The following is a 57,671-nucleotide window of genomic DNA, read 5'->3' as shown; positions in this document are numbered from 1 at the left end:
GAATGATTCTTATTATCTGGTTTCAATGTCGTACTCGTAATTCATTCCTTACAGATTGCCGGATGGGAATCTAGAAAGGATTTGTTATCACATCCTTAAGTGTGATATTATTAGTCGACAAAAAGAGCTATGAGAAAAAATTTAACGTAGGCCAGTAGATTAAAAATCGTTCTACTCTAATAAATAGTTAAGGTAGAACATATGTTCCTTTTTGTGTATAATGTAAATATAGGTGGTGATATGGGTGGATAAGATAAAAAAGTATACCCCTCTTGTGTTAGTAATTATTGCATGGATAGCCTTCGCTGTATTGAGTATCAACTACATTAATTCATTTAAAGAAAGTTCAAACACTTCAAGAGTAACTTCTTTTATAGAATTAATAGGGTACTTTATTTTTATATGTAGTTACAGCTATTCACACGTTAATTGGATATTCACTAACTGGAGAAAACTGATTGTTTATATAGCAAATCCATCTGTCTCTTGGAAAATCACTACGGTGTATTCTGTTAATCAGATTAATGAAAACCTTACTGAAGATATTTTTAAAGACCTGTCAAGCAAATATTCGGATTTTAAATTTCCTAATTCTTATAATAAAAACTTAACCAAGTATGAAATCAGTGTAAATCAAAATCAATATGTGCTATCAATAGAAAATCCTGATGAATATGAAGTTAGAATATCTTCTAAATATCGAACATCATATAGAAATTCTTTGAGTGATTTATACACTACGTACTCAGAAGTAGAAGGAATTATTCGTTCTAACTTTATCCATCCAACGGATGTTTCATGTTTGTTATCAATTGAATTGGATGATTTCAATCCATTTTATAAAGTATATTTAAACAATTTTGAAAAAATTGATAAATTGAATTTTAATATGAAGTATGAGCTTGATGAAGGAACTGTATTTATAAAAAATAATAATATTTCAATTCATTCTACTTCTTTAGCCCAAATAAAATCTATTTCAAAAGAGTATATAGCAATATCGAATAACAACTTATTTAATTAAGTGCTCGTATATTCGCATGATGATTACCTGTTTTTCATCATCCGTTAGAGAATCGTCATACAATGTAATATTTCCTTTTTTAGAAATGCCACAATATATTTCTTTGTCTGCAAACAAGTAGATGAAGGTTATATACGTGGCTTTTTCGTTATCTATTCCCTCACGAACATCATCGTCATTTTCTACTTCGCTTCCAAAATAAGCTTCTGTATTTACGCCATCTTTTACAACGGAAATCCAGGCTCCTTTTAACCCATCGACTTTAGACATTATAGTTTTTAAATTAGGCTCCAGTATTTCATATTTAAAATTAGGAAATTCTTGAGATAAGTAACTTAAAAAATCTTTTGCAACATCTTTTTGAGCACGGACTAACAAAAGACTTTCTGCTTCAACATAGTAAAGATAAAAATCTTTTGGATCTAAGTAATAATGAAATATTCTATCAAAAACTTTTCCTGTTTTTTTCACTTTATAATCATGATGAATAGTGTAGACTGCAACATCTTTATTATCAACTTGTATATTTGTAGAGTGTTGCATCCTAGTTTCCGGATCTCCTTCTGTGATAGCTAATCCATCTGCATCTAGCAGACTTGTTTGTACGTTAGGGTCTATTGAATAATTTCTATTAAAATTGCTTGTTTTTGCAATTAAATAAGTATTGGACACTTAAAATTCACCTCGATCTTATGGTATAATAATACAAAGATATTCCATAATGCGTTATTTATCTCACTCCTCACCGTCCAAAGTAGGGGAGTGGGTTGTTTTTATTTTGTTATAAATTTTATGCACCCTGCAAGCAAACCACAGACCAGGATAGATGTAATTATTTCGTAAATATTGTTCACCTCTTTTTCGCCACTTCCGAATCAGAAAGAAGGAATTTGTTATTATTTCTACTTTAATAGCTCTTTTAGTTTTTCCTGTTGTCCTAGAGATTATTGATTCTTAATACTAGGCTTTCGAATTCCAAATTTCATTTTGAATACACCTGAATTAAAACTTAAAAATTAACGTGTACTATTCAATATCTAACTCAAATGATGCAGCACTCAACCTTTGGTCGGGGAGAGTGCTGCATTTTTATTTTTTAAGTAATTAAGTTATTAATTAAAGTTTACTTCTATAGATTTTTCATCAACTAATTGAGAACCATCACTTTCATCCCATAACTCTGACGTAGTTAAGGTGACTTTGCTTAAATCACTCATAGCTTCAGCGTTAATTGGTGCTACTATGTAATCTTCGACTTTAGTATTTGGTTGGAAAGTTGTAGTATTGCTGTAGTTTAAGTTATCCATCATAACGTCTATTTGTTGTCCTTGATCAGTGACAATATAGTTTAAACCATAAAAATCTAAAGCATTATCTGTATCATTAGTAACTACGTAGTCAATTTGAATAGTATAAAAACCATCTTCAGTTAGTGAATTCTCTGGGATAAATCCATCCGAAACGTCTGATTCTAATAAATTTTGATCAACTTCAGAATACTCAAGTATTTTGATATCATTAATTAATATAGAAAAACCATCTAAGATTTGAATAGTTTCTTTTGGACTAGCTAATTTAGCAAGAGTAATCTTACCGCCATAACCTTCGTCATCAGTCCATTGTCCAACTTCTAACAATTTACCTTTCTCTACATAGTTTTCATCTACAGGTTCAATGGCACTAGAAGATGTAGCTGCGTTGCTATCCTTAGATGTTTCTTTTCCTGTATTATCTAAACCACCAGAACACGCCATTAGTGTTACCGCCGAAAGTGATAATAATAATCCACCAACAATTTTTTTCAAAATAAAACCTCCAATATGGTATAATGTATATAAGGAAAACGTATCTTTGAAAACTGTTCTCATCAGTTTTCAGTTTGTTTACTTAAATTTTTAGCCTTGAACTTTTTATATCTACATATCAAGGAGTTGAGCTCTAGTTACTGTTAGCTGCAGTGACTAGAGCATTTTTTATAGATTGACAACTTATTTCTATGGTTTTTTCCAATGTTTTAGCAGGTTATCTTATTTCAATTTATATGTACTGCATATAGCTAATATACCCTTGAATCAGCAATCAAAAGGATGAAGCCATTTTGTAATGGACTCTTTTGAGTTTTGCTTCCATATTTTCGTTAACAAAATTGCAGTATTCAATTTGTATTTTCTTTTGCAATAATATATCGCTCGTCGGTGACACATCTTTTAACGTTATAATAACTACTATAACGTTAAAAAACAACAAGTTTTTAACATTCATACTTCAGCGGCAAACAAGTGGCGTTAAAATCACTGTTACTTTTTAAGAGAAATGTTGCTCTCATATATGATTTATAGATATGAGAATAATGGCAGGTTGTTGTCATCGTTAATTGGGTAGTAAAGAACTACGTGAATTTCAATGAATATAGAAGACACCTTTGGTTACCGAAAAAGGTTTGAAACAACCGAATAAAACAGACGAGTAATAGAATGCGACTATCAATTTTGATTTTCCTAAATCATTCTAACTGTTATTAAAAATTAAAAAAATTCTATAAAAAAAGCTTGGAAATCTATGAAAGATTTCCAAGCTTTTAAGAAAGATCGTCGAATGATTCTTATTATCTTGAGTAGTACTCAACGATAAGAGTTTCGTCGATTTCAGCACTCAATTCTTCACGTAATGGAAGACGAGTTAATGAACCTTCTAATTTTTCTTCGTCAAAAGAAACGAATTCTGGACGACCAAATACAGATTCAACAGCTGCTTTGATGATTTCCATGTTTTTAGATTTTTCACGAACTGAAACTACTTGTCCTGGTTGAACGCTGTATGATGGAATATCAACACGTTTGCCATCTACAAGTACGTGACCGTGGTTTACTAATTGACGTGCTTGACGACGAGTAGTAGCTAAACCTAAACGGAAAACAACATTATCTAAACGTTGTTCTAAAAGGATCATGAAGTTATCCCCATGTTTTCCTTCTTTGATAGTACCAGCTTTTAAGAATAGGTTGAAGAATTGACGTTCATTTACACCGTACATGAAACGTAATTTTTGTTTTTCTTGTAATTGCAAACCGTATTCAGATAATTTTCTACGGCTGTTTGGACCGTGATCTCCTGGTGCGTAAGGACGACGTTCGATTTCTTTTCCTGTACCAGTTAATGAAATACCTAAACGACGAGATTTTTTCCAACTTGGACCTGTATAGCGTGACATTATAAAATTCCTCCAATGAATAATTTTTTGGAGTAAAATAATTAAGTTAAAAGTTCAGTAATACGTGCAGTTCATTTTCAATCTTCACCTTTGCAGCCGCAGGTTACACAATTGGACTAAACTAAAGATTTAACTCTTTAGGCAATGAACTGTTGACGCGGTTACCACTTTTTTTGCTGCATTATTTTACACAACCAGTAGTATACCTTACGAATCAGTGAAACGTCAAGTGTTTCTCTGTTTTGATGTCAATATAAGTGTTAAGAAAAAAAGAACTTTTAGTTGACCGCATTCATTAAAATAACCGCGAATTCTTCCAGGTATTTTTGATCGATTTCATCGAATCTTCCAGTTATAGGAGCATCGATATCCAATACACCGATTAATTCTCCGTTTTTCGTTTCAAGAGGGACAACGATCTCAGATTGACTCGCTGCATCACAAGCAATGTGTCCAGGGAACTGATTAACGTCTTCCACTACGATCGAACGGTTTTGCTCAAATGCTGTTCCGCAAACACCTTTTCCAGGTTGGATTCTTACGCAAGCTACTTTTCCTTGGAACGGTCCTAAAACCAACTCTTTAGAAGCCTCTTCAAATAAATAAAAACCAGACCAATTGATTTGAGGCAACGTTTCATAAAGCAAAGCAGATGCGTTGCTCAGGTTAGCGATCAAGTTAGGTTCTCCGTCTATCAAAGCACGGAGTTGATTGTTCATTAATGAATAGCTACTTTCTTTTGACATATGTGGACTCCAACTTTCTTTTTAGGAACGCGTTAAAGATTGTTCCAGAATTTTTTTATTTCTAGTGTTAGAAATTTTTCATTATGTTATACTAATTAATAGGTATTTTACTAGGAAAAATGAAAAAAATCCATCCCTTATGCATAAAAGTGAAACGAACGGATAAAACGGGTGGTTCATTTCAAACGGAGGGCTTTACACATGAAAGTTGAAATTATCATAGCTGTTATTCTTCTCTTAGCAGTAGCTGCTTTTATTTTCAGTTACATAACGAGGAAAAAACATTATCGAATAGTAGATCAATTAGAAGAACAAAAAATCCAGTTGCTGGATATGCCGATAGTGGATGATGTACAAGTCATCAAGACACTGAAGTTGACAGGACAAACAAAAGAAAATTTTGAAAAATGGGAAAATGAATGGAAAAAGGTAGAGACGGTTTCTATACCCGAAATCGAAAACCATTTATATGAAGCAGAACGTGCTGTTGATAAATTGCGGTTTAGTCACGCAGGAAGTTTAGAAGAAAGTGCCAAAAGCAAGCTTGATGAAACAAAACAAACCTTGCTGTTGATCCAAGATGCTTTGACAGAATTGGTGAGAGGCGAAGAAAAGAATAAAGAAGAATTAAATAGAATCAAAGAAACCTATCAAACGATTCGCAAGAAGTTGTTGACTCAAAGTTTCAGTTTCGGTCCGGCTCTAGAGCAATTGGAACAAAAACTGACTTTATTGGAAACGGATTTTTCGCTTTTTTCTGAGTTTACTGCTCAAGGAGATCACATTGAAGCCAAAGAGGTTCTAGAAAATGTCAATGCTAAAACAGAGACTTTAAATGCTTATATCACTGAAGTCCCTCTTTTACTGAAAGAAATCAATGGAGAGTTCATTGAGCAATTAAAAGAAATCAAAACAGGTTATGACATGCTGAAAGAAGAAGACTTTCAATTTCCAGAGGACAACATAGAAAGTAAAATTTCTGAAGTTGAACAAGAAAGAGCGGCTGCCGGAAAATTAGTTGGACAATTAGAAATTGATGCTGCTAAAGAAAAACTTCCTGTCATAGAAGAAGAAATCGATCAATTGTATGATGTTTTAGAAAAAGAAATGAGCGCCAGCCAATATGTAAATGACCATCAAGAAAAATTGGAACAGCTGATTGCTTACTTAACGCGCAAAAACAGTAAACTGCTGATCGAAATAGATCGCGTATCACAAAGTTACAAACTGAATCATGATGAGCTGAAGCGGACACAAGGTTTTAAAGATCAATTAGATGAAGTAACGGAAACAGTTCGTTATTACATAGAAGGTCTTCAAAATAAAGCTGTGGTATATTCCGAAGCTCAAGAGACATTTGAGAAGACGTTGGAAGAACTAGAAGACATCGATAAAAAACAAAACGACATTGCGCAGCAGCTGAAAGAATTGCGTAAAGAAGAAACGCATGTCAAACAACTGATCGATGATTTTGAATTTAATATGCGCGGGATGAAACGTTATATTGAAAAACAACATTTACCTGGTCTTCCTACAGAATACATGGATTTATTTTTTGCAGTGACGAAAAAAATCGAGAACTTGTCGGTTGAGATCAATAAACTGAGAATTGATATGGATGAGATCAAAAAAATGGCTGATTTTATTGCAGATGATGTGGATCTGTTGATTGATAAAACAGAAGAAATAGTGGATACAGCTTTGTTGACAGAATATATGATGCAGTATGCTAATCGTTATCGTCAAAGCAACCCTCAAATTGCTTCGGCTGTTCAAAAAAGTTCTGCTTTATTCAGTCAAGAATACGATTACCGAGAAGCACTTGAAACCATCTCGACTGCTTTAGAAGAAGTTGAGCCTGGTGCTTATAAAAAAGTCGAAAACACGTATTTCAATGAAGTCAAACCATCAGAATAGGAATGGAAAGCTGAGTGAGGGAAATCGCTCAGCTTTTTTTCATGTCAGAAGACAGTAAAGTGAAAAAAATAACAAGATGTGTCTAGAGAGTGAAAAAGCTAAATGAAACCTTGTACTTACTAAAGATTTTGTTATAATAAGTAGAGAATTTTTTAACTAATAAATAATTAGTTAAAGTAGAAAGAATGTGGAAAAATGATTTATTTCGACAATAGTGCTACAACTAAAGTTGATGACAGCGTATTGGAGACTTTTGTACAAGTGAGTCAAAAAATGAACGGGAATCCTTCCAGTTTGCATCGTTTGGGTGATTTAGCAGATGGATTGCTGCAACAATCAAGAAAGCAGATTGCTTCTTTACTGAAGGTGAAAGATTCTGAGATTTACTTCACCAGCAGCGGAACAGAAGGAGACAATTGGGCGATCAAAGGAACCGCTATTGAAAAAATGCGTTACGGTAAACATTTGATCACTACGTCAGTAGAACACCCAGCAGTCAAAGAAAGTATGGCTCAATTAGAACAATTAGGGTTTAAAGTGACCTATTTGCCGGTTGATGAAACAGGAGTCGTTTCTGTTTCAGATTTAAGAAAAGCTTTGCGACCAGACACCGTGCTGGTATCGGTTATGGCTGTAAACAATGAAGTGGGCAGCATTCAGCCTATAGATGAAATTGGTGAAGTTTTAAGAGAGTATCCGTCAATTCATTTTCATGTAGATGCAGTTCAAGCTGTAGGGAAAATTCCTTTGGATCTAAGCAGTTCTTCCCGTATTGATCTAGCGACTTTTTCAGGACACAAATTCCATGGCTTAAAAGGAACAGGCTTTTTATATATCAAACATGGACGGAAGATCGCTCCGTTGATGAGTGGTGGCGGACAAGAGGGAGGTCGGCGCAATGGGACTGAAAATGTTGCCGGAATAGCAGCCATGTCCAGAGCATTGCGTTTACTATTTGACCAACAAGAACAAAAAACAGCCAACCAAAGACTAATCAGAGATTATTTGATGGATGAATTGAGTAAGTATCCTAAAGTTCAACTGTTTTCTACCAAAAAAGGGGCTCCTCATATTATTTGTTTTGGATTGCAAGGCATTCGCGGAGAAGTGAGTGTTCATGCATTTGAAAAGGAAGATATTTTTATATCGACGACCAGTGCGTGTTCAAGTCGAAACAAGACAACTTCCAGTACGTTATCGGCGATGGGTGTGCCGGAAAAAACAGCTACTGGAGCAGTTCGTGTCAGTTTAACAGACACGAGTACTATGGAAGAAGCACGACAATTTTTAACAGCGTTCGATGCTTTGTATCAAAATTTTAAAGATATCAAATAGGTAGGGATTTAGAGAGGAAGTACAGTATGCAATACAATGAAGTGATGGTTCGCTACGGTGAATTATCGACAAAAGGAAAAAATAAAAAGATTTTTATCAATCGGTTATCACAAAACGTTAAAGCGGCGTTACGTGATTTTCCACAAGTTAAAGTTCACGGTGAACGCGACCGTATGCATTTAGAGTTGCATGATGCCGATAGTGAAGAAGTATTGAAACGATTGAAATCGATATTTGGTATTCAAAATTATTCTCCCGTTATGAAATTAGACAGAGACATGGAGCAAGTAAAACAAGTGGCTGTTGAAATGGTAAAAGAGCAATATGCACCAGGGAAAACATTTAAAATCGCTACTCGAAGAGCTGATCATGATTTCGAATTGGATACAAACGACATCAACCAATTGCTCGGCGGAGAAGTATTGAGAAATGTTGAAGGAATAAAGGTTCAAGTCAAAAAACCTGATATTACTTTACGAGTTGAAGTGCGTTTAAACGGAATCTTTTTATCTTGTGAAACGATTCAAGGAGCAGGCGGGCTTCCTGTAGGTTCAAGCGGCAAAGGAATGCTGATGATGTCAGGGGGAATCGATTCGCCAGTAGCAGGGTATTTGGCTATGAAACGTGGAGTAGAAGTAGAAGCTGTTCATTTTCACAGTCCTCCATACACAAGTCCAAGAGCTTTACAAAAAGCAAAAGACTTAACGGCTAAAATTGCTGCTTTTTCAGGAAGTGTGCAGTTTATTGAAGTACCTTTTACGGAGATCCAAGAAGAGATCAAAAAGAAAGTCCCAGAAGGATACTTGATGACCGTGACACGTCGTTTCATGATGCGTATCACAGACCGTATTCGTGAACAACGTAAGGGTTTAGCGATTTTCAATGGAGAATCTTTGGGTCAAGTAGCATCACAAACAATGCACAGTATGATCGCTATCAATGATGTGACAAATACGCCTGTTTTACGACCAGTAGTCTCTATGGATAAGAATGAGATTATTGACATCGCTCAAAAAATCGATACATTTGACTTGTCTATCCAACCATTTGAAGACTGCTGTACGATTTTTGCTCCTCCAGCTCCTAAAACTAAGCCGGATCTAGAAAAAACGAGAGAATTTGAAGCTAGATTAGACGTAGAAGGCTTGATTGAACGTGCTATGGAAGGATTAGTCTTCTCTGAAATCAGTGTAGGAGATACACTAGCTGCTCAGCAAGAAGAAACTTTTAGCGCATTGCTTTAATAAATAGCATCATAAAATGGATCGCAGAATGTTGTTCTGTGATCCATTTTTTTGTCTAAATGTTATTCTTCATAGCCATCGAGAGAAAAGAACTTTATAATAGAGACAGATGTCAATATAGGAGTGGATAAAATGGAAATCACAAGAAAAGGAACACCATATCAATTAGAAGGAATACAACCGGCAGTAGGGGAAAAAGCGCCTAATTTTTCATTGTCTAATTTAAATGGAGATCAAGTATCGCTGGCAGATTTTACTAATGAAGTCATCGTGATCAGTGTCATACCGGATATCGATACACGCGTATGCGCTCAACAAACAAGAGCGTTCAACGAAAAAGTTAGTAAGATTGAAGGCGTACAGTTGCTGACAATTTCAAATAACACAGAAGATCAGCAACGGAATTGGTGCGCAGGAGAAGGATTAGAGATGGAGATGCTGCATGATACAAGTCTGACTTTTGCTCAAGCTTACGGATTATATATGCCTGGATTAAAGAAATTGGCACGTTCGGTTTTTGTGATTGATAGAAAAGGAACGATTGTTTACCAAGAAATTGTTCCTGAAATGGTGGATGAACCAGACTATGAAGCAGTGATTGAAGCTGCAAAATCTGCTCGATAAAATGAATAACAAATGAAAAATCAAGTGGCAATTCATCCTTTTTTTTAAGTATGTGGAAAAGAGAAGACATATTATTACAGGAATAAACTCATATATTCGTTATTGAATTTTAAAAATGAACATGCTATCCTAATAAAGAATAAAGCGATGAACAAGAGGAGTAGTTTCAGACTTCAATTTGAAGAGAAAAGGATGTTTGGTGGGAGTCCTTAATTGAACTGGAATGAAGGTAGCTTGGGAGCTGACAGAGTGAATGAAGAGTAGCTTTGTCCGGACTAACGTTTCGTTACTAACGTGAATGAAGTGGTCTATCCAACATAACGGATAGGCAATATAGGTGGTACCGCGAATCCAAAAGCATTCGTCCTAATAACAGATTAGGATGGATGCTTTTTTGTTTTCAGCAAATACAGGGTAAAAGAGAAAAGGAGTGGTTCAATATGGCAAAAGAGATTACAATGCCGACGAAATATCAGCCGAATGAAGTCGAAGCTGGTCGTTATGAAAAATGGTTAGAAAAAGATTTATTCAAACCAAGTGGAGATAAAACAAAAGAACCTTATTCAGTGGTTATTCCACCACCGAACGTTACAGGTAAATTGCATTTAGGACATGCCTGGGATACAACGTTGCAAGACATTTTAGTGCGTCAAAAACGCATGCAAGGTTACGACACATTATGGTTGCCGGGAATGGACCATGCTGGAATCGCAACTCAAGCCAAAGTAGAAGCTAAACTAGCTGAAGAAGGCATCTCCCGCTATGATCTTGGGAGAGAAAACTTCATCGATAAAGTATGGGAATGGAAAGAAGACTATGCTAGTGTCATTCGTGAACAATGGGCAAAAGTTGGAATCTCTGTTGACTATAGCCGCGAGCGTTTCACATTAGATGAGGGATTATCTGAAGCGGTTCGTAAAGTATTTGTAACCATGTATGAAAAAGAATTGATTTATCGTGGGGAATACATCATTAACTGGGATCCTAAAGCTAAAACAGCTTTATCGGATATCGAAGTGATTCATAAAGACATCGAAGGTGCTTTTTACCACATGACTTATCCACTAACAGATGGCAGTGGTGAAGTAGAAATTGCTACAACGCGTCCTGAAACGATGCTGGGAGATACTGCAGTGGCTGTACATCCTGACGATGAACGTTATCAAGGATTGATTGGTAAAACTGTTACATTGCCATTGATGAATCGTGAGATACCGATCATTGCGGATGATTATGTTGACATGGAATTTGGTACTGGAGTGGTTAAAATCACCCCTGCCCATGACCCGAACGACTTTGAAGTTGGGAATCGCCACGATCTTCCTCGTGTGAATGTGATGAACGGTGATGGTTCTATGAATGAAACTGCAGGAAACTACGCAGGAATGGATCGTTTTGAAGCTAGAAAAGCTGTTATCAAAGATTTGGAAGCTGAAGGTCGTTTAGTGAAAGTAGAAAAAATGGTTCACAGTGTTGGACACTCTGAGCGTACTGGAGTAGTGGTGGAACCTCGTTTATCTACTCAATGGTTCGTTAAAATGGCTCCGTTAGCTAAAGAAGCTCTGGAAAACCAAGAGACAGACAAAAAAGTCAATTTTGTCCCAGAACGATTTGAAAAAACGTATACTCAATGGATGGAAAATGTTCATGACTGGGTTATTTCTAGACAATTATGGTGGGGACACAGAATTCCAGCTTGGTACCATAAGGAAACTGGAGAAATGTATGTAGGAATGGAAGATCCGACAGATGTTGAAAACTGGGAACAAGATCCTGATGTATTAGACACTTGGTTCAGTTCAGCATTATGGCCATTTTCAACAATGGGTTGGCCAAATGAAAATGCAGAAGACTTTAAACGTTATTTCCCGACCAGTACATTGGTGACGGGTTACGACATTATCTTCTTCTGGGTAAGCCGCATGATTTTCCAAAGTTTAGAATTTACCAATGAACAGCCGTTTAAAGATGTGTTGATCCATGGGTTGATTCGTGACGAGCAAGGACGCAAGATGAGCAAGTCTTTAGGGAATGGTATCGACCCAATGGACATTATCGACAAATACGGTGCAGACGCTATGCGTTGGTTCTTATCTACCGGTTCTGCTCCAGGTCAAGATGTTCGTTTCAGCTACGATAAAATGGATGCGGCTTGGAACTTTATCAATAAAATTTGGAATGCTAGTCGATTCGTATTGATGAACTTAGAAGATCTTGAAGTAAAAGATATTGATTTAACAAGAGAAAAAACAGTAGCCGACCGTTGGATCTTAACGAAATTAAACGAAACGATCCAATCTGTTACGGAATTGACAGACAAGTATGAAATTGGTGAAGCTGGTCGTCATTTGTACCACTTCATTTGGGATGATTTCTGTGACTGGTATATTGAAATGAGTAAAGAAATTTTATTTGGCGAAGATGAAGAAGCGAAGTTGACGACTAGAAGTATCTTAGCTCACGTTTTAGATCAAATTTTACGTTTGCTGCACCCAATCATGCCTTTTGTGACTGAAGAAATTTGGGAAAATATTCCTCACGAAGGAGAATCACTTGTAGTGGCGGACTATCCAACAGTTCAACCAGAATTGTCCGATGAAGCAGCTTCAAAAGGGATGGATGTCTTAATGGAATTGATTCGTTCAGTGCGCAATATCCGTTCAGAAGTGAATACTCCATTATCGAAAAAAATCAATATCCTTATCAAAACAAATGACGATACGATCGAAGCATTCTTGAAAGAGAACACGTCTTATATCGAACGTTTCTGCAACCCAGAAACATTGACGATCTCTAACACTATTGAAGCACCAGAAGAAGCGATGACAGCTATTATTACAGGGGCTGAGATTTACCTTCCGTTGGCTGGATTGATCAATATTGAAGAAGAGATCGCTCGTTTGGAAAAAGAATTGGACAAATGGAACAAAGAAGTTCAACGCGTCCAAGGCAAATTGTCGAATGCGAAGTTCGTTAACAATGCTCCTGAAAAAATCGTTTTAGAAGAAAAAGCGAAAGAAGCAGAGTACTTGGAAAAACAAGCAACAGTAAGCGACAGAATCGCAGTTCTAAAACAAAAATTCTTATAAGATGTATCGAATGACTAATAGAAAAGCTGTATCCTTAAAGGGGTGCAGCTTTTTCTACTGCAAAACGATGCAAAGTATTTTATACTAATGTAGAAAGCAGTTTAATGGAAGAACGGTGGGAAGATATGTGGAAGACTTATGAAGAAGCGCTGAATTGGATCCACGGCATTCGAACATTTGGGAAAAAGCCGGGATTGAAGCGTATGGAATGGATGATGGAACGATTAGGCCATCCAGAAAAGAAAACACCGGCGATCCATGTAGCTGGTACTAATGGAAAAGGATCTACGGTTACGTTTATCCGCAACATGCTGGAGGAGCATGGATTGGTTGTCGGCACGTTCACTTCTCCTTTTATAGAAGTCTTTAACGAGCGAATCAGTGTCAACGGCGAACCGATTGAGGACAGCGAAATCGTCCGACTGGCAAATATAATTTACCCGTTAGCTCAAGAGTTGGAAGAGACAGACTTAGGCGGACCGAGCGAATTTGAAGTGATTACAGCTATGATGTTTACGTATTTTGGAGAAGGACATGCAGATGTTGCGGTCATAGAAGTCGGGTTAGGTGGATTATACGATTCGACCAACATCGTGCTGCCTGAAGTGTCTGTCATCACGACGATCGGCATGGATCATATGGCCATACTGGGTGATACTTTACCCGAGATAGCTAAGCAAAAGGCAGGCATCATCAAACCTGCTGTTCCTGTAGTAACTGGGAATATCCCTTATGAAGCACTGGAAGAGATTAAGCAACTAGCGTTGGAGTGTCAGAGCCCTCTTTATGAGTATGCAACTGATTTTTCGGTCTCAGACTGGCATACATTGCCAACATGGGGAGAACAGTTTACTTTCGAAGATGACGTATTGCGGTTGAGAACGATCCAACTTTCTATGCTGGGGAAACACCAAGTAGAAAATGCTGCAGCAGCTATTAAAGCAGTGGAATTGTATGCAGAAAGAAAACAACTCACTCTCAAACACGAAGCTTTATTGAGAGGGGTGAAAAGAGCCTTCTGGCCAGGCAGGATGGAAAAAATCAGTGATGAGCCGATCATTGTATTGGATGGTGCTCACAATGAACCAGGTGTCGAGCGGTTAGTCGAAACAATCAAACACGATTTTCCGGAACAAGAAGTACGGATCTTGTTTTCAGCTGTTGTCAACAAAGACATTCAGCAAATGGTGGACTTGATTCAGAGTCTTCCTAATGTCCAACTGAGTTTGACAACTTTTGATTCGCCTAAAGCAGCTACTAGTGAAGAGCTTGGACCGTATATCCGTTCAGGCATCACTTATTATGAACAGTGGCAAGCGGGCCTATTGTCTGAGTTGGAAACAATGGGAGAAGGCGGCATATTATTTATTACAGGATCATTGTATTTTATTTCTGAAGTACGGCGTGAATTGTTAGCCGCTGATTAATCACTAGGGGGATTTGGATGAAAGAGTTAAAAACAGTTATATTTGATATGGATGGTTTGATGTTCGATACGGAAATGATGTATTACACAGCAAATCAAAAAGCTGCAGATGAAATTGGGTTGTCTTTTACGTACGACTATTATGAAAGATACATTGGAGCTTCAGATGAAGAATTTTTTGCCAATATGTATAAGGATTTTAAGGATGATGAGAAAGTAGATGCCTTTATTGAAAAAAGTCGGGTTTATTTGCTGGATCATATTGAATCAGCAGGTATCTTAGTTAAACCAGGCTTGAAAGAATTACTGGCTTTTCTAGAAGAGAAAGGCATTCGAAAAGGTATCGCTTCAAGCAGTAGGAGAAATATGATCGATTTGTGCGTCAATAGTGCTGGAATCGCTCATTATTTTGATGAAATCGTGTCTAGAGATCAAGTAGAGTTTGCTAAACCTAGTCCGGAAATATTTGAAAAAGCTTGGAATTTATTCGATGGAGAGAAAGACGAAACAGTGATCCTGGAAGACTCCATGAATGGGATACGAGCTGCTTTCGATGCAGGTATTCCAGTCATTATGGTTCCTGATTTGTTTCAACCGACTAAAGAAGCGGAAGAAAAGTCGTTAGTGATACGAAAAGATTTGTTTGAAGTAAAACATTTCCTTCAAGAGAATTGGATCTTTTCAAATTAAAAAACTGAACAAGACCTTCTTTGCATATAATATGTCAAAGGAGGTTTTTTGTGTTGTTAAATCAAACGAACTTATTAGCAGAAATGCCTGTCCAGTCCCGCCCAAGAGAAAGACTGGAACAGTACGGTGAAAAAGCTTTATCAAACCATGAATTATTGGCAATACTTTTACGAACAGGGGTAAAAGGTACGAATGTTGTCTCGGTTGCTTTAAACATATTGAATACCTTTGATGACTTATATTACTTAAAACACGTTTCATTAGAAGAACTGATCATGATCTCCGGCGTAGGGAAAACGAAAGCCATTGAATTAAAAGCTGCTATAGAATTAGGCATAAGAATCGCTCAAGCTCCGCAAATAAAAACAGGTCAGATCACATCCAGCCGACAAATTGGTGAAATGATGTCTGCGGAAATGGGAGACTTGCAACAAGAACACGTCATTGTCTTATTTTTAAATACAAAAAACGAGATCATCAAAAAAGAAACGATTTTCAAAGGCGGATTGAGTTCCAGTGTCGCGCATCCCAGAGAGATATTTAAAGGCGCTGTACGGTATTCAGCTGCAAAGATAGTCGTTGTCCATAACCATCCCTCTGGTTGTCCAAACCCTTCAGAAGCTGATATTGTATTTACTAAGCGTGTAGCAGAGTGCGGCGACTTGATGGGGGTGGAGTTATTGGATCATATTATCGTGGGACAAAATGATTACGCCAGTCTAAAAGAACTAGGTATTTTTTAGAGCAGAAACTTTCAAGTAATGCAGTTAATCGTAAAAAAACAAAAAGAATTTAAAAAAGAGTGCATTATAGGTTGCTAAGATTTTTTTATCGTGTTATACTTTAGTTAGCATTTTGTTAGGTGGAAAAAAGAATTGTTTCAAAACATTCCGAATCGTACCGTCAGCAACAATGTGAATTATATAGTGCTAACAAGCACGAGGAGGAATTTTTCATGGAGCAAGGTACAGTAAAATGGTTTAACGCAGAAAAAGGATTTGGATTTATCGAACGCGAAGGCGCAGACGATGTATTCGTACATTTCTCAGCTATCCAAGGAGACGGATTCAAAACTTTAGAAGAAGGCCAATCAGTTTCTTTCGACGTTGAAGAAGGTAACCGTGGACCTCAAGCTGCTAACGTTAACAAAATTTAATTAAATTTAAACATTTAAAAATTTATCAGTTAGCTAAAACAGTCTAGTGTAAACTAGACTGTTTTTTTTGTGTTTTATAGAGAAAAATACCAAGCAAAAATACAATCGAAGTAAATTCATGAATAATTCCTTACAGATTTAAGGATCAAAAAGAAAATAAAGTATGACTAAATGAATAAAATATAAAGGGAATTAACTGTACACCTTTATATTGTGGCTATAAAATTGTATACTAAGTGTAGCTTTAAATAAAATGGTCTCAATTGCAAAGATTACGAAACTATTGAGAGCTACTTAAATTTACATTAAAAATAGGTGTTATTAATGCGTCTGATTTCAATTTGAAGTATGATATTAAAAGCGGAAAAATGCGGAACGTTCAAAGAAACGTTCTTGGAAGTCTAATCTTTTTCTTTAAAAGAGAAAATAACTAGTTTCGATTAGACAATTGAGAGGATGAAAAGCGTGTTGAATTTTGGAAGCAAAAACATAGGAATAGATTTGGGGACAGCTAATACAAATGTCTTCGTAGAAGGAAAAGGTATCGTCTTAAGAGAACCGTCAGTGGTAGCTAAAGACATTAACACCGGAGAAATCGTAACAGTTGGTGAAGAAGCTAGAAATATGATTGGGAGAACTCCTGGATCGATCATTGCGATTCGTCCAATGAAAAATGGAGTCATTGCTGATTTCAATATTACGGCTGAAATGATGAAGTACTATATTAAAAAAGCAGTTGGCAAGAGAACATCTAAACCCTACGTGGTTGTATGTGTGCCAAGCAGTGTAACAGAAGTTGAAAAACGTGCTGTCATTGATGCTACTCGCCTATCTGGTGCAAAAGATGCCTACATTATCGAAGAACCGTTTGCAGCTGCTATTGGTGCTGGTTTACCTGTAATGGATCCAACAGGTAGTATGGTAGTAGATATAGGAGGCGGAACGACAGATGTTGCAACGATCTCACTAGGGGGAATCGTCAGCAGCAGAACGATTCGTTTGGCTGGAGACAGAATGGATGAAGTCATTATTCATTACATCCGTAAAAAATATAATTTGCTGATCGGTGAAAGAACGGCTGAACAAATTAAAATGGAGATCGGTTGTGCGTCAGTTGAAAAAGCAGTTGAATATGGCACAATGGATATCAGAGGTAGAGATTTACTTACGGGATTGCCGCAGACGATTGAAATTTCTGCAGTAGATGTTGCTGAAGCGATTCAAGAAGTTGTAGAAGGCATTGTTATTGCCGTTAGAGAAACATTAGAAGAAACATCTCCTGAAATTTCAGCAGATGTTATCGACCACGGTATCGTATTGACTGGTGGGGGAGCTCTTCTTAAAAATATCAGCGACGTTATTGCGGAAGAAACAGATGTACCTGTATTCGTAGCCAATGAACCGTTGGATTGTGTAGCAATCGGTACGGGCGACGCTTTGAAACACATAGATGTTTACCAAAAACGAGGAAACAAATAAAACGACTTATTTTCAAGCGGGTATGGATTATCCATCCCGCTATTTTTGAGTGAAGGATTTGTTCTGCATTATATGGGCAGTAAGTATAAGAGGAGTCAAAATAAAATACGAAAACAGTATGCTTATTTTGAGCAACCTATGGTAAAATATACACAGCCTGTAAAAATCAACGAGGTGGTACTTTGAACCAGTTTTTTTCAAATAAAAAACTTATTATTTTATTAATCAGTGTAATCGTTGTTCTCGGTCTAGTGGCATTTTCCATCACGGGCAGCGGGAATGCTCCGATCATTCAGCGTTTTACAAACGATATAACAGCATTAACCAGCAGGGTGTTCAGCAAACCAGCCAATGGTGTGGTGAACATTATTGATTCCGTAGAAGGTTTGATCGATACTTACGAAGAAAATAAATCATTGAAATCAAAAATGGATCAATTGTATGAAACAGAAGCTAAATTAGCTTCATTGCAGCAGGATAACGAAAAAATGCAAGAGCAATTAGAGTTGACTGATACATTAACTGATTACAACAGTATCAACGGAGCTGTTATAGGGCGCAACCCGGACAATTGGGTAGACCAATTGATCATTGATAGAGGAAGCCAAAATGGTGTCGAAATGAATATGTCGGTTATGGGCGGGAACGGCTACATCGGACGTATCGTCGAAGTAAGTCCAACGAGCTCAAAAGTGCAGCTAGTAACGACTTCTCACCAAAATACTGGCCGAGTTTCTGCGCAAGTATTAACAGAGAATGGAGTTGTTCACGGCATTATCAGCGGATATGAGGCTGAAACCAATCGTTTGATTTTGAATCAAATCATTACCGATGCAACACTGAAAGAAGGGGATCAAGTCGTTACATCAGGTTTGGGCGGACTATCACCTAGTTCTTTATTGATCGGAACAGTGGATGAAATCAAATTAGATTCACACGGTTTAGCTATGGAAGCTTATATAACACCTGCAGCTGATATGAATGATATTCGTTTTGTAACGATTATCCAACGAGCGTCTGGAAGTGGGGAATAGAGAATGTTGAAAAAAACAAGAATCAATATTTTTGTTCCGCTCACGTTGTTTATAGCTCTGTTATTAGATGGAGTAATCGCATCGGTCTTTTCTGCACAAATGTATACAGCTACCAGTGATATGGTTCCCAGATTGATTATTGTGTGCACGATTATCTTTGCTTTTTATATTGATCGCAGCTATATGATACTTTTTGGGATCCTTCTGGGATTGCTTTACGACAGTTATTATGTAGGGATCTTAGGGATTTATACGTCCCTTCTCCCTGCAATGATTTATTTAAGCGATAAATTGAAAAAGATTCTAAATCCTAATTTATTAGTGTTGATTATGATAACGATTCTTCAACTGAGCTTAACGGAGTTTTTATTATATGGATTTTATATGGTCATCGATTTAGCGACCATTGATGTCACTACTTTCTTAGCGAATCGTCTAGGACCAACTCTGCTATTAAACACTCTATTGTTGGTGGTCCTTTACTATCCGTTGAAAAAATTAGCTGACGCTATCACACGCGATTAAAAATAGGTTCGTAAGTCTTTTGAAATTGGGGGATAAGATTCAATGAAGCAGAATGTTGCATTAAAGGGAATTAAAGACGGCTTTTTATTAAACTTAAGCGATACAGCTTCTTTTGAAGAGTTGTTGGAAGAATTAGACGGTCTGCTGGACCATCTAAGAGCGGAACGAAAACTTTCTGGTGAGACACGCCAAGATATTCAATTGGAAGTACATTCAGGAAATCGTTTGTTGAATGACGAGCAAAAAAGCCAGATATCTACTAAAATTGAAGAAAAAAGTCACTTTTCGATCAAATCATTTACCTCAAATGTTTTGACTTACGAACGTGCAATCGAGTGGCAAAAAGAAGTGAGTTTGGAAATGAAAGTACAAACAGTACGCAGCGGACAGATCATAGATGCTCCAGGAGACATTCTGTTAATCGGAAAAGTGCATCCTGGAGGCGTAGTCCGTGCGAAAGGCAGTATTTTTATTATTGGTGAACTTCATGGACTGGCTCATGCAGGAATCGAAGGGGACACTACGGCTGTTATTGTAGCGGATTTTCTGACTAAAGCTCAGATTCGTATCGCTGACAGCATTGAAGTGATCGATAACGAAGACGAAGAAAGCCGTTCTAGTAAAGTAGAAGTAGCCTATATAAATGATTTACATATCTTATCTTTTGAGACGTTGGATCGGTTAAAGAAAATACAGCCGTCTATCGATAAAGTGACAGGAGGATTATTTTAATGAGTACAGCAATTGTCATTACTTCCGGTAAAGGTGGAGTTGGAAAAACAACTTCTACGGCTAATTTAGGAACTGCATTAGCATTACAAGGGAAAAAAGTATGTTTGATTGATATGGACATCGGGTTGCGCAACTTAGATGTTATCTTAGGATTAGAAAACCGAATTATCTATGATATTGTAGATGTGGTAGAAGAAAGAGCAAAATTGCATCAAGCATTGATCAAAGATAAACGTTTCAACGATAATTTATACTTACTTCCTGCCGCGCAAAACGCAGATAAAAGTTCAATCAATGAACAACAAATGATCGATATCGTAGAAGAATTGCGAAAAGATTATGATTATATTTTGATCGATTGCCCAGCTGGGATTGAGCAAGGGTTTAAAAACTCCATTGCCGCTGCTGATGAAGCGATTTTAGTTACGACTCCAGAAATTTCTGCTATCCGAGATGCAGACAGAATTATTGGCTTGTTGGAGCAAACGGAAATCGAAGAACCAAAATTGATTATCAACCGTATTCGTAAACGAATGATGCAGGACGGTGAAGTCATGGATGTGGATGAGATCACTCGTCACTTGTCTATCAACTTATTAGGTATCATTTTCGACGACGACGATGTTGTTCGTTCTTCGAATAACGGAGATCCAATCGTATTGAACCCTAAAAATGCTGCTTCGCAAGGATATCGCAATATCGCACGCAGAATTTTAGGTGAAACCGTTCCATTGATGTCGATGAAATCAGAAAAGCAAAGTTTCTGGCAAAAAATATTTGGCAAAAAGAAATAATTGTGATATAGTACCTTTAAATTAAATAGTCTTTTTTAAAAGCAAAGAAGAGAAAAAGTAGGAATTAAATCTTTTTAGAGAGGTTGCGGGTGGTGAAAGCAACTAAGAAATAATTTTGAACACACATCTCTGAGCTGGCAGCTGAACTGATTTAGTAAGTTGACCCGGGAGTGCCCGTTATAGTACTAGCGTTTAGTAGTCTTGAACGTGATGAGGCAAGTATCTGTGAAGAACTTGCGAAAAAAGGTGGAACCACGATAGTAATTGTCAATCGTCCTTTGATTTTTCTTTAAAAAGAAAATCAAAGGACGATTTTTTTGTATTTTCAGACTGCAGCTGAAAATATTTAGTAAAAACAAAAAAATAGAGATAAAAAAGGAGCAATTACAAATGAAAAAAACAGTATTGAAATCACTTTTAGGATTGGGTATTTTAACAACATTACTAGCAGGTTGCGGATCTACTGAAGGCCAAACTGACTCTTATGATCAAATTATTGAAGAAGGAAAATTCGTTGTCGGGTTAGATGATACTTTTGCTCCGATGGGATTTAGAGATAGTGAAGGCGAGATCGTTGGTTTTGATATTGATTTAGCGAATGAAGTAGGAGAAAAAATGGGTGTCGATGTTGAATTCCAATCCATTGACTGGGCACTGAAAGAAACGGAACTAAAAAGCGGCAATATTGATGCTATCTGGAACGGATACACGATTACAGATGAAAGAAAAGAACAAGTTGATTTTAGTACTCCGTATTTAGAAAACAGCCAAATCATTATTGTATTAGAGGACAGCGAGATTCAAACAAAAGAAGATTTAAAAGGGAAAGCAGTAGCTGCACAACAATCTTCTAGTGCAGTTGATGCAATCAATGCAGACCCTTCAAATATCGTTGATTCATTTGCTAATGGAGAAGTGGTTCTTTACCCGTCTAACAATGATGTATTCAACGATCTAGCATCCGGCAGAAGTGAAGCGATCGTTGTAGATGAAACGTTGGGCCGCTACTACATGAAACAAAATGCAGATGTTGAGTACCGGGTATTAGAAGATAATTTTGGAGAAGAAGAATATGCAGTTGGTACGCGTAAAGAAGACGATAAATTAACAGAAGCGATCAATTCTGCTTTAGAAGAAATGAAATCTGATGGAACCTTTGACGAGATCTATGCAAAATGGTTTGCAGAATAATCTATTTTCTATATTATTGAAAAGGACTGATAGAATATGAAAAAGATAAACTTGATCACTCTCATAGCAGCATTTTCATTTGTTTTACTAGCTTGTGGTAAAGAAGAAACTTCGGCGGAAGATAAAGCTTCTTTTACTGGAGAACCTGGAGAGACGTTTGTTGTTGGTTTAGATGATACGTTTGTACCTATGGGATTCCGAGATAATGAAGGGAACTTGGTAGGATTGGATATAGATTTGGCAACTGAAGCAGCTGACCGTTTAGGAATGGAAGTAGCGTTTCAACCCATCGATTGGGCAATGAAAGAGACCGAACTCAACTCAGGAAACATTGATGTGATCTGGAACGGGTATTCTGTTACGAAAGAACGGAAAGAAAAAGTTGATTTTACGACACCGTATCTTTCCGGTGGACAAATCTTTGTTGTGATGGCGGACAGTCCGATAAACAATTGGGAAGATTTAGAAGGGAAAGTAGTAGCTTCTCAACAGTCATCCAGTACGGTAGATTTGTTGAAAAATCACGAAAGTGGCATTGTAGAAATATTTGAAGGGCAAGATGTGATACAATATCCGTCTTATAATGATGTATTCAACGATTTAGAAAGCGGCAGAAGTGATGCTGCTGCAGTTAGCGAATTGTACGCACGGTATTATATGAAACAAAAAGGGATCGAAAAGTACCGAGTATTGGAAGAAAGATTTGCTGAAGAGAATACAGCGGTAGGAGTTAGAAAATCCGATACGGTATTTTTAGAAAAACTGGATGACGTGTTAGCGGATATGGAAAAAGATGGTACTTTAGCCGAAATAAAAGATAAATGGATCGCGGAATAAAATGAAGCAACGAAGCAAAGGATGAGTGTAGAAAAATGAATTTGATTACTGAGATCATGCCTAGTTTAATAAATGGGCTGCAGACAACGTTAGGGTTATTTTTTATTATAGTAGTGGTAACCATTCCATTCGGTTTTTTAGTAGCTTGTGTAAGAGTGTATGCACCTAAATGGATCACATGGATCATTCAAGTTTATATTTATGTGATGAGAGGAACGCCTTTACTGCTTCAGCTTATGGTAGTCTTTTTCGGATTGCCTCTTGTAGGAATCACGTTTGATCGATTTGCAGCAGCTGTATTTACGTTTATTATCAACTACACAGCATATTATGCCGAAATTTTCCGTGGAGGGATTTTATCTGTCCCCAATGGTCAGTTTGAAGCGATCAAAGTGTTGGGGATCGGGCGTGTCAGAGGATTTATCAAAATTATTATTCCACAAGTCATGCGTGTAGTGTTGCCGTCAGTTGGAAACGAAGTGATTTCTTTAGTAAAAGATACTTCTTTGATTTACATTTTAGGGCTGGGAGAGTTGTTGCGAGCAGGTCAAATTGCAGCTAATACGTATGCATCCTTGGTGCCTTATGCAGCTGTAGGAATCATTTACTTGATCATCACTGGCTTAGTCACATTAGCCTTAAACGCAATTGAGAAGAAATCGAATTACTAAAGGAGAAGATTCAAATGGGGTTGAAAGCAACAAACATCACTAAACAATTCAATGGGATCGATGTGATCAAGAAATTTGATTTTACAATCGATGCTGGAGAAATCGTTACTCTTGTGGGGAGATCCGGTACAGGAAAAACAACATTGATGCGATTATTGAACCAATTAGAAAAAGCAGACAATGGAACAATAGTGATCGACGATACTTTCTTGTGCAAAGAAAATGCTGAAGGAAAAGCGGACTATGTTTCAAAAAAAGAACAAAAAACATATGGCAATCAAATTGGGATGGTCTTTCAAGATTACCAATTGTTTCCTAATTTAACGGTCATAGAAAATTGTTTAGAAGCACCATTAGCACAAAAGCTGATGACTAAAGAAGAAGCCGTTCAAAAGGCTGAAAGCTTATTGCAGCAGATGGGCATCTTGGATAAAAGAGATGTTTATCCAGGAACTTTATCTGGTGGCCAACAGCAGCGTGCAGCAATCGCTCGTGCAATGATGCTGAATCCAAAAATTTTATGTTTTGATGAACCAACCTCTGCTTTAGACAGAGACACAGCTAACGGTATCGGCAAAATGATCCAAGAAATAGCCTCTGATGGGACCGGCATCTTGATCGTTACACACGATATCGACTTTGCAGAACAATATGGTACTCGTTCAGTGTCGTCTGATTTATTTATTGCCTAAAAGATCGAATAAAAGAAGCCGTCAATGAGAAAAATACATTGACGGCTTCTTTTATATTTGGTAAGATGTTAATGTTGTAAATGTGCAGCACCACAACTACAACCGCGCGGAATTGAGTTATCAAGTCCATTACGGCACTCATGACGGCGAGTCTAAGTCTAATAAGGAGGTGCGAATATATGTACGCAATTATCAAAACAGGTGGAAAACAACTTAAAGTTGAAGTTGGACAAGAAATCTACATCGAAAAATTAAACGTTGAAGCTGGTGAAACAGTTAACTTTAACGAAGTAATCTTAGTTGGTGGAGATGACACTAAAGTGGGAGCTCCATTCATCGAAGGAGCAACTGTTGAAGGAACTGTAGCTAAACATGGTAAACAAAAGAAAGTAACTACTTTCAAATACAGACCTAAAAAACACAGCCACAACAAAAAAGGTCACCGTCAACCATATACAAAAGTTGTCATCAATGCTATCAACGCATAATAAAGAGGTGTTTCCAATTGATTCAAGCATTTATTAAACGAAACGACAGAGGAAACATTGTTTCTTTCGAAGTGACGGGACATGCCGAGTCAGGACCCTATGGCAGCGACATCGTCTGTGCAGCTGTTTCGGCTTTAACGATCGGAACTGCAAATAGTTTGACGGCTTTAACTGGAGTTACTCCTATCATCGAACAAAACGATGAAGCTGAAGGCGGCTACTTATATGTAGAACTGGTTAAAGACTTAACTGAAGAGCAGATGAAAACAGCTCAAGTTTTACTTGAGAGCCTACTTATTTCTTTAACAGGAATAGTAGAACAATATTCTGAATATGTTCAATTAAACATCAAATAAAAAAATGGAGGTGCATTCCAAATGTTGAAAATGAATCTACAACTTTTCGCTCATAAAAAAGGGGGCGGTTCTACTTCTAACGGTCGTGACTCACAATCAAAACGTTTAGGCGCTAAACGTGCTGATGGTCAAACTGTTTCAGGTGGATCAATTTTATACCGTCAACGTGGTACTAAAATTTACCCAGGAGTTAACGTAGGTATCGGCGGAGATGACACTTTGTTTGCTAAAGTAGATGGCGTTGTACGTTTCGAACGTAAAGGCCGCGACAAAAAACAAGTTTCTGTATACCCAGCAGCTCAATAATAGAAATAGAAAAGGGAGTGGACAATTGTTCACTCCCCTATTTTTTAGTTATTTTTAAAGCAAACAGGTTAATCGGTTTACCAGTTTCTCTTATGAGAACCTATAGGTAAAAGGATAAGATGAACTTAATGAATGATTAATTATTATTAAGCCCTAGAAAAACCAATAAATCATTTTGTATCTTGTGCATACACAATAGATTCGATAAGATGGTAAAGTAGCTTTGCACTTTTATCAAAAATGATGTTATCCCAATTAAATGATCGTTATGAGGAAGAGAGGTTGATTTGATTGTCTCAAAAAGACATTGAAGCACTTTTTAATCCGTTAGATAATACAGTCCAATTGTTAAGAAATGAAATTGACTTTTCATATTTAGAAGCTTTGACTGAAACGGGCAGCAACCTGATTGAAAAAAGCATCCCAGACGAATTAAAAAATAGTTTGGATCCAGCAACGACTGATCAGTTAATGAAGACTTACCAAAGTATCGATACTGCTGCTATGGAACCTGAAGATATTCGAAAGGCTTTGCAATTGTCTATCTTGAAAGGTTTGAAAGAAGATAAAGTACAACCGAATCATCAAATGACACCTGATGCCATTGGTTTTATGTTTGTGTACTTTATCGAAAAACTGCGTGATTCTTCACTGGACAATATGCGGATTCTTGACCCTGCTGTAGGAACGGGCAATTTGTTGTCGACTGTTTATAATGCTTTGACGACGGCTAAAGTAGAAGTGGAAGCAGAAGGAATCGAAAACGATGACTTGCTTATTGATTTAGCAGCTATGACGACTAGACTTCAAAGACAAAATGTGAAGTTGACGTATCAAGATGCTCTTCAAGACTTATTAGTTGATCCAGTTGATTTAGTGGTTAGCGATTTGCCCATTGGCTATTATCCAGTGGATGAAAGAGCAAAAGTGTATACATCTGCAGCAAAAGAAGGACATTCTTACGCTCATCATTTATTGATCGAACAAAGTCTGAAGTATCTAAAACCAAATGCTTTTGGTTTATTTTTAGTACCTAAACTGTTGTTTGAAACTTCTGAAGCGGCTTCATTGATGAAAGCTATTCAAGAATACGGATTTTTACAAGGGATGCTGCATTTGCCGAAAGAACTCTTCGCAAATGAACCGTCTCAAAAGTCTATTTTGATTCTTCAGAAAAAAGGGGACAAAGCGGCACAAGCTAAACAAGTATTGTTAGGAAACATTCCTGATTTGAAAAACCACCAATCCATGTTAAAATTTATGGAGGAAGTGGATACTTGGAAGAAAGAAAATCTGTAAGAGAAGAAAAGGGGAAGACACATGTCAAAAACAATTGCAATCAATGCTGGTAGTTCAAGTTTAAAATTTACTTTATTTGAAATGCCTGAAGAGCAAGTTATTTCATCGGGAATCATCGAAAGAATTGGTTTGAAAGATTCTATCTTCACTACAAAATATAACGGTGAAAAATACAATATTGTAGAAGATATTGAAAACCACGAAATTGCTATCCAAAAAGTTTTAGATAAATTGATTGAATTAAATGTCATCGAAAACTACGAAGAAATCGAAGGCGTGGGACACCGTGTAGTTGCCGGAGGAGAAGACTTTAAAGAGTCTGCTTTGATCGATAACGATGTATTGGCAAAGATCGAGCGTTTAGCTGATTTAGCTCCATTACACAACCCAGCTAATGCTACTGGTATTAAAGCATTCAAAAAATTGTTGCCTAACATTACGAGTGTAGCTGTATTTGATACGTCATTCCACGCAAATATGCCAGCTGTAAACTACTTGTACAGTATTCCAATGGAATATTATGAAAAACATGCGGCTCGTAAATACGGAGCACATGGAACTTCTCATCAATATGTATCAGAACGTGCAGCAGAAATGCTTGATCGTCCGTTAGAAGATTTAAAATTGATCACTTGCCATTTAGGTAACGGTGGGTCTATTACAGCTGTTCAAGGCGGAAAATCGATTGATACATCCATGGGATTCACTCCTTTAGCAGGTATTACTATGGGAACTCGTACAGGTGATATCGATGCTTCTATCATTCCATACTTGATGGAAAAAGAAGGCATTACTGACATCAATGAAATGATTAATGTCTTCAATAAAAAATCTGGATTACTTGGATTATCAGGCGTTTCAAGTGATATGCGTGATGTTGAAGATGCGGCAGCTGAAGGAAATGAAAGAGCACAATTATCTCTAGATATTTTCTATAACCGTGTTCAAAAATACATTGGTCAATATGTTGCTTTGATGAATGGTGTAGACGCGATTGTCTTTACAGCAGGTATCGGTGAAAACTCTGCTGAAACTCGTGAAATCCTTATTGATGGTATCAACTGGTTTGGTGCTGAAATCGATAAAGAGAAAAACGCTGTTCGTGGTGAAGAACGCATTATCTCTACAGATGACTCAAAAGTTAAAGTCTTATTGATCCCTACAGATGAAGAAGTCATGATCGCTCGTGACGTGGAACGTCTAAAAAAATAATTTTTTAAATCGACTCAGTAAAAAAGGAAGCCGCAATCATTTTAAATGATTGCGGCTTCCTTTTTTACTAATATAATCAATCTGTCGGTTTGTTTTCTAAGTCTGTACGAACAATCAATACGTCACAAGCAGCATGTCGGATAACGTATTCAGAAACAGAACCGATAAAAATTCTTTCTACTGCGCTTAAACCAGTTGCCCCCAACATAATCAAATGAACATTATGTTCTTCAGGAATTTGTTTTGAGATCAGAACTTTTGGAGAACCGTATTCAATGACGTAACTAACGTCCTCGACACGGTGGTTTTTAGCATATCGAACATATTCTTCTAGCGTATTTCTAGCTTGCAGACTAGCTTTATCAGCCATTGACCCATCAAAAGTGGAAATGCTTTGGAAAGCCTTTGTATCAATAACATTGGCAATCAATAATGAGGCCTTATTACGTACAGCTACTTGAACAGCCTTTTTAAAAGCTGATTCTGCTTCTTTAGAACCATCTATAGCGACCAAAATACGATTATATTCTTGCAACATACCTACCACTCCATTCTTTATCTATCCTTTACCTACTTCTATTGTAACGCATATTTTTTTATTTTCATAGAGAAACGATATCGCTTTCATGAAAAGTGCATTGACTTGAATTCTTCGTTACATACTTTTGTTCAAATAAATCAAGAAAGAAAGAATAAGAACCATCACAATACCTAAAAAGACAAATGCTTGGATGATCGTATAGAAGAAAGCGAGATAGAGGGAAAATAGCCCGCACAATAGAAAACCAATCCCAAAACCCATAAAAATCGGCTTCGTTTTTTCGCTGGCGTCACTGCTCTTATAATAGAGAAAAACCTGAGCTTTCATAGTCAAGAAAAAATAAGCTGTATAAAGCAATAGAACCGCAAAGATAACAAACAAAATAGATAATAACATATAAATTCCTCCTAATAATGACTCATTTACTATCCTTATTATACACCATAAAAAAAGCCATCCCAAAAAGGATGGCTTTTTAAATTGAAATTGTATGTAAAATTCCGATGGTACCGTTTATGCGTCCAAGTAGTATTGAACCCGCAATCTAGCAGGTGGGCTCCACTGTCAAGCATCTAACTTCCAAGTGAAAAGGCTTGTTATCCGTTTGATTCAGTTTGGATCCCAATGTTTTATTAAAAATGTTCGGTCAACACATTTTAGGACATCGCGCATACCTCAGAATTCTTATCCTTATAGTAGCATGGGGTTCTTTAATTGTCAATCAAATATGCTCACGCTTTGAAGAGAAACGTTGTACAGATAATAAAGAGAGCGTTTACGCTATTTTTTCTTTTTCTTATTTATAGCATCGTATTGAGCAGCCAAAACATCTTCATATTTTCCGGTATGGTTCGGATCGAAGTAACGTGCGTTTTTGAGTTTATCAGGCAAGTATTGCTGATCTACCCAAGCACCAGGATAACTGTGCGGATACTTGTAATCTACACCTCGTCCTAACTTGCTGGCTCCGCTGTAATGAGAATCTTTCAAGTGATCGGGCACATCACCGCTTTTTCCATTACGTATATCGTTTATAGCAGCATCAATAGCTGAAATGCTAGAATTCGATTTAGGGGATAAGCACAAATCGATTACGATGTTGGCTAAAGGTATTCTAGCTTCTGGAAAACCAATGCGTTCTGCAGCTTGAATCGCTGTGACTGTTCTGGAACAGGCTCCTGGATTCGCTAATCCAATGTCTTCATAGGCAATCACCATTAACCGTCTGGCTATAATCGGCAAGTCTCCAGCTTCGATCAAACGTCCTAAATAATGCAATGCTGCATTGACGTCACTTCCTCGAACCGATTTTTGCAACGCTGAGATCACGTCATAATGAGCATCTCCATCTTTGTCATGTGTCAATGCTTTCCTTTGTACGCATTCCTCGGAGACTTCAAGAGGGATATGAATCACACCTTCAGAATCAGGTCGCGTTGATTTAACCGCTAACTCTAAACTGTTCAGAGCGCTTCTTAGATCACCGTTCGTTGCTCGAGCAAAATGCAATAGAGCTGGTTCGTCAATGTCCACTTGATATTCTCCTAGACCATTGCTGGCATCTTTTAGTGCACGTTCCATGGCCATTTTGATTTCTTCAATGGAGAGAGGTTTCAATTCGAAAATTTGTGCTCGACTTCTTACCGCGGGGTTGATGGCAATATACGGATTTTCCGTTGTCGCTCCAATCAAAATGATTCGTCCATTTTCTAAATGAGGAAGTAAAAAATCTTGTTTTGGTTTATCCAAGCGGTGTACTTCATCCAGCATTAAAATTACTGAGCCGCTCATTTTAGCTTCTTCTGCAACGATTTGCAGGTCTTTTTTTGAATCTGTAGCAGCGTTCAACATGCGAAAAGCATATTTAGTGGATCCCGCTATGGCACTGGCAATACTGGTTTTACCAATTCCAGGCGGCCCGTATAAAATCATGGAAGACAACATTCTGGCATCTACCATTCGTTTAATGATTTTTCCTTCGCCTACTAAATGACTTTGTCCGACAATCTCATCAATATGAGTAGGACGCATTCTAAAGGCCAGTGGTTTATTCGTCAATGTGAATTCTCTCCTCGCAGAAAAACTTTTATTTAGTATATCATGGATAATAAAGAGTTTCTATTTTATCGCAAACGTTTGTTCACTTAAGACAGTAATTAAGGCGATACATCAAACGAAAAATGGTCATTCACTAAAAACTACATTAAAAAGAAATAAATATATGAAGATATCCTAAAAGAGAAATCAAATTGGGTCGCTTTTTTTTAGGAACTTTGCGATAATAGTTTTGACAAACAAAACTTCTCACTTAAAATAAGTAATCAAGAGAAGTTGTTCAGGAAGGTAGTGTCAACACATAATGCAAACAATCAAACAAATGATGAAAGACCACTCAATCAAACCAATATGGAACAGTTCTGTAATCGGTATTGAAAAAGAAGGTTTACGAGTTAAGAAAGACGGAACACTAGCAACAACGCCACACCCGACTACACTTGGAAGCAGAAGCTTTCATCCCTATATTCAAACAGACTTCAGCGATGTTCAATTAGAGCTGATCACACCGCCGTTGACTGGAGCTAAAAGCATTAACCAATGGCTGCCGGCTTTGCATGATGTGACGTATCATTCGATGAATGATGAAGAATGGATCTGGCCGCTTAGTATGCCAGGGAGCTTGCCTGAGGAAAAGGATATCCCGATCGCACGATTGGAAAAACGTGCAGATGTGGCATACCGAGAATATTTAGCAAAAGTTTACGGTAAGAAAAAACAAATGCAAAGCGGTATCCATATCAATTTTGAATTTGATACAGCTATTTTAAATGCTTTATATGAAAACCAAACAGATATCACGTCAAAAGAAGACTTTCAGTCTGCTGTTTATATGAAGCTGGCTCGAAATTTCTTGCGTTACCGTTGGATGTTAAGTTACTTATTCGGCGCTTCGCCGACTGCGATGGAAAACTTTTATCCATCAGATGTAGCTGTCCCAGAACACTATGCACGCAGTTTGCGTAATAGTCATCTAGGGTATACGAATGATGAAGAAGTCATCGTTTCTTACGAATCATTAGAAGCTTATGTAGAGAGTATCCAAACGTTAGTTTCTTCAGGGGCATTATCAGAAGAGCGGGAGTTCTATTCTCCGATTCGTCTACGTGGTACGAAACAAGTCAAAGATATGCTCAATAAAGGGATTGCCTATGTTGAATTGCGCAACTTTGATTTAAATCCGTTCACTTCTTTTAGCATCACAGAACAAGATCTTGTTTTCGTGAAGATGTTCTGTTATTTGATGATTTGGTTGGATGAAGAGACTACAGCCGTAACCTCTAAAACCGGTGATGAAAAAAATCATTTGACGTCTGTAGAACATCCTAAAGAAGTTTCACAGTTTAAAGAAGAAGGACTGGCTCTATTAGAGGAAATGCAGCAAATGGCTGTTCACTCAGGATATGAAAAAGCTGAAGCAGCTGTAGCATGGGCTAAAGAGTTGTTCGAACACCCTGAAAAAACTTTATCTGCTCAAATTATGGATGGGATAGAAGCAGAAGGGGACTATATCGCTTTTGGGATGAAATTAGCTCAACAATACAAACAAGAAGCTATGGAAAAACCGTATCAACTAAGAGGGTTTACTTCTTTAGAAATGTCTACTCAATTATTGATCCATGATGCTTTGCAAAGCGGCATCACAGTAGATGTGATCGATGAGCATGACCAATTTGTTAAATTAAGTTACGGCAATCATGTAGAATACGTGAAAAATGGAAATATGACATCCAAGGATACGTATATTTCTTCTTTGATCATGGCGAATAAAACGGTCACTAAAAAAATTCTTGCTGAAAATGGGTTCCATGTACCAGGCGGCGGAGAATACCAAACAGTTGAAGAAGCGCAAAATGATTTTTGGCGCTACCAACATAAAGCTATCGTGGTTAAGCCCAAGTCGACCAATTATGGAATAGGAATCTCCATTTTTAAAAATGGTCCTACACAAGAAGATTTCAATCAAGCTGTAAAAATTGCTTTCAAAGAGGATTCCTCTGTATTGGTAGAAGAATATATAGCTGGTACAGAATACCGCTTTTTTGTTGTAAATGATCATGTTCCTGCTGTTCTTTTAAGAACGCCAGCCAATGTCATTGGCAATGGAGCAGCAACAGTCAAAGAATTAGTAGATGAAAAGAATCAAGATCCTTTACGAGGAACGCACCATAGAGCTCCTTTAGAAAAAATCGTCCTTGGTGAGATAGAACAATTGATGTTGAAAGAACAAGGCTATTCCACAGAGAGCATTCCTGAAAAAGGAACGGTCGTTTATTTAAGAGAAAACTCCAACATCAGTACCGGCGGAGATTCGATCGACGTAACGGATGAGATGCACGACAGCTATAAAGAGCTTGCTGTAAAAATGGCAGAAGCGATTGAAGCAAATGTAACAGGAATTGATTTGATCATTCCGGATCTGACACAACCAAGTACTATCCAGAATCCTGGTTACACTGTCATCGAAGCCAATTTTAACCCGGCTATGCACATGCATGCTTATGTATATAAAGGAAAGAATCGCCGTTTGACAAAAGAAATCTTGATTATGCTGTTTCCTGAACTGTCAAAAACAATTAAAGGGGAGTGAAGCTGTGAAAGCTAAGGATATATGGAATATCTGCTGGCCTCTACTCCTGCTTCTTGCAGCAGAGACTCTCATTTTGTTCATTGATGTAGATATACAGCCTTATTTCTTCAGTCTGCTATTACTGTACATCGTCCTTTCTTTTCTTCTTCATATGGTAGTGCATGAATTAGGGCACCTTATTTTTGGACTGCTCACTGGATATGCTTTTCTGTCTTACCGTATTTTTAGTTGGTCGATCATCCAAGTAAATGGTCGTATCGTTCTTAAAAAGCAAAAACAGAATGCAGCTTTGGGACAAGCATTGATGGTCCCGAATGAAAAATGGGATCCTGAAAATTATCCGTATCAATTGTATATGAGCGGAGGATTGATATTCAATGCTAAAGCTTTAGTCATAGCTGTGGTGTTGTACCAGTTATCTGTTTTGCCAATGATACCTGTCTTAATCTTTTCAGCAATAGCTGTATTCTTCCTCCTTTCAAATGGCGTTCCTAGAGAACTGAACGATGGAGCAGTATTAAAAAAAGGCCGCCAAAGCAAGGAATATCGTAAAATGATGTATCATCAATTATGGACCATTTATTACTTGTTTAATGGGAAAGCACTAAGTCAATTGCCGTTAGAATCTTTTGAGCGTTCAGAATCGATTCCTCTGGAAGACCCTTATACAGTTTATGTCATGCGCCTTAGTTATTATAAAGAGCTGTTTGAGTTTAGATTTGATTCAGCTTTTGAGATTTTAGAACAGCAATATGAAGCGGTCGATAAGTTGACTATTTATGATAAAATCATGTTGAAAGCTGAAAAGTTGTTTTGTTTAAGTATTCAACAGCGTGCAACAGAAGCAAAAGAACTGTTTCAAGATGCAGAAATACAAGCTTTCAAAGGCCGAGAGTTTGTCACGATTAAAAGAGTGCTGGCTGCTTACTTCCTTTTTGTTGAAGTGGACTCGAAAAAAGCTTTAACATTTGTAGAAGAAGGCTTGAAATTGATCCAGACAGATGTGCTGGATCCTCAACTAAAAACAGAAGAAATACTATTGCGGTGGTTGGAAAAAAGCGTTAGTGAGAGAAAAGAATGGCTATTGTTCAACGAATCAAAGAGTGATACAATTTTGGAATAAAAAAACAAATGAATGAGAGGATAACATGGAAAAAATCTATTTAGATCATGCAGCTACGAGTCCAGTTCATCCTGAAGTGGCCGAAGTAACGTACGAAATGATGAACAAACACTTCGGAAACGCCTCAAGTATTCATGGATTCGGACGCGACAGCAGAAGAATATTGGATCAATCAAGAATGGTTTTTGCTAAGAGCATCGGTGCTAAACCGATGGAAGTTATCGTGACGAGCGGTGGAACGGAAGGCGACAATACCGCTATTATGGAAACAGCTATTTCACGTCAGCACGAAGGAAAACACCTTATTACGACTATGGTAGAACACCATGCAGTCATTCGCCCGATGGAACATTTGGAAGCATTGGGATTTGAAGTCACTTATTTACCCGTTGATGAAACAGGACGAGTAAATCCTGAAGATGTGCAACAGGCTTTACGTCCAGATACCATTTTAGTTTCTATCATGTACGGTAATAATGAAGTAGGTACATTGCTGGACATTGCAAGAATTGGAGAGATTATCCACGAAAGCGAAACTGCAGCTTATTTTCATACTGATGCCGTACAAGCTTATGGAACAGAAGATATTGATGTAAAACGCGACCACATTGATTTACTTTCTGTATCGGCTCACAAAATCAATGGTCCTAAAGGTATCGGATTTTTATACATCAATGAAAAGATTCATTTGCCTAGTTTTATGTTAGGTGGAGAACAAGAGCAGAAAAGACGTGCAGGAACAGAAAACATTCCTGGAATCGCCGGATTTAAGAAAGCCGTAGAGATCATGCAGGCCAATAGAGAAGAACGTAAAATGCAACATGAAGCTCTAAGAGCGTACTTCTTGAATCAATTGGAAGCTCAAGGAGTTGAGTATGAATTAAATGGGTCTCCTGACCACCGTTTAGCTCATATTCTAAATTTATGGATCAAAGGCGTTCATTCAGAGCAGTTATTAGTCAGCCTGGATTTAGTCGGCATAGCCGTGTCGGCTGGTTCAGCCTGTACAGCAGGAAATATCGATCCTAGCCATGTATTGATTGCAATGTACGGTGAAGACAGCCCGCGCATCAGCCAGTCGATTCGTGTCAGTTTTGGTTTAGGCACGACAGAAGAACAGTTGGATATTTTTATTGAAGAGTTGATCAAAAGCATCGCACGATTAAAAAAATAACTTAAATAAAGGCGGTAGGCAAATGGCGTTTTTAGAAAAAGATCAATTAGACGGTTCATCAGACAGTTATAAAATGAGCCCTAATGTAAAAAAATATACACTAAGAGATAATGGTTTCGAACAGCTGAAAAACGGCAATTTTCAATTCAGTCGTGATTTAGAAATCGGTACTGCAAAAAGTCCGAAGTTGAAAATGAGCGTTTCCAGCGATTTAAAGACGTTTAAACTATCTGCAGTAACAGCTAATGGACTGCGTACAGTGAATTTGTATAAAGGTGAGGCTTTTACGGAAGCGCAAGAGCGTGCCGGTTATATTTTAACGGAGTTTGTAGAAAGCGGCATTCTAGAAAGAATTTAAGCAATCGAAAAAGCAGGCATACAGTTGGATCCGGTCCAGATGTATGCCTACTTTTATATTTATTAACGGATTTGATGGAAACTTTATTCTACTAATTTCTTTTTGTAGAACATGTCCCAATAAATTTTGCCTAAACCTATATTTCTGCGGGTAATCTGGCAACACTTTTTCAAATCTGAGTCTTTGAGCTCGTTTAGACCATAGGCATGTAATTTTTGCCTCAAATCATTGATAAAAGAAGAATCTACATTTTCTAAAGTAAGCAAAGTAAATATAGAAGAAAGATTCAGTTTAATGTAAAGATCTTTAAGTATCTTTGTATCAACAGACGGGTCTTTTGAAAGCAGCTCGACCGCTCTTTCTATGGCAACCAGACCGTCCAGCTTACCTTTAATTTGAAGCACATTCAGCGGCAAGTGACGATTGAGATAGTAATGGTAATGAGGCGGCGGGCTGTATACAATGCGTTGGCTTTTATCAAATAGCTGCATAGCTACTAACAAATCTTCATAGTATTCGATATCTTCATCAAAATGGACTGCAGGAGAAGAACTAAACAGTTCCAGCTTATACAATTTATTTCCTAAAAAACTGTTCACCCTTGGTTGAGATAAACATAATTGGATAGCCTCGTTTTTTGACATGATTTTGTTTTCATCCGGACCAGGAGTCAAAAACAGCTCACTGATAGAGTCTTCAAAATACCTGCATGTAACTATATCACCTTGGAAAATTTTATTCGTATTGATCAATTCTTCCAGCATTTCTGCATTGATCCAATCAACAGCATTAACAAAGCAGACATATTCTCCTTGAGCGTAAGCAAGGCCGATATTCTTAGCTCTAGAAGCATTGGTACTATCTAGATGAATTACATGGAACCTAGAGTCGTTGCTCGCAAACTTCTCACAAATTTCCCCGCTTTTATCGATCGATCCATAGTTGACCAATATGGCCTCGAAATGGCGAAAGGTTTGATTTTTGATACTGTGCAAACACTTGAATAGGGATTTTTCAGCATTCTTTATGGGCACAATAATTGAAATCATTACTAGACCTCCTTTGTTGTGTGGAAATAGAAAGTTATAGTAAGGGTTGAATGGTGCGATGCAGATAGAAAAAGCAAAACAAATGTTTTTTGTTTGACTTAAGTGTACCCGTAAAACGTTTTCACTGTCAAATAAACTGAGTTTTTTTAACTAGTTAATTTATCGATGACGAACATTATTTTTATGAGCATACCTTGCATTCTTATTAAATGTTAGTATAATAGAACAGACTGGAAAAATACGACCTTCAAATCGTTAAGATTTCAGAATCTATTTGAAATGATGGTGATAACATGACAGACAACAGCAAAATTCGTGTTGTTGTAGGAATGAGCGGCGGCGTGGATTCGTCAGTAACAGCTCATTTATTAAAAGAGCAGGGGTATGACGTTGTAGGGATTTTCATGAAAAACTGGGACGACACAGATGAATTCGGTGTATGTACCGCCACTGAAGATTACAACGATGTAGCTCTTGTAGCGAACCAAATCGGAATTCCTTATTATTCCGTTAACTTCGAGAAACAATATTGGGATAAAGTCTTTACGTATTTCTTAGAAGAATACAAAAAAGGCCGTACACCAAATCCAGATGTAATGTGTAACAAAGAAATCAAATTTAAAGCCTTTTTAGATTATGCGACAGACTTAGGCGCAGATTATGTAGCGACTGGGCACTATGCACGTGTAGAACGCGATGAAAAAGGCGTGACACATATGTTGCGTGGAGTAGACAACAATAAAGACCAAACTTACTTCTTGAACCAATTGTCTCAAGAACAATTATCTAGAGTTATGTTCCCACTAGGCGGCATGGAAAAATCAGAAGTGCGCCGTATCGCAGAAGAAGCAGGATTAGCGACTGCTAAGAAAAAAGACTCTACAGGAGTTTGCTTTATCGGCGAACGCGACTTCAAAAAATTCTTGATGGAATACTTGCCGGCACAACCTGGAAATATGGTGACGGTTGATGGCGAAATCAAAGGACAACACGATGGTTTGATGTACTACACGATTGGTCAACGTCAAGGCTTAGGTATTGGCGGAGGCGGCAAAACCAATGATCCATGGTTCGTGATCGGTAAAGATCTTAAATCCAACACGTTATATGTTGGACAAGGTTACCATCACGAATGGTTGTATGCGACTCATTTGGATGCATCTGATATCCGCTTTACATTAAATGATGAAACACCAAGTACGTTCAAATGTACGGCTAAATTCCGTTACCGCCAAGCTGATACAGGCGTAACCGTTCATATGAACGAAGACGGAACCAGCGCAACAGTTGAATTTGACGAACCTGTACGTGCGATCACTCCAGGACAAGCCGTTATCTTTTACAATGGCGACGAATGTCTAGGTGGTGGAACTATCGACAAAGCTTACAGTGATGTGAAAGAATTGCATTACGTGTAATAACGAAGTAAACAAGAGAGACTGAAGCACATTTGTTTCGGTCTCTCTTTATGCGGTCTTTTCTACTTCCAGCATTTCCTTGGTCGATTACTTTAATAACAGCACTAAATTTATTGAAGAATGAATGGATAAAGTAGAATCAATTATAGAATTTAGTACAACAATGAAGAAAATGTTTAAACAGTTTTCCACTAGAAATGAAACAGTGTTTAAAGAATGGAGCGAGTAGTTGGATTTAGTTAAAAAACTACCGTTTTATTTATGAAAATGTGATTTTGTCAGAAATAATACTTGATTCTTAATTTAAAAGTGTTAGAATGAGAGTTGCATTTATTTTGTGAAAACAAACTGGGAGGATTTTTTAAATGGAACATGGAAAAACTAAAGTTAGTACAGCTTCACTTAAAGTTTTAGCAGGATGGGGAATAGATACAATTTATGGTATTCCTTCAGGAACTTTGGCTCCTTTGATGGAAGCTTTAGGTGAGCAAGAAGAAACAGATATTAAATTCCTACAAGTAAAACATGAAGAAGTAGGAGCAATGGCTGCTGTAATGCAATGGAAATTTGGCGGAAAATTAGGTGTGTGTGTTGGATCAGGTGGTCCTGGTGCATCTCACTTAATCAACGGTCTTTACGATGCAGCTATGGATAACACACCAGTTTTAGCTATCTTAGGATCTCGTCCTCAAAGAGAACTAAACATGGATGCTTTCCAAGAATTAAACCAAAACCCAATGTTCGACCATATCGCAGTATACAACCGTCGTGTTGCTTACGCTGAACAATTACCAAAATTGATCGACGACGCAATCCGTACTGCTATCTCTAAACGTGGAGTAGCTGTATTAGAAGTTCCTGGCGACTTCGGTTACCACGAAATTGCTAACGACGCATTCTACTCTTCAGGTCACAGCTACCGTGATTACGTTTCTTCTGCAATCAATGAAGCAGATATCGACGCTGCTGTTGAAGTATTAAACAACGCTAAACGTCCTGTTATCTATGCAGGTATCGGAACTATGGGACATGGTCCAGCAGTTCAAGAATTGTCTCGTAAATTAAAAGCTCCAGTTATCACAACTGGTAAAAACTTTGAAACTTTCGACTATGACTTTGAAGGATTAACTGGTTCAACTTACCGTGTTGGTTGGAAACCAGCTAACGAAGCTGTTAGAGAAGCAGATACAGTTCTTTTCGTTGGTTCAAACTTCCCGTTTGCTGAAGTAGAAAATACTTTCGGAAGCGTTGAAAAATTCATCCAAATCGACAACAACCCAACAATGCTTGGTAAACGTCATAACGCAGATGTTGCTATTCTTGGTGATGCTGGTGAAGCAGTTCATTCATTACTAGAAAAAGTAGCTCCTGTTGAAGAATCAGCTTGGTGGAATGCTAACTTGAAAAACGTTCAAAACTGGCGTGACTACATGACTAAGTTGGAAACAAAAGAATCTGGTGCTTTACAACTTTATCAAGTATACAACGCTATCAACAAATATGCTGACGAAGATGCAATCTACTCAATTGATGTTGGTAACTCAACTCAAACATCTATCCGTCACTTGCACATGACTCCTAAAAACATGTGGAGAACTTCTCCATTGTTTGCTTCAATGGGTATCGCACTTCCAGGTGGTATTGCAGCTAATAATGTTTACCCTGGACGTCAAGTATTTAACTTAATGGGTGACGGTGCGTTCTCTATGAACTACCAAGACGTTGTAACTAACGTACGTTACGACATGCCTGTTATCAACGTAGTATTCACTAACACTGAATATGGTTTCATTAAGAACAAATACGAAGATACAAACACAAACACTTTCGGTACTGAATTTACTGATGTAGACTACGCTAAAATTGGTGAAGCACAAGGTGCTGTTGGTTTCACAGTAAGCCGTATCGAAGACATGGATCAAGTAATGGCTGAAGCTATTAAAGCTAACAAAGAAGGTAAAACTGTAGTAATCGATGCTAAAATTACTAAAGATCGTCCAATTCCAGTAGAAACATTGAAATTAGACCCTGCTTTCTACAGCGAAGAAGAAATCAAAGCTTACAAAGAAAAATATGAAGCTGAAGAATTAGTACCATTTAGCGCATACCTAAAAGCTGAAGGTCTAGAATCTATCGCAACTAAATAATTTTTCTAAACTGCAACTGATAGTTTAATCAAAAAGGCAAGTCGCTTTTAAAGTGACTTGCCTTTTTTTGTTAGGTAAAAAATGATCTTCATCTTCTAGCCTTGGTAAAAAAATTCCTCCGGTTTATGGGGTGACTTAGGAAGAGCCATGGGACCGCCTTGAGCCGAAGAGCGTCTCAAGACTTGCAAGCTTCAAACTTAGTGTAACGGCTGAAGCCGCACACTAAGTAATTCTCATTGCATCCTTCTTCATGGCTCCAAGCCACTCCATATTCCTCCTGAAATTTCTAAGAATGAGTTTATAAAAAAATTAAATAAAAAAGAAACTGTTCCTAGCAATGATGCCAGTTTAAAATTTGAAGAGATCAAATAAAACTCGAATGAAGTTGATTCCTATATAAGTGATTTAGGTAGAGGGAATCCAAGGTTAGCTGAAGAATTTTCTGAAAAGATGGGATTAAAATCCGATGAATTCCAATATGTAGTAGAAAATTATAACCCTTCAAAAAAACGTCAAAATGGAGAATATGAGTTAAAGCGGACAAGTGATTATGAAACATATAAACAGAGTTCAGAACAACTCGTTAAGAAATTGACTTATTGGAAAGAAGTTAGGGAACAATTTACTGACTTGATCGAAGAAGAAATTTTGCCATTAGAAAAGAGATAGAATAGAGTAATTGAGAAAGACATCAAACACTATGATAATTGTTTGATGTCTTTTTAATATTTGCAAACCCTAAAAGAAACCTTGATAAGTTACGTTATGTACTTTAAAATACTAACTGCATAAAAAACGATAGTACTTAGAGTTTGGAAAATTATAGTAAATTCACAATATCAGCTGTATAATTAACTAAAATAATTCTTTTTAGGAGTAAAATATGGCAACTACAAAAAATGCTAATCAATTCTCTAAAACTAAAAAAGAAATCACATTAAAAGATAACAACAGTGAAAAGAACGTTACTATTCGTAAACGACCGTTTGAAAAACACAAAGAAAAAAGACACCTGCAGTTGTTGTCAATAATTGTAGCACAACTACCTAATATACCCATATTTGTTGAGGAATTAAAGCTACATGGTGAGATTGCTTTAGACATCTCACAAGAAATGGCGGTAAAATTAGCTAATGGGGAAATCACTTTTGGTACATATACTGAATCTGGTACAAAATATGCTCAATTTGTAAATTCTAAAACAGGACAAATATTTAAAAATATACCTATCAAAGAAGTACCTGTTAATTTTGGTCCTGCAATTGCTACAGCAGGTTTAACTATGCAACTAGAAGAGATCACCCGGCAACTAGATTTACTTGGTGAAAAAGTAAATCGTGTAAATAGAAATTTTGATTTGAACCGATACGCTGAAGTCCAGTCTGCCAAAGAGAAGTATGAGATGGCTATGCTTTCTAAAAATGCTGAAACAAAACAAACATTGCTGCATAACGCACTAACTCAAGCAACAGATGCTAAAAATTTATTATTAAACCAATTACTTGAAAGTAAAATTCAATTGGAGTCACAGAAATTAAATAATAAGATTCCTATTTTCAGTAGTAATATATCAGCTGCAGAGGGAGACAAGCTTGCGCAGATTGCTTTAGAAAACCTCTCTTATATGAAGGATGCGTTTAGTATTCAAATCACATCTTTATTTGAATTAGGGGAGTTTGATGTACTTAATTACGCTGTTTGTGAGTTTAAAGAAATGATTATCGAAAATTTCTCTGGAACAGATGCATTATTCCTTGATGAACACTTATCGATCCCAACAAATCCTTTTAAGTTTTTATCTAACAATGTTGTTGAAGCCTCAGATTCAATTATTAAATTCCTTGATGAGAACGAGGAGTTATTTGAAGTGTATTTTATGCCTGATTTTTTGGAAATAGCAGATAAAAAGGAGGTTAAATAACATGGAAATGAATCATTGTAAAGAATGCGGTAAGGAAATAGTTGAAGATAAAAAGATATGTGAAAATTGTAGAAAAAAAAGAAATGAGAAGTGGAATAAGGTCGGTACAGGAATTGGTTTAGCGGGAACGGTACTTTTGGGAGTAATTACAAAAAATAAGTTCAAATAAAATTATATCTAAGAACTAAAACTGACAACTTAGATATATTTAGCAAAAAAATATGCTATAATATTTAATGCCTACTAGTACCACGTTAGTAGTATACGATGTTTGAAACAGTCAAGCAGCTCCTTACTGAAATACTTAGACGAGAGCAGTGCTGAGTTAATATCAAGAATAATTAATGATTCTTGAATTAACGTGATTGTGAGAATGAGAATTAAGAACAAGGTGATATCCACGTGATGAAGCCCTCCTAACTTCCGTTCAACTACATTGTAACAGATTAGTTAAATCTTTCTGGTGTGCTACATATAGAAATAGTCAATAATGTAGTTCTATGGCTGATTGTTGCAGAAGGAACGATTGTCAGAAACCAGATCTGCCGTTCCTTTCTGCTCATAAAAAGAGGTGCTACTATGTTAGATGTTAATAAATATAAAATGAAAAGGTATATTCACTTTGACCGAAAAGTAAAAATTGAGACTGTTGAAAGCTATGTTACCAATCCAAAAAAGATTGCGGAGCATAGCTTTTTACCTTTTATTCATTACATAACATCATTTGAAAAAAATATTGGCGAGAAAAATTCTAAATTGAACAACCGGCCTATTAAATTGAAAACCCGAGATATAATGTATGCCGGACATCTTGATAACTATATCTATAAATATTACGCAGACAATTTAAACAATTGTTATAATCAATGGATGTTTAACAAGGAAATGGATAAATGTTCAACAGCATATAGAAATAATAAAGAATATAAATCTAATATTGATTTTGCTGCTGAAGTTATAAATGAAATTGTCGATTTTAAAGAGTCGTATATATTAGTTGGTGATTTCACACATTTTTTTGATCAAATTGATCATAAGTATTTAAAAATGAATTTGCTTACTGTGCTTAATTTAGAAAGATTAGAAAGAGATTGGTTTAATGTCTATAAGTCAATTACTAAATATGGATACTATGAAAAAGAACATCTAATTAAAAAGTATGGAACAGATAAACAAATTAGGAGAAGCAAGAAAAATAGTTATTTTAGTCAATTAAGTGAATTCAGAAAATTTCAAAACCAGTATAAGTGTATATCAAATACCAAAGGGTTTGGTATTCCTCAAGGGACTGCGATTAGTGCAGTTTTTGCGAACATCTATGCTATAAATTTTGATTCAAAATTGAAAGAAATTGCAGATAAGCATTCGGGATTATATAGAAGGTATTCAGATGATTTTATACTAGTGCTTCCTAAAGAACAAAAAATATCTTCACTATCTGCCACGGATTTTAAAGAGATAGAGAAATTAGTAAGAGTTCACGCTATTAATAATAAAATTGAGATTCAAGAAGAGAAGACTGGAATGTTTGAATATACAAATTCACAATTATTTGATATAAATCAGAGAAAATTTTCGCGCTTAGATTATCTTGGATTTTTATTTGATGGAAAAAAAGTTGAAATGAGAGTGAAAAGTCCATACAAATTTTACCGGAAAGCCTATCAATTAATTGATAAAGCTAAGAAAATAAAAGAAAAAAAATCTTTAATAAAACTTCCTTATAGAAAACAAATCTATGGATTATATACTGATTTAGGTAGAAATCGAGGAAGTTTTGGGAATTTTATTTCTTATGCTTGGAGAGCACAGCAAAAGTTTGATAAGTTATCTCCTAATACAGAAAATTTAATGATGCAGCAAATCAAGAATCGTAAAAAGAAAATTGAAAAAAGGTTAAGTGTTAATTTACACACAAAAATAGAGAAATAGATTTGTTATGGAAAGTCAACAATCTATAAGATTAAGAATTCGAAAATCCAGTTTTAATTGCAATGAAATCAATTTTTATTCTTTAAGCCTTTGGATTTCCTCAAAAAGTTTAACATCTAAAATTTTACTGGTATCGATATATCATTTGTCGTATCAACTTTTGTAAATTTATATAGCTGAGACTGATATTTTGTTTCAACATGATAATTTGTTTGTACAATTAGTTACTCACTTGAGTCTAGATAATATTTCAATTTAAATAGTGAATTATCGTCACTTATATTATATTAGTAGTAGCATGGAACACAGGAGCAATTACTTTTAATTAATCGATATTTGTATATGCTTTTTTCTGATTAAGATTTCTGGAATAAGGATTTAAATATGATAATGAAGTACAAACTAATGGAAATTGTAGTGTTATAAAGTGGGGAGGAAGAACAGGTGCTCTTTTCAAAACGACTAGGATTAAAAAAATGGAAGATGTAATACTAATAGATAGTATATCTGATAGTTTGAAAAATAGATTTTCTAATATTTTGTATGAAGTGTTTGAAGAAACTGTAAAGATCTCTACTTATGGGACTGAATCATTCAGTTGGGACTTATATCGGTTTTTAATTGAAGAATTTTTTAAAGAGAATATAACATTTAGTTTATCATCAAGGCATCATTATACTACTTACCATGAAGACGTAATCCAAAAACTAGAAGAGTTGGAGTGGTATATGTATTATGATCTCATAGAGATACTTGCTAAAGTTAATCTTATATATAAGAATTTAAAAGAAAAAATTACTCGTATTTTAGAAGAAGAACAATCTGGATACAGGCTCATGGAGAATAATGAGTTTGTTCCAATAACTGATGAGCATTCAATTCTAACAATAGATTCAGCTTCGGAATCACCATTTGAATATGCAAAAACACATCTTCAGAATGCAATTTCAAATTTAAGTGAAAAAGAAAATCCAGATTACAATTCGGTTATTAGAGAAGCAATCAATGCTGTTGAAAGTTGCTTTATTCAAGTGGCAGGTTTACAACCTAATAAAAAGAATACGCTTGGTGTAGCTATCAAGAAAATTATAGATAATCATAATAATGAAATTGATTTAACGTTCATTAAACCTTTCGAGACAATGTATGGACTAGCAAGTAATAATGGTATAAGACATGCAGGTAATGAGAAAACTATTTTATCAGATCTCTCGGATGCGATACTTGTATTAACAACATGCTCTGCCATCATAAATTACTTATCTATAAAATTAATATTACATTAAACGCAAAGTTTTTTAGCTATGCAATAAGTTTGAAAAATAAAGTAATTAACAAAAACATATGTTAAAAGCCATCGAGTGAGAAAAACACTGGATGGCTTTATTACTTTTATATCTCATGATAATGTCTTCAGAATTATAAATAAATGAAGCTGTTAGCTTTACGTGTAATCGCTCAGCTATAGTGGTTTTTCCAGCTTAAAATGCTCCATCTAAGCAAATGATCATCTTTTTCCTCCTACAGTGCTTAATTAAAATTTCTAACGTATCAATTAGTTATCGACAGATTGTAATAACGGAACACTCAATTCCAAATCCGAATGGCCGTCACTTTTTAAAATATTGTCCATATAGCGAAGCAAGAACCCTTTGGAATGTTTTTTGATTAATTGGTAGCCCTGTGATTCTTTCATCAGCTTGAGTTCCTTGGTGCTCATTTGAGAGGATTCGCCGCTAAAGAAGAGGCGGTTGCTTTCTCCTACAAATGCTCCAACTTCTTCGGCATAGCTGTCGTCATGCCATTGTTCTTCGATCATTTGACGTAGACCCATATTGATGCCGTCTTCCACGAATAGATGGGTGGCATAATCTGTGTAGTTCAATAAATTGTTATCCGTTTGATTCGTTTCAGATGCCCAAGCTTCCATATCTACCGCTTGTTTCTCATAAGAAACTTGGTTATTGTCGAAAGTTACTTTGCCAATGCTTGGTGTCATAACCGAAAAAGCAGCGGTAGTGACATCATATAAAGTGTTTTCCTCGTGAGCAATGTCTTGTACATGAGTATGTCCAGTGAACACAACTGGTATATTGTATTTTAGGAATAAGGCTTTTACCTCTTCGTTATTGTCCAGAGTAAATCCTTTGGTCATAAAGTCATTGTGTTCCAACAGATTATGATGCAATACCGGGAGGACTGTGGCGCCAGATTTTTTGGCGTCTTCAAAAACCGACTCTATCCAAGTCAACGTTTCTTTTTCCAAGCGCCCATTTGAAGGAGGTGCGCCTTTGCCTTCTGTTTGAGAATAGACATTGGTATCCAGCATCAATAAAATTAAATCCGTGTACGGCTGGACAGCGTAACTTAAAGAGTGTTCATCTAAGGTATAAGCATCTTGATATCCCATGTTGCTGAAGATAGATTGAAAATCTTCTGGGAGGATCTGATCCGTTTTTTCTTGGTCTTCTCCAACGAACTTTCTCGCCCAACCATTTGAAATATCATGGTTACCAGGGATTACGTATACTTGAGTGCCGAATTGTTCGATTTGTTGGAAGTAATCGGCTAATTCTACAGCACTTTGTTTTTCTCCGTTCAATGTCAAGTCTCCGCTGACGAGTAAAAGCTTTGGACGTTCTTTTTCAATTTGCCAGATAAGAGCTTCCATACGTTGTGCAGGGTAATCTAATTCTTTTCCAGCAGAAGTTTCTTTGATAAAGGTAAAACTTTCGCCCTCGTCAGATAAAGAGGGAGACAAATAGTGCAAATCAGTAATGACCCAAATAGAATCATCCTTTGTAAGAGATTCAGTAGGCACAAAAGGATCACGTTTTACCAAAGTTGGTCGTGCTTCTTTTGTGCTGTTGAATGCAGCAAAAAGTAATAAAAGACAGAAGATAAGTCCTATTCTTATCCCTATTTTCTTTGTCATAAAGAACTCCTTTTAAGTGCGTAGTTTGTAGGTTCAGTATAATACAAATGAAGAGAGCTCACTATAGAAATATGGTTTAGAAACAAGTTCTCTTTCAAACGGTAGTCCAAAAGCTACTTTTAGTGTAAAATAGAATGGAGTGTTTTAAGGGAGGCTGGAAGCATGGATTTGAATCAAGAAGCCCTATCTTTATGGAACAAAGGACAAGCTAATGAGGCTGTTGCGATGTTATTTAAAGCCATTGATGAAGAACCAGATAAAAAAGAGAGTTATTACAATTTGATCAATGTGTTGATCGCTGCTGAGAAGTTCGCAGATGCAAAAGCCGTATTAGACGCTGTTAAAGAAAAGTTTGGCGCAGAAGAAGCTTATCTATATGCTTATGGAAATTGGCATTACCAACAACAGAATTTTTCCAAAGCGTTAGAGAACTACCAGAAAGTTTTCCAACAAAAAGAAACGGTGTTGGCGAAAGAAGCCGCCGCTATGATTGGGCAATGTTACTTTGTTTTGGAACAGCCGAAAATGGCGATAGCTTATCTATTAGAAGCTGAAACGTATTTTCCTGAGGATAAGAGAGTGTTGCTGCTGATCGGCAATAGTTTGCTGCAGACAGAATCATTCAGTGATGCTGAACGGTATTTTGACAAAGTGGTTTCTATTGACGACACGAATGCTGAAGCATGGTTTAAACTCGCTTTGGCAAAAAGAGCGCTCGGACAAGATCCGGATGAAGTCAAAAAATGCCTGCAAAAAGCTAAAGAACTGGATCCTGAAACATTTTTGCACTATATAAAACAACTAAAAGAAATCGAGTCATTTGTCCATGAAACAGATATGACATAAATCAAGCACAAGGCAGAAAAGGGTGGAGTTAGTTTGGATATTCAAGAAGAATTATTTGATGCATCTGCAGAACCATATATCGTTGGAGGGATTAAAGCTGTATTTTACCAAAACCCCTCGAACTTTTATAAAGTTCTGTTAGTTCAAATTACCGAAACCAATTGCGACTATAAAGAACAAGAAATCGTTGTTACAGGAAGTTTTGGTCAGATCCAAGAAGAAGAAGTGTACCGTTTTTATGGCAAGTTAGTAGATCATCCGAAATTTGGGATGCAATTTACTTCTACTCGTTACCATCAAGAAAAACCGACTTCGATTGAAGGGCTGATTCATTATTTGTCGGGAGATAAATTTCCGGGAATCGGAGAGAAAACAGCGGAAGCCATTGTAGACGCCTTGGGAGAAGAAGCCATTGATCGTATCAACGCTGATCCTGATGTGTTGGTACAGATTCCGCAATTGAATCAAAAGAAACGAGACACGATCGTAGAAGTGATCCAACAAAGCAACGGAATGGAAAAAATCATTATCGGATTGAATCAATATGGATTCGGTAGTCAGTTGGCTTATAGTATTTATCAAACGTACCAAGAGAAAACATTAGAGATCATCCAGGAAAACCCATATCAGTTGTTAGAAGATATTGAGCATGTCGGGTTCAAAAAAGCTGATGCCATAGCGGAACAAATAGGAATCAAAGCGGATTCTCCCATGCGTATCAAAGCAGCGATTTTATTTTCACTGAATGAGCTGTGTTTATCGAATGGAGATACGTATACGTATGCAGAACAATTATTGACCAAAACGATTGAAGTATTAGAGTCTAGCCGTTCCTTTTTAATTGAACCAGAAAGCGTCGCGGATGAAATAGTTCATTTGATCGATGAAAACAAGTTGATCGAAGACAATGGGAAGTTGTACATCAGATCATTATATGCCGCTGAATGGGGAATCACGGCTTCGATTCATCATATGCTGGAAAATTCTTCTAAAATAAAATACAGTCAAGACATTGACAAAGAAATCAAAATAGTCGAAAAAACATTCAATATTCAGTATGGAAAGTCTCAAAAAGAAGCGATCAAAAAAGCGGTCCAATCGCCTATTTTCATATTGACAGGTGGACCAGGAACTGGGAAAACAACCGTGTTGAATGGTATTGTTACCTTATACGCTGAATTGAACGGTTTGTCTTTAGATGTTGAAGATTATACAGAAGAGAAACCTTTTCCGATTTTGCTGGCAGCTCCAACAGGAAGAGCGGCTAAAAAGATGAATGAATCGACCGGTCTTCCCAGCAGCACGATCCATCGTTTGTTGGGATTGAATGGAAGTGAAAACCAAGCTGGAGAACAAGCTGAAAAAGAGTTGTCCGGTGGATTACTGATCGTTGATGAAATGTCGATGGTCGATACTTGGCTGGCGAATCAATTATTGAGGGCTGTTCCAAGCGGCATGCAGGTTTTACTCGTAGGAGATAAAGACCAGCTGCCATCAGTTGGACCTGGTCAAGTGCTGCACGATTTACTGGCCAGTCAAAAAGTTCCGAGCATGGAACTTAATGAAATTTATCGACAAGGTGACGGTTCTTCAATCATCACTTTAGCGCACAGCATAAAAAACGGTGAACTGCCAGCTGATTTTCTCAAACCACAAAGAGACCGCTCGTTTTTCAATTGTTCAACGTTCCAAATTGAAGAAGTCATTCGCCAAGTTGTCACCAAAGCAAAAGCTAAAGGGTTTACTGCTCAAGACATCCAAGTGTTAGCGCCGATGTATCGAGGTCCTGCAGGAATCGATGCCTTGAACAAAATGCTGCAAGACATTTTTAATCCGAATGATACGGGTCGCCGAAAAGAAGTCAGTTTCAACAACAAAGTTTATCGTATAGGAGATAAAGTGTTGCAGCTGGTCAACTATCCGGAAATGAATGTGTTCAATGGAGATATGGGTGAAATCGTCGGGATCACTTACGCAAAAGAAACAGAAGACAAAGTAGACGAGATCGTGATTCGCTTTGATGCGAATGAAGTAACGTATAAACGGAGCGAATGGAATAAAATTACGTTGGCTTACTGTTGCTCGATCCATAAATCGCAAGGAAGCGAGTTTAAAATGGTCATCTTGCCGATGGTGAAAAACTATCACCGAATGTTGAGACGAGATCTAACGTATACTGCGATCACCAGAGCCAGCGAATTGTTGATTTTATGTGGTGAGCCGCAAGCCTTTCACGAAAGTGTGATGAAGTCCTCTGCTGATCGTTTAACAACGCTGAAAGAGCGGATAATGGGTGAAGAAGAGAGTATAAAATCCCCAACGGATGAGAATGCAACAAAAATCACCGTTGTACCAGAATCAAAAGAACCTGTTTCATCTGTTACAGACCAACCTGTACAACTATCGATGGATCAAGAAAACGAATCCCCTCAAAATGGATTGCCAAAAGAATATAAATTGACTATATCAAAAGTGAATAATGAAGAAGTCGATCCAATGATCGGAATGGAAGGCGTAACACCTTATCAATAAAAAAGACTTGTCCCATAAAAAAATGGGCAAGTCTTTTTGTCATGATTCAAACCAAAACAGTCTTTTGGTTGTCGTTAAAGTCATGTCAAATGGTTCAAATCCAATTTCTTCTCCGTCTTTTTGTCCTTCAACAGGAGAAAGGGCAGTCAAACGTAATTCTTCACTGTGGTAGTAGTGTACGTCTTCATCTTCCAGATGTTTGCCAGTGGTAAAAACAAGAAGAAATAATGTAAGAAAAGTCATGCCTGAAACGCGTTCTAAAACGATCAAGTCCAATTCGCCGCTGAAAGCACTAGCTTTCGGAGAAATCTTAATGCCGCTTCCAAAATAAGGGTGATTGTTTACAGTTACTAGAAAAGCTCGCTGAAATGACTCCATTTTTCCGTTAGCTGATACTTTTAAAGGAAATGGTTTTTGGCGGATGAAATGAGAGAGCACTGCAGAAAGATAGACTAGAGAATGGAAACCGAGTTTGTTTAAAACTACTTTTGAAGTAGATTGATTCACTTGTTTAATGATGGAAGCATCTAGCCCAAGCCCAACATTATTCACAGCGTATTTTTTTTCACCGGTCTGGTTGTTTGTATATACAATGACATCGATCTGCTTGGGTTTAGAGGCGTTTAAAATTTGCTCAAGAGCTTTTTTGGGGTTTCGAGAAAACGAAATTCCTCGAGAAAAGTCATTCCCGGAACCCGATGGGATGAAGGCTAATGGAATGGAAGCATATTGATCGCCTAATGCATTTACTGCTTCGCTGATAGTCCCGTCGCCCCCGATAACCACGATCAGCTCATCTCGATGTTCAGCCTCAGTTAATGTCGGAGCAAGGGTCAAAATGATGTTGGTGAGGTGACCTTGGTATTGGCTTTCGTACAGATGTGCTTTTTTGCCTTGTTTTTCAAAATGTTTTTTTGCTTTATGGGCAATTTTTATTCCTTTGCCTGATCCTGAATTCGGATTGACAAGGAGGTGATACTCATTAATAGTTGTCATAAATTCCCTCTGTTTATCAAAAAATGTTTTATAAAATGTTATAGATACTGCCTATTATAACGGAAATAAGGGTAAAAAGAAATTGCACTTAAGAGCAGAATACATCGTAAAACACCTGATTCATGATATGGTAAAGATGTATTTATTCGATAGAAGTATTTATTTGAAAGGGTGAAGGAGATATGTCTAAAAAACCAATCGGTGGGTTGATCGTATTATTCGGTGCCACTGGAGACTTAAGCAGCCGCATGTTATTGCCTGCACTGCATCAATTGTATCAACGAGGAAAGTTGTCTGAGAACTTTGCTTTAGTAGGGGCGTCTCGTAAAGAGATGACGGACGAAGAGTTTCAAGAATTTGCACGCACGTCTGTTGAGAATGGAACGAATTTTGAAAAGTTTGAGGAAGAATTTTTCAATCATTGTCGTTACCAAACGACCGACAATATTAAATTGGAAGACTTAGAAAAATTACGTGAGAAAATGGAACTGACTGCAAAAGAATTCGAGACTCCTGAAGAATACATTTATTATTATTCTATTGCTCCTGAACTCTACGACGAAACGACAACCAACCTCCAAAAAGCACACATTACCGAGCTGAGCGGAAACCATCGAGTCATAGTTGAAAAACCATTTGGAGATAGTTTAGAAACTGCTGAAGAGTACCACAAGCTGCTTTTAAAAGAATTTGATCAAGAAGATATTTACTTTATGGATCATTTTCCAGGGATGGACTTTATCCAAAACGTTTTAGCTTCACGTTTTTTCAATCCTTTAATAGAAGGAATCTGGAACAATCAGTTTATCGAAAACGTCCAAATTTCTCTCCCGGAGAATTTATCTATTGGTACACGAGGAAGTTTTTATGAAGAGAATGGAGCTTTATATGACATGTTCCAAAATCATTTGCTCCAAATTTTGTCTATTGTAGCTATGGAATTACCGAGCGAATTGACCGCGAATGCAATTCATGAGGAAAAATTGAATGTGCTGAAAAACGTGCCAACGTTTACCAAAGAACAAGTGGAACAAAAAGTGGTTCGTGGTCAGTATAAAGCAGACAGTGAGGGCAAATACAATAGTTATCGTGGAGAAGATCATGTAGACAGCGATAGTGATACAGATACTTACATTGCTGCAGAATTGACGGTTGATGCGCCACGCTGGCAAGGTGTTCCATTTTACGTGAGAACGGGAAAAGCTTTGATAGAGGATTACATCGCCATCGATGTGATGCTGAAATCTACCGATGCAGTGACTTCAGATGTAGCCTCTCGTATGTCTTTTATGGCGAAACCTGCTTACGGAATCTCTTTAGTTCTGAACCAAAAGATGCCGAATAATGCTTATGAACCTATCACTACTTTTATTGGGCCGGATAAAGAGACTTTTGGGGAACAATATGTAGCGGATCCGTATGAGAATATGATTCACGATGCTTTGGCAGGTGATCGCACTTACTTTACAACGTATACTGAAATAAAAGAACAGTGGCGCATCACAGATAGTATTGCTGCAGCATGGGAAGAAATGGATAGACCTGATTTTCCAAATTATAGAGCTAATACATTTGGTCCTATTGAAGCAGAAGATTTACTAACTAAGAATCATCATGAATGGGTCAAACGTATCTGATGAAGAACAAGCCATACAACAATAGTAAAAAGAACAGATATGGAGGACAATAAATCTATGAATTGGAAAAATTTTATTTTGCGCGCATTAGCATCCATTTTAGGAATCACATTTATTAGTTTTGGTGCTGCTTTGAGTGAATCGATGGATATGGGACTTGATCCCTTTACGGCAATGAACAGAGGAGCATCGGCTTTATTAGGGTTTAGTTTAGGGAATTACCAACTAGTCGTGAACTTGATTATTTTAGCGATCGTCTTTTTTATGAAACGTTCATTGATTGGATGGGGAACAGTTTTCAATATGGTATTAGTAGGGTACCAAGTTGACTTTTTTAAATCGCTATTTGATAATTTCTTTGTGGTGGAAGAAATGAGTTTTATCATCCGAATCCTCATCACTATTGCAGCTATATTAGTTTTCACTTTTGGTGTAGCTGTTTATATGGATGCAGAGTTAGGGGTTTCGCCTTATGATGCCATAGCACCGCTTGTTGTTGACAGAACGGGATGGAAATATACGCCTGTTCGGATAGCACAAGATCTTATCATCGTAGTCATCGCTTTACTCGTTGGAGGACCTGTTGGGATTTCGACATTTATCACAGGATTTTTTGCTGGTCCACTGATTTCATTCTTCTCGAAAAAAATCACGAAACCAACCATGGAAAAATTCCAAACATCCGCTCAATAAGTTAATCGATCAGAATAGATCTCAGCAAATTTCGATATTGCTGAGATCTAATTTATTTGTAAGAGGATATATTGACTTTTGTCGATAAATTATCTATACTTTTAACGTTAGCAAAAGGACATGTGGATTTTTAACTTGACTTACAGAAAGGTCTTTCCAGGCTGAAAGAAGACCAGCAGGCAAAATCTGACGCTCCCTTTTGAAACACAGTAGAAATATTGTCGGTTCTCCCGTTATCGAGACTATAAGAGGTAATGAATTGGTCGGATCCATTCATTGCAAACAAGGTGGTACCGCGATGCGTCGTCCTTGTTTGACAATGGAGGTTGGGCTTTTTTTTTATCTCAAAATCGTGTATAAACCATTTACTGAAGGAGTAGAAAAAATGAAACAACTGACAAGCAGTGAAGTACGTTCGCTTTTTTTAACATTTTTTGAATCAAAAGGGCACAAAGTTGAACCAAGTGCATCTTTAGTTCCTATTGATGACCCTACATTGTTGTGGATCAATTCAGGGGTAGCAACACTGAAAAAGTATTTTGATGGATCAGTAGTACCGGATAATCCACGGATCACGAACTCTCAAAAAAGTATTCGTACCAATGATATCGAAAACGTAGGGAAAACAGCTAGACACCATACGTTGTTTGAAATGTTAGGGAACTTTTCGATTGGAGATTACTTCAAAGAAGAAGCTATCGTTTGGGCTTGGGAGTTCTTAACCGATGAAAAATGGTTGGGGCTTGATCCAGAAAAATTATACGTAACAGTATACCCAGAAGATAAAGAAGCAAAACAATTGTGGAAAGAAAAAGTTGGTTTAGCAGATGACCATATTGTGGAAGTAGAAGACAACTTTTGGGATATTGGAGCTGGTCCAAGTGGTCCGGACTCTGAGATTTTCTACGATCGTGGAGAGAGCTTCAATAATCTAGCTGAAGACGATCCCGAAAACTATCCAGGTGGAGAAAATGAACGTTGGTTGGAAATCTGGAACTTAGTGTTCTCTGAATTCAACCACAAGCCAGATGACACCTATGAACCGCTTCCAAACAAAAATATTGATACCGGTATGGGACTAGAGCGTGTCGTATCTATCATCCAAGATGCACCGACAAACTTCGAGACTGACTTATTTATGCCGATCATCAAGACAGTTGAAGAAATGAGCCAAGAGAAGAAATACGGTGAAGATCCGACAACAGACATTTCGTTTAAAGTAATTGCGGACCATATCCGTACAGTTACATTTGCGGTTGGTGATGGCGCGTTGCCTTCAAATGAAGGACGCGGTTATGTTTTACGTCGTTTATTGCGCAGAGCTGTTATGCACGGTAAAAAATTAGGTATTGATAAAGCTTTCTTCTACAAATTAGTACCGGTTGTAGGAACGATCATGGAGAGCCATTATCCAGAAATATTAGAAAGCCAAGATTTCATTGCTAAAGTAATCCGTACAGAAGAAGAACGATTCCATGAAACGATCAATGACGGACTGAGCATCTTGAATGACTTAGTGACGACGTTAAAAGAAAATGGACAAAAAGAAATTGCCGGAAAAGACATTTTCCGTTTGTATGACACATACGGTTTCCCAGTAGAATTGACGGAAGAGTATGCTGAAGAAGAAGGATTAGCTGTAGACCATAAAGGATTTGAAGTGGCTATGGAAGAGCAAAGAGAACGTGCGCGTTCGGCTCGTAGCGACGAAAAATCAATGGGTGTACAAACTGGTTTATTTGCTGAAGTGACAGAAGAAAGTGTATTTATCGGATACGATAAAACAAGAAGTACAGGCAAATTAACGGTGATTGCTGGTGAAACGGCTCTAACGGATACTGCAAAAGCAGGAGAAACAGTACGTGTGATTTTTGATCAAACGCCTTTCTATGCTGAAATGGGTGGACAAGTTGCGGATACCGGAGTCATTTTGAACGATTCAGATGAAGTAGTAGGTAAAGTAACAACAGTTCAAAAAGCACCAGCAGGACAATCACTTCATACTGTAGAAGTGGAAAAAGACTTGGCTGTCGGAAATACGTATCATCTAGTCGTTGACGAGACAAAACGTCGAATGATTACACGCAACCATACTGCAACTCACTTGCTGCATCAAGCTCTTAAGGATACTTTAGGAGAGCATGCAAATCAAGCTGGTTCATTAGTTGCACCGAACCAATTGCGTTTCGACTTCACTCACTTTGGTCAAATCACGAAAGAAGAGTTAGACCAAATGGAACAAGCAGTCAATGAAAAAATCTGGGCATCTATTCCGGTCCAAACAATTGAAACAGATATCGAAACAGCTAAAGAAATGGGTGCAATGGCTTTATTTGGCGAGAAATACGGCAATGAAGTGCGTGTCGTAAATGTTGGCGACTACTCTATCGAATTGTGTGGGGGAGTTCATGTAACGAATACCAGCGATATCGGAATCTTTAAAATCGTTTCTGAATCAGGTATTGGTGCTGGAGTTCGTCGTATTGAAGCTGTTACCAGTTCAGCTGCATATCGTTTAACGAAAGAAAACCAAACGTATTTAGAAGCGGCTGCCGTTCTGACAAAAGCACAACAACCAAAAGATGTTGTCAAAAAAGTAGAGCAATTACAAGCTGAGATCAAAGAATGGAAAAAAGAAAATGAATCTTTACAAGCAAAATTGGCAAACAACCAAGCTGCTGATATCTTCAATACAGCAACAGAAGTGAATGGTTTGACAGTTATTGCAGCTAAAGTAGACGTACAAGACATGAATCAGTTGCGTCAATTAGCGGATCAATGGAAACAAAAAAATTCTTCAAACGTATTAGTCTTAGGATTAGTGACAGACGGCAAAGTAAACTTATTGACGGCTGTTGACGAAGAAACCGTAAAAAAAGGATTGAAAGCCGGAGATTTAATTAAAACGATCGCACCTCTTGTTGGAGGCGGCGGCGGTGGACGTCCTGATATGGCTCAAGCTGGTGGAAAGAATCCAGAAGGGTTGCAAGATGCTTTGACTAAAGCTGTTGAATGGGTAGAAGAAAAAAGCAACGATTAACAGGTTTGTTTTAAGCATCAAATAAGAGAGGCTAAGATAAAAAGTCTCCTATACAAGAGACACTCCCAAAACTATGAACAATTTGTTCAGTAGCTTTGGGAGTGTCTTTCCTTATGGGAAGCTTGAGTGCTTCACGTTTCTTTATGTAAAAATAATGTCCTATGTATTTCTTCTTATTTCATAAAATAAAAACCATTATGTTGAATATCCATCAGCAATACATAAATACCCAATCCTAAAAATAAAAGAATAGCTATTGCTGATAAAATCAAAACCATTTTTAATAAAAGGCTCGCGTATTTTGATATGCTCCCCCTAAAGTAGACACTTAAAAAAGTAAACTACTCTAGGGGGATTTTTTATGCGTTCTAACCGCAAACATACTATTGATGAGCTTGAGAGATATATTCTGTTATATCTTGAAGAAGGTGTAAGTTTTAAAGAGTTAAGTAAAGAGCATGGATTATCGTTAACGGATTCGGCCTTCGGTCAAAAAGTCCTTAGATATCAAGAGCATGGCCTTTCGGGAATACAAACCACAGCTCGAAACAATCAGTACAGTAAAGAAATTAAAGAGACAATTGTTCGAGAATACTTCAATGCAGG

51 protein-coding genes, 1 other RNA gene and 3 other annotated features are annotated in these 57,671 nt (G+C 37.1%); of the genes, 41 read left to right on the top strand and 11 right to left on the bottom strand.

Annotated elements, in window-relative coordinates; genetic code table 11:
- The first annotated feature begins 244 nt into the window (after window positions 1-244).
- Window positions 245-1,024, top strand: a complete 780-nt coding sequence (locus BM137_RS02930; RefSeq protein WP_092479667.1) for a hypothetical protein — start codon at window positions 245-247, stop codon at window positions 1,022-1,024.
- Here BM137_RS02930 and BM137_RS02925 read toward each other — a convergent pair.
- The 4 genes from BM137_RS02925 to BM137_RS02910 form a co-directional block, all read right to left on the bottom strand.
- Complete coding sequence (locus BM137_RS02925) at window positions 1,013-1,696, bottom strand: hypothetical protein (protein ID WP_092479666.1); 684 nt, start codon at window positions 1,694-1,696, stop codon at window positions 1,013-1,015. The two genes, BM137_RS02930 and BM137_RS02925, sit on opposite strands and share 12 nt — an antisense overlap.
- Window positions 1,697-2,136: 440 nt before the next feature.
- Window positions 2,137-2,829: a hypothetical protein gene (locus BM137_RS02920; RefSeq protein WP_092479665.1), complete on the bottom strand. Its 693-nt coding sequence runs from the start codon at window positions 2,827-2,829 to the stop codon at window positions 2,137-2,139.
- Between the two features lie 800 nt (window positions 2,830-3,629).
- Window positions 3,630-4,235 (bottom strand): 30S ribosomal protein S4, encoded by a 606-nt coding sequence (rpsD, locus tag BM137_RS02915; RefSeq protein ID WP_092479664.1) that lies wholly within the window; start codon window positions 4,233-4,235, stop codon window positions 3,630-3,632.
- Between the two features lie 278 nt (window positions 4,236-4,513).
- Window positions 4,514-4,981, bottom strand: a complete 468-nt coding sequence (locus BM137_RS02910; RefSeq protein WP_092479663.1) for a GAF domain-containing protein — start codon at window positions 4,979-4,981, stop codon at window positions 4,514-4,516.
- 201 nt (window positions 4,982-5,182) lie between these two features.
- Between BM137_RS02910 and BM137_RS02905 the strand changes: the two genes are divergently transcribed.
- The 23 genes from BM137_RS02905 to BM137_RS02795 all read left to right on the top strand — a co-directional run bounded on the left by BM137_RS02905 (window position 5,183) and on the right by BM137_RS02795 (window position 28,078).
- Window positions 5,183-6,898 (top strand): septation ring formation regulator EzrA, encoded by a 1,716-nt coding sequence (locus tag BM137_RS02905; protein ID WP_092479662.1) that lies wholly within the window; start codon window positions 5,183-5,185, stop codon window positions 6,896-6,898.
- Window positions 6,899-7,093: 195 nt separating this feature from the next.
- Window positions 7,094-8,233 (top strand): cysteine desulfurase family protein, encoded by a 1,140-nt coding sequence (locus BM137_RS02900; RefSeq protein ID WP_092479661.1) that lies wholly within the window; start codon window positions 7,094-7,096, stop codon window positions 8,231-8,233.
- Window positions 8,234-8,259: 26 nt separating this feature from the next.
- A complete protein-coding gene (gene thiI / locus BM137_RS02895; protein WP_092479660.1) occupies window positions 8,260-9,477 on the top strand; it encodes a tRNA uracil 4-sulfurtransferase ThiI in 1,218 nt (405 codons plus the stop codon).
- A 132-nt stretch (window positions 9,478-9,609) separates the two neighbouring features.
- Window positions 9,610-10,101: a thiol peroxidase gene (tpx, locus tag BM137_RS02890; RefSeq protein WP_092479659.1), complete on the top strand. Its 492-nt coding sequence runs from the start codon at window positions 9,610-9,612 to the stop codon at window positions 10,099-10,101.
- 138 nt (window positions 10,102-10,239) lie between these two features.
- Window positions 10,240-10,473, top strand: a binding site (T-box leader).
- A gap of 68 nt (window positions 10,474-10,541) precedes the next feature.
- Window positions 10,542-13,190 (top strand): valine--tRNA ligase, encoded by a 2,649-nt coding sequence (locus BM137_RS02885; protein ID WP_092479658.1) that lies wholly within the window; start codon window positions 10,542-10,544, stop codon window positions 13,188-13,190.
- Window positions 13,191-13,294: 104 nt separating this feature from the next.
- Window positions 13,295-14,617 carry a bifunctional folylpolyglutamate synthase/dihydrofolate synthase gene (locus tag BM137_RS02880; RefSeq protein WP_244887632.1) on the top strand — a complete coding sequence of 441 codons (1,323 nt, stop codon included), beginning with the start codon at window positions 13,295-13,297 and terminating at the stop codon, window positions 14,615-14,617.
- 17 nt (window positions 14,618-14,634) lie between these two features.
- Complete coding sequence (locus tag BM137_RS02875) at window positions 14,635-15,306, top strand: HAD family hydrolase (protein WP_092479657.1); 672 nt, start codon at window positions 14,635-14,637, stop codon at window positions 15,304-15,306.
- Window positions 15,307-15,389: 83 nt separating this feature from the next.
- Window positions 15,390-16,049 (top strand): RadC family protein, encoded by a 660-nt coding sequence (gene radC / locus BM137_RS02870; protein WP_092479891.1) that lies wholly within the window; start codon window positions 15,390-15,392, stop codon window positions 16,047-16,049.
- A gap of 212 nt (window positions 16,050-16,261) precedes the next feature.
- A complete protein-coding gene (locus BM137_RS02865; protein WP_092479656.1) occupies window positions 16,262-16,462 on the top strand; it encodes a cold-shock protein in 201 nt (66 codons plus the stop codon).
- Window positions 16,463-16,927: 465 nt separating this feature from the next.
- Entirely contained in the window at window positions 16,928-17,941 is a 1,014-nt protein-coding gene (locus tag BM137_RS02860) for a rod shape-determining protein (protein ID WP_092479655.1), read from the top strand.
- 182 nt (window positions 17,942-18,123) lie between these two features.
- Window positions 18,124-18,975, top strand: coding sequence for a rod shape-determining protein MreC (gene mreC / locus BM137_RS02855; protein ID WP_092479654.1), 852 nt, complete (start codon window positions 18,124-18,126; stop codon window positions 18,973-18,975).
- Window positions 18,976-18,978: 3 nt separating this feature from the next.
- A complete protein-coding gene (gene mreD, locus BM137_RS02850) occupies window positions 18,979-19,500 on the top strand; it encodes a rod shape-determining protein MreD (protein ID WP_092479653.1) in 522 nt (173 codons plus the stop codon).
- A 42-nt stretch (window positions 19,501-19,542) separates the two neighbouring features.
- Window positions 19,543-20,232, top strand: a complete 690-nt coding sequence (locus BM137_RS02845; RefSeq protein WP_092479652.1) for a septum site-determining protein MinC — start codon at window positions 19,543-19,545, stop codon at window positions 20,230-20,232.
- Entirely contained in the window at window positions 20,232-21,026 is a 795-nt protein-coding gene (minD, locus tag BM137_RS02840) for a septum site-determining protein MinD (protein WP_092479651.1), read from the top strand. Before BM137_RS02845 ends, minD begins: the two co-directional genes overlap by 1 nt.
- Window positions 21,027-21,061: 35 nt before the next feature.
- Window positions 21,062-21,308 (top strand) — a binding site (T-box leader).
- A 108-nt stretch (window positions 21,309-21,416) separates the two neighbouring features.
- The gene (locus BM137_RS02835; RefSeq protein WP_092479650.1) at window positions 21,417-22,217 is read left to right on the top strand and encodes an amino acid ABC transporter substrate-binding protein; all 801 of its coding nucleotides are present in this window, start codon (window positions 21,417-21,419) and stop codon (window positions 22,215-22,217) included.
- A 36-nt stretch (window positions 22,218-22,253) separates the two neighbouring features.
- Window positions 22,254-23,054, top strand: coding sequence for an amino acid ABC transporter substrate-binding protein (locus BM137_RS02830; protein ID WP_092479649.1), 801 nt, complete (start codon window positions 22,254-22,256; stop codon window positions 23,052-23,054).
- 35 nt (window positions 23,055-23,089) lie between these two features.
- Window positions 23,090-23,725, top strand: coding sequence for an amino acid ABC transporter permease (locus tag BM137_RS02825; RefSeq protein ID WP_177192481.1), 636 nt, complete (start codon window positions 23,090-23,092; stop codon window positions 23,723-23,725).
- Window positions 23,726-23,739: 14 nt separating this feature from the next.
- Complete coding sequence (locus BM137_RS02820) at window positions 23,740-24,417, top strand: amino acid ABC transporter ATP-binding protein (protein WP_092479648.1); 678 nt, start codon at window positions 23,740-23,742, stop codon at window positions 24,415-24,417.
- 90 nt (window positions 24,418-24,507) lie between these two features.
- Window positions 24,508-24,581: a sequence feature (ribosomal protein L21 leader region), on the top strand.
- Between the two features lie 15 nt (window positions 24,582-24,596).
- Window positions 24,597-24,905, top strand: coding sequence for a 50S ribosomal protein L21 (rplU, locus tag BM137_RS02815; protein WP_092479647.1), 309 nt, complete (start codon window positions 24,597-24,599; stop codon window positions 24,903-24,905).
- Window positions 24,906-24,922: 17 nt separating this feature from the next.
- Window positions 24,923-25,261, top strand: coding sequence for a ribosomal-processing cysteine protease Prp (locus BM137_RS02810; protein ID WP_092479646.1), 339 nt, complete (start codon window positions 24,923-24,925; stop codon window positions 25,259-25,261).
- Between the two features lie 21 nt (window positions 25,262-25,282).
- Window positions 25,283-25,567, top strand: a complete 285-nt coding sequence (gene rpmA / locus BM137_RS02805) for a 50S ribosomal protein L27 (RefSeq protein ID WP_092479645.1) — start codon at window positions 25,283-25,285, stop codon at window positions 25,565-25,567.
- A 291-nt stretch (window positions 25,568-25,858) separates the two neighbouring features.
- On the top strand, window positions 25,859-26,866 hold the full coding sequence (locus BM137_RS02800) for a class I SAM-dependent methyltransferase (RefSeq protein ID WP_092479644.1): 1,008 nt from the start codon (window positions 25,859-25,861) through the stop codon (window positions 26,864-26,866).
- 21 nt (window positions 26,867-26,887) lie between these two features.
- Window positions 26,888-28,078, top strand: a complete 1,191-nt coding sequence (locus tag BM137_RS02795) for an acetate/propionate family kinase (protein WP_092479643.1) — start codon at window positions 26,888-26,890, stop codon at window positions 28,076-28,078.
- Between the two features lie 76 nt (window positions 28,079-28,154).
- On the opposite strand, the gene BM137_RS02790 is transcribed toward BM137_RS02795, so the two are convergent.
- The 4 genes from BM137_RS02790 to BM137_RS02775 all read right to left on the bottom strand — a co-directional run bounded on the left by BM137_RS02790 (window position 28,155) and on the right by BM137_RS02775 (window position 30,650).
- A complete protein-coding gene (locus BM137_RS02790) occupies window positions 28,155-28,616 on the bottom strand; it encodes a universal stress protein (protein ID WP_092479642.1) in 462 nt (153 codons plus the stop codon).
- A 117-nt stretch (window positions 28,617-28,733) separates the two neighbouring features.
- Complete coding sequence (locus tag BM137_RS02785; RefSeq protein WP_092479641.1) at window positions 28,734-29,015, bottom strand: hypothetical protein; 282 nt, start codon at window positions 29,013-29,015, stop codon at window positions 28,734-28,736.
- A gap of 97 nt (window positions 29,016-29,112) precedes the next feature.
- Window positions 29,113-29,304, bottom strand: a non-coding RNA gene (gene ssrS / locus BM137_RS02780) — 6S RNA.
- 95 nt (window positions 29,305-29,399) lie between these two features.
- Window positions 29,400-30,650, bottom strand: a complete 1,251-nt coding sequence (locus BM137_RS02775) for a replication-associated recombination protein A (protein ID WP_092479889.1) — start codon at window positions 30,648-30,650, stop codon at window positions 29,400-29,402.
- Window positions 30,651-30,978: 328 nt separating this feature from the next.
- Here BM137_RS02775 and gshAB point away from each other — a divergent pair, with 328 nt between their 5' ends.
- From gshAB to BM137_RS02755, 4 genes are read left to right on the top strand one after another with little or no spacing between them, the layout of a single operon-like run.
- Window positions 30,979-33,264: a bifunctional glutamate--cysteine ligase GshA/glutathione synthetase GshB gene (gshAB, locus tag BM137_RS02770; RefSeq protein ID WP_092479640.1), complete on the top strand. Its 2,286-nt coding sequence runs from the start codon at window positions 30,979-30,981 to the stop codon at window positions 33,262-33,264.
- A gap of 4 nt (window positions 33,265-33,268) precedes the next feature.
- Window positions 33,269-34,387: a hypothetical protein gene (locus tag BM137_RS02765; RefSeq protein ID WP_092479639.1), complete on the top strand. Its 1,119-nt coding sequence runs from the start codon at window positions 33,269-33,271 to the stop codon at window positions 34,385-34,387.
- A 25-nt stretch (window positions 34,388-34,412) separates the two neighbouring features.
- On the top strand, window positions 34,413-35,561 hold the full coding sequence (locus BM137_RS02760; RefSeq protein WP_092479638.1) for a cysteine desulfurase family protein: 1,149 nt from the start codon (window positions 34,413-34,415) through the stop codon (window positions 35,559-35,561).
- A gap of 22 nt (window positions 35,562-35,583) precedes the next feature.
- Window positions 35,584-35,919 carry a hypothetical protein gene (locus tag BM137_RS02755; RefSeq protein ID WP_092479637.1) on the top strand — a complete coding sequence of 112 codons (336 nt, stop codon included), beginning with the start codon at window positions 35,584-35,586 and terminating at the stop codon, window positions 35,917-35,919.
- 83 nt (window positions 35,920-36,002) lie between these two features.
- On the opposite strand, the gene BM137_RS02750 is transcribed toward BM137_RS02755, so the two are convergent.
- The gene (locus BM137_RS02750) at window positions 36,003-36,968 is read right to left on the bottom strand and encodes a glycosyltransferase (RefSeq protein WP_092479636.1); all 966 of its coding nucleotides are present in this window, start codon (window positions 36,966-36,968) and stop codon (window positions 36,003-36,005) included.
- A gap of 293 nt (window positions 36,969-37,261) precedes the next feature.
- On the opposite strand from BM137_RS02750, the gene mnmA reads away from it, so the two are divergent.
- From mnmA to BM137_RS02720, 7 genes are all read left to right on the top strand, one after another.
- Window positions 37,262-38,386: a tRNA 2-thiouridine(34) synthase MnmA gene (gene mnmA / locus BM137_RS02745; protein ID WP_092479635.1), complete on the top strand. Its 1,125-nt coding sequence runs from the start codon at window positions 37,262-37,264 to the stop codon at window positions 38,384-38,386.
- Window positions 38,387-38,751: 365 nt separating this feature from the next.
- Entirely contained in the window at window positions 38,752-40,533 is a 1,782-nt protein-coding gene (gene spxB / locus BM137_RS02740; RefSeq protein ID WP_092479634.1) for a pyruvate oxidase, read from the top strand.
- A 450-nt stretch (window positions 40,534-40,983) separates the two neighbouring features.
- On the top strand, window positions 40,984-41,202 hold the full coding sequence (locus BM137_RS02735) for a hypothetical protein (RefSeq protein WP_092479633.1): 219 nt from the start codon (window positions 40,984-40,986) through the stop codon (window positions 41,200-41,202).
- 214 nt (window positions 41,203-41,416) lie between these two features.
- A complete protein-coding gene (locus BM137_RS02730) occupies window positions 41,417-42,454 on the top strand; it encodes a hypothetical protein (protein WP_092479632.1) in 1,038 nt (345 codons plus the stop codon).
- Window position 42,455: 1 nt separating this feature from the next.
- Window positions 42,456-42,623 carry a hypothetical protein gene (locus tag BM137_RS11265; protein ID WP_177192480.1) on the top strand — a complete coding sequence of 56 codons (168 nt, stop codon included), beginning with the start codon at window positions 42,456-42,458 and terminating at the stop codon, window positions 42,621-42,623.
- 410 nt (window positions 42,624-43,033) lie between these two features.
- Window positions 43,034-44,386, top strand: a complete 1,353-nt coding sequence (locus BM137_RS02725) for an RNA-dependent RNA polymerase family protein (protein WP_092479631.1) — start codon at window positions 43,034-43,036, stop codon at window positions 44,384-44,386.
- A 476-nt stretch (window positions 44,387-44,862) separates the two neighbouring features.
- Complete coding sequence (locus tag BM137_RS02720) at window positions 44,863-45,672, top strand: AbiJ-NTD4 domain-containing protein (RefSeq protein WP_244887631.1); 810 nt, start codon at window positions 44,863-44,865, stop codon at window positions 45,670-45,672.
- A gap of 269 nt (window positions 45,673-45,941) precedes the next feature.
- On the opposite strand, the gene BM137_RS02715 is transcribed toward BM137_RS02720, so the two are convergent.
- The gene (locus tag BM137_RS02715; protein WP_092479630.1) at window positions 45,942-47,321 is read right to left on the bottom strand and encodes a metallophosphoesterase; all 1,380 of its coding nucleotides are present in this window, start codon (window positions 47,319-47,321) and stop codon (window positions 45,942-45,944) included.
- Window positions 47,322-47,483: 162 nt separating this feature from the next.
- On the opposite strand from BM137_RS02715, the gene BM137_RS02710 reads away from it, so the two are divergent.
- Together BM137_RS02710 and recD2 are read left to right on the top strand one after the other, a co-directional pair.
- Window positions 47,484-48,167, top strand: coding sequence for a tetratricopeptide repeat protein (locus BM137_RS02710; RefSeq protein WP_092479629.1), 684 nt, complete (start codon window positions 47,484-47,486; stop codon window positions 48,165-48,167).
- Window positions 48,168-48,200: 33 nt separating this feature from the next.
- A complete protein-coding gene (gene recD2, locus BM137_RS02705) occupies window positions 48,201-50,699 on the top strand; it encodes an SF1B family DNA helicase RecD2 (protein ID WP_092479628.1) in 2,499 nt (832 codons plus the stop codon).
- A 39-nt stretch (window positions 50,700-50,738) separates the two neighbouring features.
- Here the strand turns inward: recD2 and BM137_RS02700 are convergent, their stop codons facing one another.
- Window positions 50,739-51,695, bottom strand: coding sequence for a diacylglycerol/lipid kinase family protein (locus BM137_RS02700; RefSeq protein ID WP_092479627.1), 957 nt, complete (start codon window positions 51,693-51,695; stop codon window positions 50,739-50,741).
- Window positions 51,696-51,877: 182 nt separating this feature from the next.
- Here BM137_RS02700 and zwf point away from each other — a divergent pair, with 182 nt between their 5' ends.
- The 4 genes from zwf to BM137_RS02680 all read left to right on the top strand — a co-directional run.
- Window positions 51,878-53,332 (top strand): glucose-6-phosphate dehydrogenase, encoded by a 1,455-nt coding sequence (zwf, locus tag BM137_RS02695; RefSeq protein WP_092479626.1) that lies wholly within the window; start codon window positions 51,878-51,880, stop codon window positions 53,330-53,332.
- A gap of 57 nt (window positions 53,333-53,389) precedes the next feature.
- Complete coding sequence (locus tag BM137_RS02690; protein ID WP_092479625.1) at window positions 53,390-54,025, top strand: YczE/YyaS/YitT family protein; 636 nt, start codon at window positions 53,390-53,392, stop codon at window positions 54,023-54,025.
- Between the two features lie 385 nt (window positions 54,026-54,410).
- Entirely contained in the window at window positions 54,411-57,065 is a 2,655-nt protein-coding gene (gene alaS / locus BM137_RS02685; RefSeq protein WP_092479888.1) for an alanine--tRNA ligase, read from the top strand.
- A 361-nt stretch (window positions 57,066-57,426) separates the two neighbouring features.
- Window positions 57,427-57,671, top strand: a 245-nt coding sequence (locus tag BM137_RS02680; RefSeq protein WP_482156167.1) for a transposase, incomplete at its 3' end; no start/stop codon positions are given.

It is taken from the genome of Desemzia incerta, from assembly GCF_900115825.1.
GTDB lineage: Bacteria > Bacillota > Bacilli > Lactobacillales > Carnobacteriaceae > Desemzia > Desemzia incerta.
The sequence above is the reverse complement of the archived record's forward strand: the minus strand, read 5'-3'. Positions and strand labels throughout refer to the sequence as shown.

Excerpts from the sequence above, each read along its gene's own strand:
- rpsD (WP_092479664.1), bottom strand. The coding sequence starts at position 4,235 with ATGTCACGCTATACAGGTCCAAGTTGGAAAAAATCTCGTCGTTTAGGT.
- BM137_RS02910 (WP_092479663.1), bottom strand. The coding sequence starts at position 4,981 with ATGTCAAAAGAAAGTAGCTATTCATTAATGAACAATCAACTCCGTGCT.
- BM137_RS02905 (WP_092479662.1), top strand. The coding sequence starts at position 5,183 with ATGAAAGTTGAAATTATCATAGCTGTTATTCTTCTCTTAGCAGTAGCT.
- BM137_RS02900 (WP_092479661.1), top strand. The coding sequence starts at position 7,094 with ATGATTTATTTCGACAATAGTGCTACAACTAAAGTTGATGACAGCGTA.
- thiI (WP_092479660.1), top strand. The coding sequence starts at position 8,260 with ATGCAATACAATGAAGTGATGGTTCGCTACGGTGAATTATCGACAAAA.
- tpx (WP_092479659.1), top strand. The coding sequence starts at position 9,610 with ATGGAAATCACAAGAAAAGGAACACCATATCAATTAGAAGGAATACAA.
- BM137_RS02885 (WP_092479658.1), top strand. The coding sequence starts at position 10,542 with ATGGCAAAAGAGATTACAATGCCGACGAAATATCAGCCGAATGAAGTC.
- BM137_RS02880 (WP_244887632.1), top strand. The coding sequence starts at position 13,295 with ATGGAAGAACGGTGGGAAGATATGTGGAAGACTTATGAAGAAGCGCTG.
- BM137_RS02875 (WP_092479657.1), top strand. The coding sequence starts at position 14,635 with ATGAAAGAGTTAAAAACAGTTATATTTGATATGGATGGTTTGATGTTC.
- radC (WP_092479891.1), top strand. The coding sequence starts at position 15,390 with ATGCCTGTCCAGTCCCGCCCAAGAGAAAGACTGGAACAGTACGGTGAA.
- BM137_RS02865 (WP_092479656.1), top strand. The coding sequence starts at position 16,262 with ATGGAGCAAGGTACAGTAAAATGGTTTAACGCAGAAAAAGGATTTGGA.
- mreD (WP_092479653.1), top strand. The coding sequence starts at position 18,979 with ATGTTGAAAAAAACAAGAATCAATATTTTTGTTCCGCTCACGTTGTTT.
- BM137_RS02845 (WP_092479652.1), top strand. The coding sequence starts at position 19,543 with ATGAAGCAGAATGTTGCATTAAAGGGAATTAAAGACGGCTTTTTATTA.
- minD (WP_092479651.1), top strand. The coding sequence starts at position 20,232 with ATGAGTACAGCAATTGTCATTACTTCCGGTAAAGGTGGAGTTGGAAAA.
- BM137_RS02835 (WP_092479650.1), top strand. The coding sequence starts at position 21,417 with ATGAAAAAAACAGTATTGAAATCACTTTTAGGATTGGGTATTTTAACA.
- BM137_RS02830 (WP_092479649.1), top strand. The coding sequence starts at position 22,254 with ATGAAAAAGATAAACTTGATCACTCTCATAGCAGCATTTTCATTTGTT.
- BM137_RS02825 (WP_177192481.1), top strand. The coding sequence starts at position 23,090 with ATGAATTTGATTACTGAGATCATGCCTAGTTTAATAAATGGGCTGCAG.
- BM137_RS02820 (WP_092479648.1), top strand. The coding sequence starts at position 23,740 with ATGGGGTTGAAAGCAACAAACATCACTAAACAATTCAATGGGATCGAT.
- rplU (WP_092479647.1), top strand. The coding sequence starts at position 24,597 with ATGTACGCAATTATCAAAACAGGTGGAAAACAACTTAAAGTTGAAGTT.
- rpmA (WP_092479645.1), top strand. The coding sequence starts at position 25,283 with ATGTTGAAAATGAATCTACAACTTTTCGCTCATAAAAAAGGGGGCGGT.
- BM137_RS02795 (WP_092479643.1), top strand. The coding sequence starts at position 26,888 with ATGTCAAAAACAATTGCAATCAATGCTGGTAGTTCAAGTTTAAAATTT.
- BM137_RS02790 (WP_092479642.1), bottom strand. The coding sequence starts at position 28,616 with ATGTTGCAAGAATATAATCGTATTTTGGTCGCTATAGATGGTTCTAAA.
- BM137_RS02785 (WP_092479641.1), bottom strand. The coding sequence starts at position 29,015 with ATGTTATTATCTATTTTGTTTGTTATCTTTGCGGTTCTATTGCTTTAT.
- BM137_RS02775 (WP_092479889.1), bottom strand. The coding sequence starts at position 30,650 with ATGCGTCCTACTCATATTGATGAGATTGTCGGACAAAGTCATTTAGTA.
- gshAB (WP_092479640.1), top strand. The coding sequence starts at position 30,979 with ATGCAAACAATCAAACAAATGATGAAAGACCACTCAATCAAACCAATA.
- BM137_RS02760 (WP_092479638.1), top strand. The coding sequence starts at position 34,413 with ATGGAAAAAATCTATTTAGATCATGCAGCTACGAGTCCAGTTCATCCT.
- BM137_RS02755 (WP_092479637.1), top strand. The coding sequence starts at position 35,584 with ATGGCGTTTTTAGAAAAAGATCAATTAGACGGTTCATCAGACAGTTAT.
- BM137_RS02750 (WP_092479636.1), bottom strand. The coding sequence starts at position 36,968 with ATGATTTCAATTATTGTGCCCATAAAGAATGCTGAAAAATCCCTATTC.
- mnmA (WP_092479635.1), top strand. The coding sequence starts at position 37,262 with ATGACAGACAACAGCAAAATTCGTGTTGTTGTAGGAATGAGCGGCGGC.
- spxB (WP_092479634.1), top strand. The coding sequence starts at position 38,752 with ATGGAACATGGAAAAACTAAAGTTAGTACAGCTTCACTTAAAGTTTTA.
- BM137_RS02735 (WP_092479633.1), top strand. The coding sequence starts at position 40,984 with ATGGGATTAAAATCCGATGAATTCCAATATGTAGTAGAAAATTATAAC.
- BM137_RS02730 (WP_092479632.1), top strand. The coding sequence starts at position 41,417 with ATGGCAACTACAAAAAATGCTAATCAATTCTCTAAAACTAAAAAAGAA.
- BM137_RS11265 (WP_177192480.1), top strand. The coding sequence starts at position 42,456 with ATGGAAATGAATCATTGTAAAGAATGCGGTAAGGAAATAGTTGAAGAT.
- BM137_RS02725 (WP_092479631.1), top strand. The coding sequence starts at position 43,034 with ATGTTAGATGTTAATAAATATAAAATGAAAAGGTATATTCACTTTGAC.
- BM137_RS02720 (WP_244887631.1), top strand. The coding sequence starts at position 44,863 with ATGGAAGATGTAATACTAATAGATAGTATATCTGATAGTTTGAAAAAT.
- BM137_RS02715 (WP_092479630.1), bottom strand. The coding sequence starts at position 47,321 with ATGACAAAGAAAATAGGGATAAGAATAGGACTTATCTTCTGTCTTTTA.
- BM137_RS02710 (WP_092479629.1), top strand. The coding sequence starts at position 47,484 with ATGGATTTGAATCAAGAAGCCCTATCTTTATGGAACAAAGGACAAGCT.
- BM137_RS02700 (WP_092479627.1), bottom strand. The coding sequence starts at position 51,695 with ATGACAACTATTAATGAGTATCACCTCCTTGTCAATCCGAATTCAGGA.
- zwf (WP_092479626.1), top strand. The coding sequence starts at position 51,878 with ATGTCTAAAAAACCAATCGGTGGGTTGATCGTATTATTCGGTGCCACT.
- BM137_RS02690 (WP_092479625.1), top strand. The coding sequence starts at position 53,390 with ATGAATTGGAAAAATTTTATTTTGCGCGCATTAGCATCCATTTTAGGA.
- alaS (WP_092479888.1), top strand. The coding sequence starts at position 54,411 with ATGAAACAACTGACAAGCAGTGAAGTACGTTCGCTTTTTTTAACATTT.